The organism is Streptosporangium oxazolinicum (assembly GCF_039537505.1).
Classification (GTDB): domain Bacteria; phylum Actinomycetota; class Actinomycetes; order Streptosporangiales; family Streptosporangiaceae; genus Streptosporangium; species Streptosporangium oxazolinicum.
The window spans coordinates 1-57,671 of record NZ_BAABAQ010000009.1 but is presented as its reverse complement, the minus strand read 5'-3'; the positions used below and the strand labels follow the sequence as shown (position 1 = coordinate 57,671).

Below are 57,671 nucleotides of genomic sequence, written 5' to 3'. Positions count from 1 at the left end.
TCCACGAGCTTGCGCAGGATCGCCGCGGCGATCTCCTCGGGCGCGTACGGCTTCTCGTTGATCTTGAAGCGGACGGCTCCGTCGGGGCCCGGGACGACGTCGAACGACACGGCGTTCAGCTCGCTGGAGACCTCGTCGTGGCGACGGCCGATGAAGCGCTTGGCCGAGTAGATCGTCCCCTTGGGGTTCAGGATCGCCTGGCGGCGGGCCAGTTGCCCGACCAGGCGCTCGCCGTTCTCGGTGAACGCCACGACCGACGGCGTCGTCCTCGCGCCCTCGGAGTTGGGGATCACCGTGGCCTTGTCGCCCTCCATCGTGGCGATCACCGAGTTGGTGGTGCCCAGGTCGATTCCGACTGTCTTAGCCATGCTGCCCTCCTATGCGCTCCTATGCGCTGCGGCACCGGACGGCACCGCCCCGCCCACGAGACCCCGGCTGGATCCGCGTCCCGAAGCGGGCCCGGGAAGGATCAGGCCCGGTGGATCCGGGCCGGGCGGGCGGCCCGGTGGCGGATGCGGGACGGCGGCGCGGGCGATGCCGCCCGCGCCGCCGTCAGTGCGGGCCCCGTCCCGGGGAGCGCCGGTCAGATCTGCTGGTGCATCTGCTGGGACGTGCCCACGTTGAGCAGCCTGCGCGCCTCGGCGGCGTGCGGGGCCGCGACCAGCACCTCGTAGCGGTCGGCGACGATCGCACTCGACGAGAGGAAGTCACGCTTGCCCCCGGTGAGCGCGTGGCCGACCAGCCCGAAGATCGCTCCGGCTATGGCACCCCAGATCAGGCCCCACAGGACCAGGATGAAGGGGAAGCGTCCGGGCGTGAAGATCGCGAAGAACAGGCCGATCAGCAGTCCGAACCAGGCTCCGGTCGCCGCGCCCATCCCCGCGGCGCGAAGATAGGTCAGCCGCCCGAGCACCCGTTCGACGAGCCGGAGACCGACTCCGACGATCATCGTGTGCTCGACCGGGAACTTCTGGTCCGACAGGTGGTCCACGGCGCGCTGGGCCTCGGCGTAGTTGCCGAAACCCGCCACCGTCTCGTGGCCGGTCAAACTGACATCAGGTCGCATGGCACTTCCCTTCGAGGGCACCCGCGAGGTGAAATCCGTACTCGATTCACCCTCACCCTGTGACGGCGTCCCCACATCCCCAGACCTGACAGTCATCACCGCCATGTCGCCGTCACGTCGCCGTCAGTTATCGCCACGTCACTGTCGTCACTGTCGTCGCCGCGCCGTGCCCCGCCACCCCGGTGCCGCCCGTCCCGCCACCCCGTCCCGCCGCCTCGGTCAGCCGGGGAGCGGAGGTCGAGCGGGCCGAGGTGTCCGGCCACGATGCCGCCGTCCCGGTCAGTCGGGGACCAGGCCGTGCCGGAAGGCGTACGTCACCGCCTGGGCCCGGTCGCGCAGTCCCGCCTTGGCGAAGAGGTTGTTGATGTGCGTCTTGACCGTCGCCTCGGAGATGAACAGCTCCCCGGCGATCTCCGCGTTGGAGCGGCCCGCCGCTATCAGCCGCAGCACCTCGCTCTCGCGGCGGGTGAGCCCGTCGGGCGGCTCCGGCGCGCGGCGGCCCCCGGTCACCGCCTCGGCCAGCCGCCGCTGGACACCGGGGTCGAACTGGGCCTCGCCCTCGACCACGGTGGCGATCGCCGAGGCCAGGGACTCGGCGTCGGCGTCCTTGGTCAGGTAGCCCCGCGCCCCCGCGGCCAGCGCGGCGAAGACCGACTCGTCGTCGGAGTACGTCGTCAGGACCACCACGTGGATCTCCGGATGGGCCGCCCTGATCCTGCGGGTCGCCTCCACCCCGTCCATCCGGGGCATCCGCAGGTCCATCAGGACCACGTCGGGCCGCAGGGAGCCGGCGAGCCCGACCGCCTCCCGGCCGTCGGCCGCCGCCCCCGCCACCTCGATGCCGGGCAGCAGCCCCAGCAGCAGCACCAGCCCCTCGCGCACCACCGTCTGGTCGTCGACCACCAGTACCCGCACGGTCACCCCGGCCCCCCGCCCCCCTCGAACCCGCCCGGGTACGCCGGTGGCGCTCCCACCCGCTTCCCCGTTGGGCGATACCGTACGGCACCGGCGTGAACCGTCCGCGGCGCGGCGCCCACCCCCGCAGCGGCGCCGCGCCGCGGGCGGCTCACGCCGGGACCCGCAGAAGAATCTCGAAACCCTCCGCGCCCGGCCGCACGGCGAGCGAACCGCCGATCAGCTCGGCCCGCTCGCGCATCCCCACCAGCCCGTATCCCCCTCCCGAGGTCGGCGGTCCCGGCGGGCCGCCCGTGTCGCGCACCTCCAGCTCGCACCAGGTGCCGACGCGGCGCAGCGCCACCGACACCGCGGCGCCCGGCGCGTGCTTGCGCGCGTTCGTCAGCGCCTCCTGGGCGGTCCTGGCCACCGCCAGCCTCGCCCCCGCCTCCAGCGAGTCGAGGTTCCCCGCGACCGAGACCGCGCAGGACGAGCCGGTCACCGACCGGAACTCCACCGCCAGCCGCTCCAGCCGCTCGGCCAGCGGAAGCTCCTCCCCGCGCAGCGCGTCGAGCGCCCGGCGGGTCTCCTCCAGCCCGGCACGCGCCAGCCGTACGGCGCGGTTGACCCGGTCGAGGGCCGCCGCCGGATCCTCGCCCCGCTCGAGCAGCAGCCGCGCCCCCTCCAGGTGGACGATCTGCGCCGACTGCGAGTGCGCCAGGATGTCGTGGATCTCCCTGGCCAGCCGTGCCCGCTCGGCCAGCACGGCCTCGCCCGCCCGCGCCTCGGCGAGCGCCGAGGCGTGCTCCCTGGTCGTCTTCACGTGCCGTATCAGGAAGGTGAAGACGGCGACGTAGGTGAGGCCGGAGGCGTTGCCCAGCACCTCCCCGCCCGGCAGCCCGAGCAGGAAGGACAGGGCCGTCGTGGCGGCGATGTCCGCCATGACCAGGACCACCGCCGGCCACAGGCGGGTCTTGAACGGCGCGACGAAGATCACGATGTACAGGAACCCCATGCCGCTGTAGGGGCTGATCCCGTGCAGGGCGAGCCCCCCGGCCAGGGTGACCACGAGCAGCGGGGCGTCGTGCCGCGGGGCCCGGCCCAGCAGCACCCACAGGCAGCAGCCGACGGTGACGGCGCCGATCGGGACCATCCCGAGCAGGCCGGGCCAGCCCGTCTTGACCGCGCCGGCCACCGGGCCGGAGAGCAGATAGCCCACCAGCACGACGGTGAGAAACCGGCGTACCGGCGGGCGGCGGAGGAACTTCACGACGCCAAGCTATCCACGCCCACGGCGGCGGGCCATGGGCACAGGGGTGGAGATCGTCTCCACCCCCGGCCGCCGATCTCTCCTCCCGGGTGGATCTCGCGGGGTCCACCCCCGGGAGCGTGCGCTCCCGCCTGCCTCGGGGCCATCGTCGAGGTCATGTCAGCAATCAGCGTCACCCACCTCGGCAAGTCGTTCGGCGGGGTACGCGCCGTCGAGGACCTGTCGTTCACGGTGGAGCGGGGAACGCTCACCGCCTTCCTGGGCCCCAACGGGGCGGGCAAGACCACCACCCTGCGCATGATCCTCGGCCTGGTCGCGCCCAGCGAGGGCACCGCGACGATCGGCGGCACGCCCTACCGCGACCTGGACCGGCCCGTCACCACCGTCGGCGCCGTCCTGGAGGCGACGGCCTTCAACCCCGGGCTGAGCGCCCGCGCGCACCTGGAGGCGCTCCGCCTCGCCGCGGGGCTCGATCCCGCACGCGTGGCGTACGTCCTGGCGCAGGTCGACCTCACCGACGCGGCCGACCGCAGGGTGAGGGGATTCTCCCTGGGCATGCGCCAGCGGCTCGCCCTCGCCTCCGCCCTGCTGGGAGACCCGGAGATCCTCATCCTCGACGAGCCCGCCAACGGCCTGGACCCGGCGGGCATCCGCTGGCTGCGGGGCTTCCTGCGGGCCTGCACCCACGAGGGCCGCACGATCCTGGTCTCCACCCACGTACTCGCCGAGATCCAGCAGATCGCCGACCACGTGATCATCGTCGGGGCGGGGCGCCTCACCTGGCAGGGCCCGCTCACCCCGGAGACCGACCTTGAGGAGCTCTACATGCGGGTGACCGGGTGAACCGCCTGATCCGTGCCGAGTTGTTCAAGCTCCGCACGAGCCGCGTCACCTGGATCCTCGTCGGTCTGGCGCCCCCGCTGTGCGTGCTCTGGGCGGGGCTGATGGTCGCCCTGGCGGAGCCGGCCGGCGCGACGGGGCCGCAGGTCGAGAACGTCTACAACATGGCGCAGCAGTCCTACGTCTTCGCCCTGGTCCTCGGCGTCCTCGGCGTTGCCGGGGAGTACCGCCACCAGACGATCACCTGGCAGTTCCTGGTCACCCCGGTGCGGAGCCGGGTGATCACGGCCAAACTGGCCGCGTACGGGATCGCCGGGCTGCTCGTCGGCGTCCTGTCGGCGCTGGTCACGCTGGTGGCGGGCCTGGCCATGCTCGGCCTGGCCGGTCATCCCGCCTGGACCCCCCGGGTGCCGCTGGTCCTGCTCGGCTCGGTGTTCAGCGTCGCCGTGTACGGCCTGCTCGGGGTGGGCCTCGGCGCCCTGATCCGCAACCAGGTCGCGGCGGTGGCGGTGGCGCTGGTCTGGTTCATGTACGCCGACTACCTGCTCACCATGCTCCTGCCGGGGCTGGGCCGCTGGCTGCCGACCGGGGCGGCCCGCGCCCTGGGCGGCATGCACCTGCGGGACGCGGAACTGCTGCCCGTCTGGGCCGGTGGACTGCTGTTCGCCGGTTACGTCGTGGTGGCCGTGCTCGCCGCCCGCCTGCTGACGCTCCGCCGCGACGTCACGTGACCCCACCGTCGCGGCGGCCGTACGGCGGCACGGGCCACATCGGGGGCGAGACGCGACGTGGTCCCGGGGGCACACGTCGCGGCGGGCGCCCGGGGGGGCGCGTCACGCCATGGCGTCGCGGACGGCGGCGTGGGCCGCGTCGCGCATCATGGAGTGCAGCACCGCGTTGGACTCCCGGTCGGTCCGCACCTCGACCATGCGCAGCCCGTCGCCGCGCAGCGCCTTGACCAGCTGGCCCGGCTCGTCCACGAAGGTGTACGGCGTGCCGGTGGCGGCGGCCGCGTAGCCCAGGTCGACCCCGTGCGAGGTGCCGAAGACCCGCTCGAAGGGGTCGCGCAGCGCGGCTTGGGGCAGCAGCGAGAAGATCCCGCCGCCGTCGTTGTTCACCACGACCAGGCAGAGGTCGGGGCGGGGCTCGCGGGAGCCGAGCAGCAGCCCGTTCTGGTCGTGCAGGAAGGTCAGGTCGCCCATCAGGGCGTAGGAGGGGCCGTTGTGGGCGAGGGCGGCGCCCATCGCGGACGACACCACGCCGTCGATCCCCGCCGCCCCCCGGTTGGCCAGGATCCGCAGGCCCCGCCGGGGACGCATCGCCTGGTCGAGGTCGCGGATCGGCATCGAGGAGCCGGAGAACAGCAACGACCCGTTGGGCAGCGCCTCCACCAGGTCGCGGGCCAGGCGCGGCTCGCTGAGCCCCGGCGCCTCGTCCAGCACCTCGTCGATCGCGGTCCTGGCCGCCGCCTCGGCGCGGCGCCAGGAGTGCAACCACGCGTCGTCGCCCGCCGCGACCGGGATCTCCACCACCTGGGCGACCTGGGTGGCCGAACGGGTCGGGTCGGGCCAGCGGGTCATGTCGGCGGCGACCACGATGTGCTCACCCGCGTGCCTCAGCCAGTTGAGCAGCGGCCGGGACAGGCCGGGGCGGCCCAGGGTGACCACGACGTCGGGGCGGTGCCGGTCGGCGAACTCCGGGGTGCCGAGGAGGAAGTGGTAGGCCGACATCGCGTGGTCGCCGTAGCGGGCGCCGCCGTTGGGCTCCGACAGGACCGGCCACCCGGCCATGCCCGCCGCCGCCACGTATCTGCGCGTGTTGGTCGCGCCGTCGCCGACGACCAGCACCCCCCGCCGGGTCGGCGGCAGGTGCAGCGCCACCGGCGGTGAGGCCACCCTGGCGCGGACCCACGGGCCCGCGGCGTCCCCCTCCAGGGACTCGCACCAGGACGGGTCGCCGTCCGGGACCAGCGGCTCGCGGAAGGCCACGTTGAGGTGGACCGGCCCCGGGTCGTACGGGCCCAGCGCGCGCTGGTAGGCGCGGCAGACCGTCGACCGCCAGTAGGCGACCTGGCCGGGGCGGTCCTCGGGCACGCCGACCTCGCTGAACCAGCGCACGGCCGTGCCGTACAGCTTGACCTGGTCGACGGTCTGGCTGGCGCCGGTGTCACGCAGCTCGGGCGGGCGGTCGGCGGTGAGCACCAGCAGCGGCACCCCCGACTCGTGCGCCTCGATGACGGCCGGGTGGAAGTTGGCCGCCGCGGTGCCGGAGGTGCAGACCAGGACGACCGGACGGCCGCTGCGGCGGGCGAGGCCCACCGCCAGGAAGGAGGCCGAGCGCTCGTCCACCCGCACGTGCAGCCGGATGCGGCTGTCGGCGTGCACGGCGAGGGCGAGCGGCGCCGAGCGCGACCCGGGTGCGAGCACCACGTCCGTGAGACCGCAGCGGGCGAGCTCGTCGACCAGCACCGTCGCGAGCGCGGTCGCGGGATTCACCGCACCGCCTCCTTAACTCCGCACCCGGGGGTGAGTCCGTCTCGAGGCGCGCGAAAGCGACCTCGCCTGCGTGGGACGGCACGCCCCGGGACCGAACCCGTCCGGATCCCCGCCACCCCTGGGAGCGGCGGGGAAACCCGTCCTCGCCGCCCGTGGCCGCGCCGGAACCGGCCTGCCGCCGCCCCTAGGGACGGCGCGGGAACCTGCCGAAGTCGGGGGCGCGCTTCTCCTTGAACGCGTCGCGGCCCTCCTGCGCCTCCTCGCTCATGTAGTAGAGCAGGGTGGCGTCACCGGCGAACTGCTGCATCCCCGCGGCGCCGTCGGTCACCGCGTTCAGCGCGCCCTTGAGCATGCGCAGCGCCAGCGGCGACTTCTCCAGCATCTCCCTGGCCCATTTGACCGTTTCGGTCTCCAGCTCGGCGAGCGGCACGACCGCGTTGACCAGGCCCCAGTCGAGGGCGGTCCGCGCGTCGTACTGACGGCAGAGGTACCAGATCTCGCGGGCCCGCTTCAGGCCGACGGTCTCGGCCAGCAGCCAGGAGCCGTAGCCGCCGTCGAAGGAGCCGACCTTGGGGCCGGTCTGGCCGAAGACCGCGTTGTCGGCGGCGATGGACAGGTCGCAGCACACGTGCAGCACGTGGCCGCCGCCGATGGCGTAACCGGCGATCATCGCGATGACCGGCTTGGGACAGCGCCGGATCTGCACCTGCAGGTCGAGCACGTTGAGCCGGCCGACGTGCGGGGTGGACTTGTCGACGTAGCCGTCGTCGCCGCGGATCTTCTGGTCGCCGCCGGAGCAGAAGGCCCGCTCGCCCGCGCCGGTGAAGATGATCACACCGACCTCGGCGTCCTCCTGGGCGGCGTTGAAGGCGTCCTTGAGCTCGAAGAGCGTCGTCGGGCGGAACGCGTTGTGCCGCTCCGGCCGGTTGATCGTGATCTTGGCGATGCCCTCGCCGGTCTCGTAGATGATGTCCTCGTACTGCCCGGACCTCTTCCAGTCGACCGCGCCGTCACGCTCGGGGGCCGGCTCCGCCGCCACCCGCTCGTCCACGCCCGGCTCGACCCGCTCCGTGCTCACGATGGCTTCACCCTCTCCGCTGCGCCGGGACCGCCCCGGCCGTTGTCCGGCTTCCGGCACTAACCTTACGACTGTGATGACCATTCCTGTGCACGAGGTATGGCTTTCCGTGCAACGGGAATTGCACGCCGTGGTGTCGCCGGCGGGCCCGGAGCTGTTCCGGGCCGTGGGCGCGGCGCTGGACGGCAGCGGTCCCGCCGTGCTGCCCCTCTCCCCCGCCCTGCCCGCCCCCGCGCTGCGGGCGACGCTCGACGCGCTGCGCCCGACCCACGTGAACGGGGTACGCCGCGAGGGCGGCGTCGGCGTGCCCGCCGACGTGGCGGTGGTCATCGCCACCAGCGGCTCGACCGGCGTCCCGAAGGGCGCGCAGCTGTCGGCCGAGGCGCTGCTCGCCTCCGCGTCGGCCTCGCTGCGGCGTCTGGGGGCCGGGGCGGGCGAGCGCTGGCTGTGCTGCCTGCCGCCCTCCCACGTGTCCGGCCTGCAGGTCCTGGTGAGGTCGCTGCTGGGTGGGACCGAGCCGATCGTGCACGACGGATTCTCCCCCGAGGCCGTGCTCTCCAGCGGCGCGGACCACGTCTCGCTGGTGCCGACCCAGCTGCGCCGCCTTCTCCAGGTGGACGGGGCAGACCTATCGACGTTCGGGACGATCCTGCTCGGCGGCGCCGCCGCTCCCCCGGGCCTGCTCGACGCGGCCCGCGCGGCCGGGGCCCGGGTGGTCACCACGTACGGCATGAGCGAGACCTGCGGCGGGTGCGTCTACGACGGCGAGCCCCTCGACGGGGTGGGGCTCGCCGTCGGCGACGACGGCCGGATCCGCCTGGGCGGGCCCGTGCTGTTCTCCGGCTACCGGCTCCGCCCCGACCTCACCGAGGCGGCCCGCGACGGCGACTGGTTCCTCACCTCGGACCTGGGCGTCCTGGAGGGGGGGCGGCTGCGCGTGCTCGGGCGGGCCGACGACGTCGTCAACACCGGGGGCGAGAAGGTCGTCGCCGCGGTGGTGGCCGCCGCGGTGGCCGAGCATCCCGCGATCGTCGACGCCGCCGTGGTCGGCCGTCCCGACCCCGAGTGGGGCGAGCGGGTGGTGGCCGTCGTCGTCTCGCCCTCCCCGCCGTCCCTGGCCGAGCTGCGCGCCTTCGTCAAGGAGCGGCTGCCCGCCTACGCGGCCCCCGCCGAGCTGATCGTTGTGACCGAAATACCACTTTTGGCCAATGGTAAGCCGGACCTGGAAGCTCTCCGTTATGGTCGTGATCGGGAACCGTGAAGGTGGCCCCACACGTCCAATGAGGTAGCCGAAGCAGGAAGGACAAGCCCGATGAACGTCACCCGGAAGACATGGGTCTCGGCTGGAATCGTGAGCCTGGTCCTCGCCGGTGGCATTTCCGTCACGGCCGCCGCCGCGGCGGGCGGGGCCGGAAGGGCGGAGAAACCGTCGGGCGAGCCGACGCCGGTGGCCCCCCAGGAGCCCGGAACGCCCTCGCCGCAGGAGCCGTCGCCGACCGCGTCCGCTCCCCCGGCGGAGGAGTACGTGGTCTCCAGGGACGTCAACCCCGACCCCGGGAAGGTCGTCGACTACTGGAGCGAGAACCGGCTGGAGGAGGCGGAGCCCTTCCCGATGCCCATGGTCGACGGCCCCCTGGTGGAGAGGCCCTCGGCCCCGGCCGAAGAGGGCCCCGTGGAAGTGATCGAATAGGCCCTCTCGGGCGCCCGTACGCGGGTGGATCGCCGGGACGGCGGTCCACCCATCATATTTTCCGGGTCAAGTCGGGAACAGAAAGTTCTTGGCTGGGGTTATTGGTACTGGTGCGCTGAGCGGCCCCCAGACCGCCCCACCCCAAGACCATCAGATCGTAAATTCAGACGACTCCGTGATGGAGGAGGTGTCCTCATGCCCCCAACCGCCGTGGCGACCTCATCTGAGGCCCCGACGACCCTCGACCAGCTCCTTGACCGAGGGCGAGTCCAGGGCCACCTTTCACTCGCGGAGCTGCGCCACGCCTTCGCCGAGACGGGCATCAGCCCCGCCGAGGGCAGGTCGATCCTGCGCGAGCTCACCGAGGCGGGCGTCAGCCTGGCGGCCGAGAACGAGCCCGCGCTCTCCACGTCCGCCGCCCAGAGCGCCCGTAAGACCCCCGCCCGCAAGGCGAAGGCCGCCCCCGCGAGGAAGACCGCGGCGAAGACCGAGCCCGCCCCGGGTGCCCCGAGTGCCGCCAAAACCACCAAGACCGCCAAGGTCACCAAGGCCACCGGCACCACCAAGGTCACCGCGAAGGACGCGAAGGACGCCGCGGCGGAGCTCGACGACGAGTGGAACCCGCCGGAGGAGACCGAGGTGGAGGCCGAGCCGACCCTCGACCTCGACGACCAGTCCTCCGTCATGGGCGACTCGGTGCACACCTACCTGAAGTCGATCGGCCGTCGCACCCTGCTCACCGCCGCGCAGGAGGTCGAGCTGGCCAAGCGCATCGAGGCCGGTCTGTACGCCGAGTCCAAGCTGGAGGCCGACCCCGGCCTGTCCGCGGTCGCGCGGGACGACCTGGAGTGGATCGCCGAGGACGGCCGCCGGGCCAAGGACCACATGCTGGAGGCGAACCTCCGCCTGGTCGTCTCCGTGGCGAAGAAGTACACCGACCGGGGCATGGCCCTGCTCGACGTGGTCCAGGAGGGCAATCTGGGCCTGATCCGCGCGGTGGAGAAGTTCGACTACACCAAGGGCTACAAGTTCTCCACCTACGCGATGTGGTGGATCCGCCAGGCCATCCAGCGCGGCTTCGCCGACTCGGCCCGCACCATCAGGCTGCCGGTGCACGTGCTGGAGATGCTCTCCAAGCTGTCGCGCGTCGAGCGCGACATGCACCAGCGCCTGGGCCGCGAGCCCACGCCGGAGGAGCTGGGCGTCGAGCTGGACAAGACCCCCGACCAGATCGAGGAGCTGCTGCGCACCAGCCGCCAGCCGATCAGCCTCAACGCCACCATCGGCGAGGACGGCGAGACGACCATCGGCGACCTCATCGAGGACGTCGACTCGCCCGAGGCGTCGGAGGTCGTCGACCGCCAGCTGCTGGGCGAGCAGCTGCGCGGGGTGCTGGGCAACCTCTCCCCCAGGGAGGCCAAGATCATGGCCCTGCGCTTCGGCCTCGTCGACGGCAAGCCGCACACCCTCGACGAGATCGGCAAGCACCTCGGCCTGACGCGCGAGCGCATCCGCCAGCTGGAGAAGGAGTCGCTCTCCAAGCTCCGCCACCCCAGCAACACCCGTCCGCTGCTCGACTGGGCCAGCTGACCGGCGGCTGACCGGCCCCCGGCCCGTCGCGAAGGGCGCCACCGCGAGACCTCCCGGTCCGCGATGGCGCCCTTCGCCGTGTTCCGGCCCTCCCGGGCAGAGCCCCCCGGAGGGACCGGCGGGAGCGCGAAGCGCCCCTCCCCGAGGGCCGGGATACGGGAACCGGGGCGACGGTCCCGTAGCGGCCCTCGAAGGTCTGAGAAAGGTCTGAGAGGAGTCAGCCACCCATCTCGGCGACGAGGCCTCGGGGCCGCATGTCGGTCCAGGAGCTCTCGACGTAGGCCAGGCAACCGGCGCGGGAGTCCGCACCGTGGGCGATCTCCCAGCCCGCGGGGACGTCGGCGAACGCGGGCCACAGCGAGTGCTGCCCCTCGGCGTTCACCAGCACCAGGAAGGACGCGTCCTCGTCGTCGAAGGGGTTGGTCATCGGTTACCTCCAGCGTGGGTGCAGCGGGTGGTGGTGCCGGATCGGTGGATTCGCCCGGCGCCGACGGTGACGGTCAACGCGGGTCCTCCGTACGGGCGGTGCGGGGGGCCTCCACCGGTGCGCCCGGGGGTCGGCGACCGCCGCTTCCCCGCCGGATACGGGGAGTCTCCGGGCGCGGAAATGAGGCAGATGAAAATGGCATACTGCGTGCACCTTGATGAAGTGCCTGGTCACGGCGTTGGGCGAGTGGCCTGAGAGACCACTGGGACGGGGTGTCTTATTAGGCAAGCCTAACCTAAGATTCACCCCATTGACGACAATGTCAAGATGCCTGATCATCAGGAGCTAGATCACCTTTGACTCTTACCCGCCACACTTTCGACAGCCGAAGTAAATGAGGCGAGGCTAACCTAACTTGTCAGTGAGGTGCGTGTGATCGATCGGCAGGACCATCCCGGGCTTCCCGGGACGGTGGCCCTTGTCACGGGCGCCGCCGGGGGCATCGGCGCCGCCGTCGCGGCGTCCCTCGCCCGCGCCGGGGCGCTCGTGGCCGGAGTCGACGTGCGCGACGGCCCCTGGGAGGATCGCGGGGAGCCGGTGACCCGCCACCACACCGACGTCACGGACCCCGGACAGGTGGACGCGGTCGTCGGGAGGATCGAGGACGAGCTGGGACCGATCGGGGTCCTGGTCAACGTCGCGGGCGTGCTGCGCACCGGCGCGGTGACAGAGACGGGCACCGACGACTGGGCCCACGTGTTCGCGGTGAACGCCGGCGGGGTCTTCCACACCGTCCGTGCCGTCGCCCGCCGCATGATCCCCCGCAGCGGCGGGACGATCGTCACGGTGGCCTCCAACGCCGCGGGCGTGCCGCGCGTCGGCATGGCGGCGTACGCGGCGTCCAAGGCCGCCGCGGTCATGTTCACCCGGTGTGCCGGGCTGGAGCTCGCCCGCCACGGCATCCGCTGCAACGTGGTCTCACCCGGATCGACCGACACCGCCATGCAGGCGGGGCTCGATCCCCACGCCGCGCTCATGGGAGACCCCTCCTCCTACCGCGTGGGCATCCCGCTGGGCCGGCTGGCCGACCCCCAGGACGTCGCCGAAGCCGTGATCTTCCTGGCATCGGACCGTTCCCGGCACATCACCATGCAAGACCTGTACGTGGACGGCGGCGCCACGCTCAGGGCCTGAGATCCCCCGAAAGGTCAGCCTTGACTATCGCATACGAGGCGGTCAGCGCCACCGAGCTTCTCGACGAGTACCGGCCGGGTTCCTCATCGATCTTCTCCTCTCCCCGGCACACCCTCCTCGCCGGGGGCGTCGCCGACGTGGTGGCGCCCGCCTGGACCATGCGGGAGCTGGCCGAGCGCGTACGCGAGCACCGCGACCTGGTCCTCGGCGCGATCCCGTTCGACGACCCCGCCTCGGCACGGCTGGTCACCCCGGTGCGCGCCCGCTGGGCCGACCCCTTCGTCTTCGTCCCCGGCGAGCCGCCACCCCACGAGGGCCCGCGGCCGCCGTGGCGGATCACCCCCGTACCCACCCCCTCGGGCCACCTGGAGGGCGTACGGCGGGTCCTGGAGCTGCTCGGCACGGGCGCGGTGGAGAAGGTGGTGCTGGCCAGGTCACTGAAGCTGACGAGGCCGGAGCCGGTCGACGTCGCCGCGATGGTCCGGCGCCTGGCGGTCCGCGACCCGCACGGCCACGTCTTCGCCGTCGACCTGCCCGGCGGGCGGACCCTGGTGGGTGCCAGCCCCGAACTGCTGGTCTCCAGGGACGGGCCCGCCGTCGTCGCCAACCCGCTGGCCGGCTCCGCCGCGCGCAGCGCCGACCCCGTGGAGGACCGCCGCCGCGCGGCGGCGCTGCTCTGCTCGGCCAAGGAGCAGCACGAGCACGCGGTCGTGGTCCAGGGCGTGGCCGCCGCGCTCGCCCCGCACTGCCGGGCGCTGAGCGTCCCGGCCGAGCCGTCGCTGATCTGCACCTCGACCATGTGGCACCTGTCCAGCAGGATCACCGGGCGGCTCGCCGACCCGCGCACCACCGCGCTCGACCTCGCCGTCGCCCTGCACCCGACTCCCGCGGTCTGCGGGACGCCCACCCTCGCGGCGCGCGCCGCGATCGCCGATATCGAACCCTTCGACCGGGGCTTCTACACCGGCATGGTCGGCTGGTGCGACGCCTCGGGGGACGGCGAGTGGGCGGTGGCGATCCGCTGCGCCGAGGTGACCGCTGGCGGCGTCCGGCTGTTCGCCGGGGGCGGGATCGTCACCGGCTCGGTCCCCGAGGAGGAGCTCGCCGAGACCTCCGCGAAGTTCCGGACGCTCCTGCAGGCCCTCGGCCTGGCCCCGGACCTCGACGTGGACCTGGACCTGGACCTGGACGCGGACACGGTCTCCGGCATGGAGGCCGTCGCCGCCACCGGGGAGAAGCCCGGGAGAGGAGCCGGGAGAGGACAGGTGTGACCCCCAGCACGTCGAGCCGCCGAGAGAGAAAGCAGAAGGAGAGGTAGTCGTGGCCATACCCGCAATCACCCCCTATCCGATGCCCCGCGAGGACGAGATGCCCGTCAACCGCGTCTCCTGGACACCGGACGCCCGCCGGGCGGTGCTGCTCGTCCACGACATGCAGAACCACTTCGTGAACGCGTTCGCGCCGGGAACCTCGCCGATCGTGGAACTGGTCTCGGCGATCACCGGTCTCCGCGAGACGGCCTGGGAACTCGGCGTCCCGGTGGTGTACTCGGCCCAGCCCGGCGGGCAGACCTCGGCCCAGCGCGGCCTGCTGGAGGACTTCTGGGGGGCCGGGGTCGGCACCGACCCGAGCGCCCAGGAGATCGTCGCGGCGCTCACCCCCGGCCCGGACGACATCCGGCTGACCAAGTGGCGCTACAGCGCCTTCCACCGCACCCCGCTGCGCACCCTGCTCGCCGAACAGGGCCGCGACCAGCTCATCGTCACCGGCGTCTACGCCCACATCGGCTGCCTGATGACGGCCTGCGACGCCTTCATGGGCGACGTGGAGGTGTTCTTCGTGGCCGACGGGGTGGCCGACTTCTCCGCCGAACACCACCGGATGGCCCAGACCTACGCGGCCGAGCGGTGCGCGGCGGTCCTGCCCGCCGCCCGCGTCCGGCGGCTGCTCGCCACCTCGTCCGCGCACGCCACCCGCTGAGCCCGTACGATCCGCGCCCAGGCCGGGTCCGTCCGGACCGGGCCCACGTCCAGGGACCCGCGAGGGAGAGGCCCACGCGGGTGAGGATCAGGGGTGGAGGTCAGCGGGCGGAGGCGGTGACCGGGCGCGGAACCCGGGGGATACCGGTCAGCCGGTTCTGCTCGCGAAGGGTGCGCAGGCGGTCGACCTCGGCGGTCCACTCGGCGCCCCTGGGGGTGGCCCTGCCCTTGCGGCGGCGGATCCGGTCGTCATACGACTTGATCCCGAACGTCGCGCGCTGGTTGGCCTCGGCCGCGCGCAGGGCCTCGGTGAGCGCCCTGTCGAAGGCCAGCCCGGCGGCGCGCAGCTCCTGCACGGGGGCCGCGGCGGCCTGGGCCCGGCGCACCTCGGCCTCGGCCTGGCGCGCCTTCTCCAGGAGCTCGGGGAAGCTCTTCCCGACCTCCTGGTCAGCGTGGTGACGAACCTCCGCCTCCCGGCTCACGCGCGGTCGGAAAAACGCCATCTTCTTCCCTCTCTCGCCGGTCGCCGGGTCTCCTCCGGCAGATCACCGCTCGTAGCCTACGCGCTCCGCCCCCACCCCACGCACTCAGGGATCGGACCGGCTCGCCGGTGAACGTCCGTTCCGTCCGGCGCGCCGATCTTTACGCAGTAAGGTGACGGTGGCAGGATGCCTCCCATGCCTGCCAAGCGACCGCCCGTCCCGCTCTCCAGGGAGCGCATCATCGACGCCGCCCTCCACATCGCCGACGGCCAGGGGCTCCGGCGCCTGACGATGCGGCGGCTGGGCGACGCCCTCGAGGTGGAGGCGATGGCCATCTACCACCACCTGCCGCGCGGCAAGGACGCCCTCATGGACGCGCTGGCCGAGCACGTCACCGCCGTCCACGCCGAGCCCGGCGAGAGCTGGCAGGAGAGCGCGAGGGCCTGGTGCCGGGCGAGCCGGGCGGCGCTGAGGGAGCATCCCGGGGTGCTGGCCCTGGCCCTGACCAAGCCCCCCAGGGGCAGGGCGGCGATCGCGATCAGGGAGCAGACCGACCAGCTGGCCGACGCGGGCCTGGCCGACCCGGCGGGGGCGGTACGCGCCCTGCGGGCCTACGTCTTCGGCGCGGTGGCGGTGGAGGTGCAGCAGTCGGGCTGGGCCGAACCCCAGGCCGACCCGGGCGACGAGAACGAGCCCTGGCGTCCCCCGTCGAGGGGCGGCGGCAGCCCGGAGGCGGACACCGACTTCGAGCACGGGCTGGACGCGCTCCTGGCCGGTCTGGGCGCACGGTGAGCGCCGGTGAGCACCGGTGAGCGCAGGCCGGGCACAGGGGCCGGTAAGGGGCCGTCAGGGAGTTGGGAAAGCCCGTGTCGGCGCATGTCAGAAACTTGTAACCGATCGTTTACCCGCCGGGCGGCGTGTCGCACTTGGTCGAATATCCTTATATGAGGCATGCTGTGTTATAGGTCACATCCCCTGATAAAGCCCTGCCGGACTGACCCTCTACCAGTTCCCAAACAGTCCTAACGGGCTATGTCGCCGAGGTGCGATCGATCGCACACTTGATCTGCTTGATGTGCGCTCCTCGTTCTGTTACGGGGGTCGCATGGCCATATGTCAACATTCAGATGCTCGTCCCCGTCATACGTGGGAACGGAGACCCATCGGTGACGGTGCCGCCGGATGTCCGATGCCCACCCGTGCCCGGTGTGACCCGGGCGAGCCGACACGAGAGATCCGGAGGCACGCCGATGTGCCCGCACGAGCCGTCCTGTCCGTCCGCCGACGCGCTGGACCGCGAAGCCGCCCGCACCATGGCGGCCCACCCTGAGCAGGGCTGGAGCCTGCTCTGCAACGGTGTGGTGCTGTTCGACGACACCGGCGAGCTCCTCCCGGACGGTGCCGTCATCGAGCCGCATCGGCCACTGGCCGGCGTCGTCTGAGGCCCGTCACCCCCGACCGGTCACGCTGAGCGAGTCCACCGAGCCCGGCCGCATCCTCGCGTCGAGCCACTCGGCGACCACCTCGCCCACCCTGGCGGGATTCCTCCCGAGGTCGTGACCCTCTCCCGGCAGCACCACCAGGCGCGCGGCGTCCGCCGCCTCGGGCACGCCGAACGGGTCACGGTCTCCGTTCACCACCAGCACGTCCACGCCCGCCGAGCGCAGCTCCCCGGCGCGTGACCGCTCCGGATTCCTCGGCGGACGCAGCGGGAACGCCAGCGCGACGACCGCGCCGGCCTCGACCCTCCCGGCCGTACGGCAGGCGACCCTGGCCCCGTTACTCCGCCCGCCCTGCGCCAGCGGCAGCCCCGGATAGCGCCCGCGCAGCCCGGCCACCAGCGTCTCCCACGCCTCGTCCTGCTTGACCGCCGACCCCGGCGCGCGGGCCCCGCGCACGCGGAACGGCTGGAGCACCCGCGCGACCGTCCCGCCGATCGCGGTCACGGCGTCCCGTACGGCCAGCAGATCGGGGGCGTCCACTCCCCCGGCCGAGCCGTGGGTGAGCACCAGCAGGAAGCGCGGGGCGGCCACCTCGTCGATCTCCACCAGGGCCGGGCCGTGCGGGGTCGCGATCTCCACGGGCGCGGCCGCGCCCGCCGGGAGCCCGGTCCCCGAGATGGACGCCGACGCTGGAGGGGTGGACTCGGAGGTGGACACGGATCTCGTCCTAACGGCTGATGCCCGGCGGACGGGCGGGCGGAACAATCGAAGCGTGCAGGACTATCAAGATATCCGCCAGGACATGCGCGCCACCGTCGAGGCCCGGCGTGACCTCGGCCCGGAGTACGAGGCCGCGCTCATCGAGTCGTTCGTGTCACGCCTCGACGCGACCATCGCCCACCGGGTGCGCGCCGAGATGGACGCCGCCGGGGCGCCGAAGGTCAAGCCGCGCAAGGGCGCGAACCCCTCGATCCCGATCGCCCTCGGCTCGATGGGCATCGGGATCCCGCTGACCGCCATCGCGGCGCAGAGCGCCGGCACCGCCGGACTGCTGCTGGCCTGGGGCGGGATCGTCGCGATCAACTTCGCCCACGCGCTGAGCCGCTGGCGGGAGCGCGACTGACCCCCGCCGGACCCGCCCGGCGCACCAGACGCCCCCCTCTCAAAGGTCCCGGTCGAGGCGCAGGCGGACCTCCCCGGCGAGGTCCTCGTCGGCACTGTCCAGACCGTAGCGCCACACGCGCTCGGCGTCCTCGTCACGTCCCCTGAGCGGGAGCGTGCGGGCCAGGAGCTCGATGGCCAGCGCACCGGTCTCGACGTCCCCGCCCTCCTCGATCGCACCGGAGAACTCGGCGCAGGCCAGCTCCAGATGAGCGATGCCGAGCATCACCCGCAGTCTCGGCACCTCGGCCACGTCGGGCACCGAGAGCGCCTCCAGGAGCACCCGGGCGGCCTCCCCCGGCTCGCCCTCCTCCAGGAGCGCCTCCGCCAGCCGCTGGGCGGCCTGCGGAGCGATCTCCGGGTCGCCGGTGGCCAGCGCGTCGCGCAGCGACCGCTCGGCCTCCTCCTCGCCCGTGGCGAGCCTGGCGAGGGCCATGTGCGCCGGCGGGACGTAGGCGGGGTGGCCGACGCCCAGCGCGGCCTGCCAGGCGGCGCGGGCCTGGTCGGCCAGGCCCTCCTGCTCGAAACTCCCGGCGAGCAGGCAGGCGGCCTGGGCGGCGAACTCCGGGTGCCCGGTCGCCAGCGCGGTGCGCGCGGCCGCGCGCGAGCCCGGCACGTCTCCGCTCTCCCCCAGCACCACCGCGAGACCCACCGCCGCCTGGGCCCGGTCGGGCTCGTCGGGGTCGGCGACCAGCTCGGCGAAGATCGTGGCGGCGCCGTCGAGATCGCCCGACTCGGCCAGTCTTCGCGCGGCGTCCAAGGGACGGGTGTCCACCTCAGGCATGCGGGATCCTTCCGGATACGGAGACGCCCCGAGCCTAACGACTCGGGGCTCCGTCCGTCCTCCCGCATTCCCCTCGGATATCGCGGTTCGCGCGGGCTTTCGGCCCTGCCGGGGCCTATGTGGATCTTTGCGGGGATCAGTCCTCGTACGCCGCCAGGGGAGGGCAGGAGCAGACCAGGTTGCGGTCGCCGTAGGCCTGGTCGATGCGGCGGACCGGCGACCAGTACTTGCCCTCGCGCACCGACGGCAGCGGGTAGGCCGCCTCGGTGCGGGTGTAGGGGTGGCCCCACTCGTCGGCGACGAGGCTGTCGGCCGTGTGCGGGGCGTTGCGGAGCGGGTTGTCGGTCCTGTCGTACGCGCCGGAGGCGACCTTCGCGATCTCCTCGCGGATCGCGATCATCGCCTCGCAGAACCGGTCGAGCTCGGCCAGGTCCTCGCTCTCGGTCGGCTCGATCATCAGCGTGCCGGCCACCGGGAAGGACATGGTCGGGGCGTGGAAGCCGTAGTCGACGAGGCGCTTGGCCACGTCGTCGACCGTCACCCCGGTCTCCTTGGTGATCTGGCGCAGGTCGACGATGCACTCGTGGGCGACGAGGCCGCCGCGGCCGGTGTAGAGGACCGGGTAGTGGGGGCTGAGCCTGCGGGCCAGGTAGTTGGCCGACAGGATGGCCTGCTCGGTGGCCGCCTTCAGGCCGTCGGCGCCCATCATCCGGATGTAGGCCCAGGAGATGGGCAGGATGCCCGCGGAGCCGTACGGCGCGGCCGAGACCGGGCCGACCGCGCTCCCCTCGCGCAGCGGGTGGCCGGGCAGATAGTCGGCCAGGTGGGCGCGGACCGCGACCGGGCCGACGCCGGGGCCGCCGCCGCCGTGCGGGATGCAGAAGGTCTTGTGCAGGTTGAGGTGGGAGACGTCCGCCCCGAACTCCCCCGGCCTGGCCAGGCCGACCAGCGCGTTGAGGTTGGCGCCGTCGACGTAGACCTGCCCGCCGGCCTCGTGCACCAGCTCGCAGATCCGGACGATCGTCTCCTCGTACACACCGTGCGTGGACGGGTAGGTCACCATGATCGCGGCGAGCCGCTCGCGGTGCTTGTCGATCTTCGCGACAAGGTCGTCGAGATCCACGTTGCCCTGGTCGTCGCAGGCGACCACGGCCACCCGCATGCCCGCCATGACGGCGCTCGCGGCGTTGGTGCCGTGCGCGGAGGAGGGGATCAGGCAGACGTCGCGGCCCGACTCCCCACGCGCGGTGTGGTAGGCGCGGATCGCCAGGAGCCCGGCGAACTCGCCCTGGGAGCCGGCGTTCGGCTGCAGCGACACGGCGTCGTAGCCGGTGACCTCGGCCAGCCAGCGCTCCAGCTCCCCGATCAGCTCGAGGTAGCCCGCGGCCTGGTCCTCGGGCGCGTAGGGGTGCAGCCCGGCGAACTCCGGCCAGGTGATCGGCTCCATCTCGGTGGTCGCGTTGAGCTTCATGGTGCAGGAGCCCAGCGGGATCATCGACCGGTCGAGCGCGATGTCCTTGTCCTGGAGCCTGCGCAGGTAGCGCAGCATGGCCGTCTCGGAGCGGTGGCTGTGGAAGACCGGGTGGGTCAGATAGTCGCTGACGCGCGTCAGCGCGGCGGGCAGCGCGTCGTGGGCGGCGGCGTCCAGGTCGGCCAGCACGGTGCCGCTGACCTCGAAGGCGGCCAGGACCTGCTCCAGGTGCAGGAGCTCGGTCTTCTCGTCGCAGGTGACACCCACGTGGTCGGCGTCGACCAGGCGCAGGTTGACGCCGTTCTCGCGGGCCGCGGCGACGACCCCCGCGGCGCGGCCGGGCACCCTGGCGAGCACGGTGTCGAAGAAGGTGTCGTGCACGACCTCGACACCGCCCTGGCGCAGGCCCTCGGCGAGCACGACGGCGTGCCGGTGGGTACGCCGGCCGATCCTGCGCAGGCCCTCGGGGCCGTGGTAGACGGCGTACATGCCGGCGATCACGGCGAGCAGCACCTGCGCGGTGCAGATGTTGCTGGTGGCCTTCTCGCGGCGGATATGCTGCTCGCGGGTCTGGAGCGCGAGCCGGTAGGCGGGGCGCCGGTCGGCGTCCTGGGAGACGCCCACCAGGCGGCCGGGCAGCTGGCGCTGGAGGCCGTCGCGGACCGCCATGTAGGCGGCGTGCGGGCCGCCGAAGCCCAGCGGGACGCCGAAGCGCTGTGAGGAGCCGACCGCGATGTCGGCGCCGAGCTCGCCGGGCGCGGCCAGGAGGGTGAGGGCCAGCAGGTCGGCGGCGGCGACCACCTGGGCGCCGCGCGCGTGGGCGGCGTCGGCGATGGCGCGGAAGTCTCGGACCCTGCCGCTGGCGCCGGGGTACTGCACGAGCACCCCGAAGCACTCGGGGAGCTCGGCGGTGAAGTCGCTCTCGACCAGCTCGATGCCGAGCGGCTCGGCGCGGGTGCGCAGCACCGCCTTGGTCTGCGGCAGCGCGTCGGCGTCGACCACGAACACCGTCGAGGGGCTGCGGCCCGCGCGGCGGGCCAGGGTCATCGCCTCGGCGGCGGCGGTGGCCTCGTCCAGCAGGGACGCCCCGGCGACGTCGAGGGCGGTCAGGTCGGAGACGACGGTCTGGAAGTTGATCAGGGCCTCCAGGCGGCCCTGGGAGATCTCCGGCTGGTAGGGCGTGTACGCGGTGTACCAGCCCGGGTTCTCCAGGAGGTTGCGGCGGATGACGCCCGGGGTGATCGTGTCGTGGTAGCCCAGGCCGATCATCGAGGTGAGCACGGTGTTGCGCCCGGCGAGGACCCGCAGCTCCGCGAGGGCCTCGGACTCCCCGGCCGCCGGGGGCAGGCCGAGGCGCCCCGAGGAGCGGATCGCCTCGGGCACGGCCACCGCGACCAGGTCGGCGACGGAGGCGAATCCGACCGCCTCCAGCATGCGGGTCTGGCCGGCGTCGTCCGGCCCTATGTGGCGGGTCGCGAACGGCGGGGAGCTGAGCTCGCTGAGCGATGACAGGTCGGTCATTGGTGAAGCCTCCCGGGACGGGGTGGAGACCGGCGCTGGGCGCGGGCGTATGCCTGGTCTCCCCCTCTGTCATCACGGCCGTCGTTCACGGGCCGTGACCTGAGAGCTTCACCTGCCCTAGACGGGAGGCTTGCACCGTCGGTGAGTCGCGCCTGGCGAGCGCGCCTGCTTTCCAGAGTTGCCTCGTCCGTGCGGTACCGGGTGCCTGAGAGATTCCGGGGAGGTTGCTCCTTCGGCGCCCCGATCGCGGTCGGGGTCTCTCCCGCACAGGGTCAGTGGCAAGTCCGAGTTTACCCGGTTCGTCGTGCTCTGCGACGGCGGGCCAGCTCATCGGCCTGATGATCGCCTAAAGGGCCCTCGCCCGACTCCGCACGTTCGCCGGGCAGATCCGCGAGGGAGCCCTCCACCTCCTGCCACACCCGTCCCAGTGCTATGCCGAAGACTCCCTGACCGCCCTGGAGGAGGTCGATGACCTCGTCGGGGGAGGTGCACTCGTAGACGCTCACCCCGTCGCTCATCAGGGTGATCCCGGCCAGGTCGTTGACGCCCCTGTCGCGCAGGTGCTGCACGGCGATGCGGATCTGCTGGAGGGAGACGCCGGTGTCGAGGAGCCGCTTGACGACCTTGAGGACCAGGATGTCGCGAAAGCCGTACAGCCGCTGGGAGCCGGAGCCGTGGGCAGCCCGCACGGTGGGCTCGACCAGGCCGGTGCGCGCCCAGTAGTCGAGTTGCCGGTAGGTGATGCCGGCCGCCGAACAGGCCGTCGGTCCCCGGTAGCCGATGTCGGCGGGCACCTTCACCGGTTGCCCGTCGAACAGCAGACCCTCTTCACCCGCGCGCTGACGTGCCGACTGGCGCCGTTTCGGGTCATCCTGATCGGCGTTTCTACCCTCGCCGCTGCTGACCGCCACGCGGACCTCCGGCTTTCTCTCATCCCACGGCCTGATCTGGGGGTTTACGCACGACCACGGGTTTCACTTGCACCGTAGGACTGGGGCCAAGTCCAGTCAACGACCCTACTCGGCGCGTCGTGAAGCGTAAATGCACCGAAATTCCTACCCCGCGCGGCCGAAGTCCTCGGGCGTGATCGTGTCAAGGAACTCCCTGAACTTCTCCACCTCGTCCTCCTGGTCGTCGGGGATGATCACCCCCGCCTCCCTGACCACATCCTCACTCGCGAAGATACGTGCGCCGGTGCGAAGTGCCAAGGCGATCGAGTCCGAGGGACGCGCGCTCACCTCCACCCCGTTGGAGAACACGAGATCGGCGAAGAAGATGCCGTCGCGCAGGGCGACGATGTTGACCGTGCTCAGCCGGACCCCGAGCCCTTCGAGCACGTCGCGGAACAGGTCATGGGTGAGCGGCCGGGGTGGTGGCTCCTCGGCCTGGGCCATGGCGATCGCCGTGGCCTCCGTCATGCCGATCCAGATAGGTAGGTAACGCTCCCCATGCGTCTCTTTCAGCAAGACGATCGGCTGGTTGGAGGGCATCTCAACTCGAACGCCCACGACCTCCATCTGCAACACGGGCTGCTCCGTCTTCGCTGGATTCCGACCGGTTTGTTCAACGTAACACTCGTGGGGGTACGAGTGCCTGGTCAGGTTCTCACCGGCCCAGGGCCCCACGGACGCCGGAACGCAGCAGCGAGGCGTGCAATTCCAGCAGCAGGCCGGAAATCTCCCTCGCCGTCTCGTCGGCCTGGTCGATCGCGCCCGGTCCGCGGCGGCGCAGCAGCGGGGCGACGGCCTGCTCCACCAGGCCCGCCTCGCGCTCGGCCGCGGCCTTGACCGCTCGCAGGTGGCGGGCGCGCAGGCCGAAGGCGGCCAGCGCTCCGACGCTGCGGGCCACGGCCAGCGCCTCGGCGTCGTAGTAGCGGGCCACGGCGGCCAGCAGGCCGTAGTCCTCCAGCTCGGCGAGGGTCTCCTCGTCGAGCTCGGCGGCGGCGATCAGCTCCTCGCGGGTGAGCCGGATCTCGGGGGGCGCGTCGTCGGGAACGGCGCGCGGCCGGGCGGCCGGACGCTCCTCGCGGTCGGCCGCCTCCAGGTGGTCCTTGATCACTCGCAGCGGCAGGTAGCGGTCACGCTGCTCGCTGAGGATGTAACGAAGCCGCTCGACGTCGGCGTAGGAGAACTTGCGATAACCGGAGGGACTGCGTTCCGGCTCGATCAACCCCTCGCCCTCCAGGAAACGAATCTTGGAGATGCTGACATCGGGGAACTCGCCCTGCAGGAGGGCGAGCACCTCCCCGATGCTCATGTGCGCACGAGCGGCCTGCGAGCTCATCATCCTCCAGCGGCGCCGCGGGTGAGGAAGACGAGGCGGAACTTGCCGATCTGCACCTCGTCCCCGCCGTACAGCGGAACCTCCTCGATGCGCTCGCGGTTCACGTACGTGCCGTTCAGGCTGCCGACGTCGCGGACGGTGAAGACCCCGCCGCCGCGCCGGTAGAACTCCACGTGACGGCGCGAGACCGTGATGTCGTCGAGGAAGATGTCACTCTCGGGGTGGCGGCCCACGGTGGTGAGATCACTGTCGAGCAGGAACCGGCTGCCGGCGTTGGGACCGCGCATCGCCACCAGCAGCGCGGTGCCCGGTGGCAACTGCTCGACGGCCTGCCGTTCGGCGAGAAGCGTCTCACCTGTCTCCGCCTCGTAGGCCTCGATCCCGGAGAGGGAGATCGTCGATGTGCTGTCTCCGGGGGTCTCGGCTTTGGTAAGCGGCGACCCGCATCGTGAACAGAAACGGGCATCCTCAGGGTTGGCATGACCGCACTGCGTGCAGTAGACGCTCGGCATCGATCGGCTCGGCCTCCTACCGCGAAGACGCGGCAACGGTGCTCAGTGATGCGCGCCTCGCTTCTTCGCTTCTCAAGGGTTTTCTCGGACTGCGAATGCCGCAACATACAGTGATGAGGCGCGAAGGTCAAGGTTGACGCTGAACCGCGGGTACGGTCGGTGACAAAGTTACAGTGGGGCACTGTCTCCGGTCCATGGCGCCGCGCTGTGTTTGTCGCAACCGCTCGGCCCGGAGCCTGCCTCCCGGCGCCTCTCCGCCCGGCCCGGAGCCTCGTTCCGGCCCCCCTTCGCCCGGCCCGCACCCCTCGCCCACGCCCTTTCCCCGCCCCAGGCACAACCGGTCCCAAACGGTCCCAACCAGTCCCAAGTCAGTCCCGACCGGCCCGTCGGCCGCCCACGGCCCCCTCGACCGGCCGGTCCCAACCGCTTCCGGCCAACCCCGACGAACCCGCCAGCCGCCCACGGCCACTTCCGGCCAACCCCGGCGGACCCGTCAGCCACCCGCGGCCTCCTCGACCACCCGCGCCCAGTGCTCGATCAGGGTCTGCGCGGAGTCGACGTCGAACCCCTCGGCCCACAGGTGGGTGACCGCCTCCGTCGGGTCGGGCAGCACCAGGGCCCAGCTGCCGTCCTCGGCGACGACCCGGACCCCGTCGGTGGTGTCGATGCGGTAGTGTTCGGCGGCCTCGATGACCGAGCGCATCACGGCGCCCTTCGCCGCCCACGGGGTCGGCACCGTCCGGCGCAGCAGCTTCGCCTCGGGGATCCTGGCGTCGATCTGGCTGAGCGAGAGGCGGGTCCTGGCGACCAGGCCCAGCAGGCGCAGGAACACCGCCAGGCCGTCCACCGTGGGCCCGAACTCGGGCACGATGAAACCGCCGCGCCCGTCGGCCGCGAAGATCGTCTCCGGCCCCCTGGCGGCGGCGGTGAGCGCGTCGATCGCGGTGGAGGTCCACTCGGCCTGGACGCCGTGGAAGCGGCAGACCTGCTCGGCCACCCGGGTGGTGGTGACCGGCAGCGCCACCCTGCCGCCGCGCCGCTCGGCGGCGACCAGGTCCAGCACCACCAGCAGGGCGCGCTCCTCGCTGATCAGCTGGCCCATCTCGTCCACCAGCGCGACCCGCTCCCCCACCGGGTCGAAGCGGACCCCGAAGGCCGCCCTGGAGGAGCTGACGAGCTCCGACAGGCGCTGCAGGTCGCGGCGGCGCTCGGCGAGGGTCTCGGTGGGCGAGGCGTCGTCCAGCCGGTTGTTGACGGTCAGCACGTCCACCCCGACCCGGCCCAGCAGGCTGGGAAGCACCAGGGAGGAGGTGCCTCCGGCGCAGTCGACCACGACCTTCATGTCGGCGTCGCGCACCCCGCTGATGTCGATCAGGCGCAGCAGCTCGTGCGTGTAGTCCTCCACCGCCCTGGCGGGGAAGCTCAGCTCGGCGATCTCCCCGGGGAAGGCGCGGCGGAACTCCTGGCGGGAGAAGACCCGGTCCAGCTTGCGCTGGGCCGCCGGTGACAGGTCCGCGCCGTGCTCGTCCATGAAGACGATGTCGACGCTCTGCGGGTCGCCGGGGGTGGTGCGCAGCGCGATGCCGCCGACGGCGTTCTCCCTGGCGGTGTGGAAGCGGGCCACCGGGAGCGGGGATGCCTCCAGGTCGAGCACGTTGATCGCGCTGGCGTTCAGGGCGCTGATCACGGCCCGCTTCAGCGCCCGCGCGGCGCGGGAGGAGTCGCGGGAGGTGATGACCGAGGCGCCCTTCTTCAGGGTGGTGGCGTAGGCGCTGGCCAGCCGTACGCACAGCTCGGGGGTGATCTCCACGTTGACCAGCCCCGAGACCCCCCGGGGGCCGAACAGGTTGCGCTGGGCGCGCGGCTCCCAGATGACGCTGTTGTTGATCACCGCCCCCGCCTCGATGGTCTTGAACGGGTAGATCTTGACGCCGGAGGAGAGGTACGCCTCGGCCTCGATGATGCACTCGTCCCCGACGACGGCGCCCTCCTCGACCCTGGCGGCCGTCATCAGGTCGGTGTTCTTGCCGATCACGCAGCCGCGCAGGTGGGCGCTGGGCCCGACGTAGACGTTGTCGTGGACGACCGCGCGGTGCAGGAAGGCCCCCTCCCTGACCACCGCGTTGCTGCCCAGCACGGTGTACTCGCGCAGCTCGGCACCCGCCTCGACCTTGGCGTAGTCGCCGATGTAGAGGGGGCCCTTGAGGACGGCGTCGGCGTCGACCGAGGCCCCCTCCGCCACCCAGATGCCCGGCGAGACCTCGAAGGCGTCGATGTCGACCTTGACCCGCCCCGACAGGACGTCGGCCTGGGCCTTGAGGTAGCTCTCGTGGGTGCCGACGTCCTCCCAGTAGCCGTCGGCCACGTAGCCGTACAGCGGGGCGCCGCGCTCCAGCAGTCTCGGGAAGACGTCACCCGACCAGTCGACGGACTCCCCCGCCGCGATCTCGTCGAGGACCTCGGGCTCCATCACGTAGATGCCGGTGTTGGCGGTGTCGGAGAAGACCTGGCCCCAGGTCGGCTTCTCCAGGAAGCGCTCCACCCTGCCCTGGTCGTCGACGATGACGATGCCGAACTCCAGCGGGTTGGGGACGCGCTTGAGCCCGATCGTGACCATCGCCCCGTTCTCGCGGTGGAAGCGGATCATGTCGGTCAGGTCGATGTCGGTCAGCGCGTCGCCGGAGATGACCAGGAAGCGGTCGTCGCGGAGCCGGTCGGCGGCGTTCTTGACGCTGCCCGCGGTGCCGAGCGGCGTGTCCTCGGTGGCGTAGTGCAGGCTCATGCCGAGCTCGTCGCCGTCGCCGAAGTAGTTGCGGACCAGGGCGGCCAGGAACTGCACGGTGACCACCGTCTCGGTGAAGCCGTGCCGTTTCAGGAGGCGAAGCACATGCTCCATGATCGGCCGATTGATCACGGGTAGGAGGGGCTTGGGCTGGTTCGCGGTCATCGGCCGGAGCCGTGTCCCCTCCCCGCCCGCCATGACGACGGCCTTCACGGATCACCTCTTCAGGCGTTTGGCCTCGCTTGTCAGCTGACGCACCTGTACCCAATACAGCACTCCGGACCACCAGTACAGTCCTGTGCCCCAGATGGCCAGGGACCAGCCGACGATCCCGGCCCCCTCGGCGTACCAGGAGGGGTGGTGGGCCAGGAAGAGCAGCGGGAAGGCGTAGAGCAGGTTGGCGGTGGCGGCCTTGCCGAGGAAGTGCACGGGCAGCGCGGGACCGTACCCGAGGCGGCGCAGGATGATCGGGATGCCCAGCAGCATCACGTCGCGCAGCGGGATGGCCAGCGCCAGCCACCAGGGGATGATCTCGCGCATGGCGAGGCCGAACAGGGTGGCCAGGATGTAGAGCCGGTCGGCCAGCGGGTCGAGCAGGCGGCCGAGCCTGCTGGTCTGGTTCCACGCGCGGGCGATCTTGCCGTCGAGCCAGTCGGAGAACCCGGCCAGCATCAGCAGGGCGACGGCCCAGCCGTCGGCCTTCGGCCCCAGCACCAGCCAGAGGAAGACCGGCACCCCCAGGAGCCTGGCCAGGCTCAGCGCGTTGGGAACCGTCCAAATTCGATCTTCGGCTCCCGATGCTTCCGGACTCACCGGCTGGTCTCCCTCCCCGTACCTGATGGTGACACTACTGCGTCCAGTGCGGCCGGGTGGATGGTGGACGCGGGAGAGACGCGCTATCGTTCGGCTCAACCAACGCGGGAGCCCGGGGAACCGGGCTGAGAGGACGGCTGAGACAGCCGCCGACCGCCAGAACCTGCTCCGGATAATGCCGGCGAAGGGAGTTTGCGCGATGATCGACGCGCGTATTTCCAGCTTCAAGGTCTACCAGGGCGACCTGCGCGTCCCCATGCGCGAGGTGCGCCTGACCGACGGGAGCGCGGTCACGCTGTACGACACCTCGGGCCCCTACACCGACCCGTCCGTGACCACCGACATCACCCTCGGCCTGCCGCGGACGCGCGAGGAGTGGATCCTGGACCGGGGCGACACGGCCCGGTACGGCGGCCGCCCCGGCGCTCCCGGCGACGACGGCTACCGCGACCACGACACCTGGGTCCGCGACCTCCGCTCCCTCGACGCGGTCTTCACCGGCCACGCCGCCCGGCCGCTGCGCGCGACGGGGGCGCCGGTCACCCAGCTCGGCTACGCCCGGCGCGGCCTGATCACCCGGGAGATGGAGTTCGTCGCGGTCCGCGAGGGCGTGACGCCGGAGTTCGTCCGCGCCGAGGTGGCCGCCGGGCGGGCGATCATCCCGGTCAACGTCAACCACCCGGAGAGCGAGCCGATGATCATCGGCCGCAACTTCCTCGTGAAGATCAACGCCAACATCGGCAACTCGGCCGTCGCCTCCACCATCGAGGAGGAGGTGGACAAGATGACGTGGGCGATCCGGTGGGGCGCCGACACGGTGATGGACCTGTCCACCGGGCGCAACATCCACACCACCCGCGAGTGGATCATCCGCAACTCCCCGGTGCCGATCGGGACCGTCCCGCTCTACCAGGCGCTGGAGAAGGCGGGCGGCGACGCGGCCCGCCTGTCGTGGGAGATCTACCGCGACACCCTGATCGAGCAGTGCGAGCAGGGCGTGGACTACTTCACCGTCCACGCGGGGGTGCGCCTGGCCCATGTGCCGCTGACCGCGCGGCGCAGGACCGGGATCGTCTCCCGGGGCGGCTCGATCATGGCGGCCTGGTGCCTGGCGCACCACCGCGAGAGCTTCCTCTACGAGCACTTCGCCGACATCTGCGAGATCCTGGCCCGGTACGACGTGGCGTTCTCGCTGGGCGACGGCCTGCGCCCGGGGTCGATCTCCGACGCCAACGACGAGGCCCAGTTCGCCGAGCTCAGGACGCTGGGCGAGCTCACGAGGATCGCTCACGCGCACGACGTCCAGGTGATGATCGAGGGGCCGGGCCACGTCCCCATGCACAAGATCAAGGAGAACGTCGACCTGCAGCGCGAGCTCTGCGACGACGCCCCGTTCTACACCCTCGGCCCGCTGGCGACCGACATCGCGCCCGGCTACGACCACATCACCTCGGCCATCGGCGCGGCGATGATCGGCTGGTACGGCACGGCCATGCTCTGCTACGTCACGCCCAAGGAACACCTGGGCCTGCCGGACAGGGACGACGTGAAGACCGGCGTGATCACCTACAAGATCGCGGCGCACGCGGCCGACCTCGCCAAGGGCCATCCGGGCGCGCAGGCGTGGGACGACGCCCTGTCCGACGCGCGGTTCGAGTTCCGGTGGGAGGACCAGTTCGACCTCTCCCTGGACCCCGCGACCGCCCGCTCCTTCCACGACGAGACGCTGCCCGCCGCCCCGGCCAAGACCGCGCACTTCTGCTCGATGTGCGGCCCGAAGTTCTGCTCGATGAAGATCAGCCACGACGTGCGCAGGTTCGCCGAGGAGCGCGGCCTGACCGGCGCCGAGGCCCTGGAGGCCGGGATGCGGGAGAAGTCGGAGGAGTTCTCCCGCGAGGGCGGCCGGGTCTATCTGCCCGTGGAGGGTATCTGAGGCCCCGTGGGGCGCGGGAGGGACGTCGTCCGAAGGGGTGCCAGGGGGCACCGCCTTCGCGCCGTCCTCCCGCGCCCCACGGGCCCGCGCTCACGCCGGGATCTCGCGGTGGCGGCCGGACCGGGCGGCGGGCCGGGTGGCGAGGAGGTCCCCCCTCAGGACCGGCGTACGGCGGCGCTGGGTGACCACGCCCAGATGAGCACCGCCACGGTCAGTCCGAACAGGGCGAGGCCGCTGGGCACGTGGGTGCCGAGCACGTCCCAGCTGAAGTGCTGGGGGATCCCACCTCCGGACGACCGTCAAGGTCCGCCAGATGGTGTACTTCCAGGCCCCGCACACCCTCTACGCTTCAAACCATGACCAATGACACCGCGCTCTTCCTGGGGCAGTGGCTCCGCTCGCCGGGCACCGTCGGGGCGGTGGCGCCGAGCTCTCGGCGACTCGCCGAGGCGGTGGCCTCGCCGGTCCCCCACCGGGGAGATCCGGTCATCGTCGAGCTCGGCCCCGGCACGGGCGCGTTCACGGCGGAGATCCAGCGCCGGTTGGGCGGCCGGGGGCACCACATCGCCGTCGAGATCAACCCGAAGCTCGCCGAGTTCCTCGCCGCCGGGAACCCGGGGGTGGACGTCGTGGTCGACGACGCGGCACGGCTGCCGCGGCTGCTCCAGGAGCGTGGCCTGTCCAGGGCCGACGCGATCGTGAGCGGGCTCCCCTGGGCCGCGTTCTCCGCGGAGACACAGGGACGCCTGCTGGGCGCGGTCACCGCGATCATGGGCCCTCAGACGGCCTTCACCACCTTCGCGTACAGCTTCGCCAAGCACCTTCCTCCCGCGCGGCGCTTCAAAAAGCGCCTGATCGACACCTTCGAGGAGGTCGTCGTGGGCCGGACGGTGCTGGGGAACGTGCCGCCGGCCTTCGTCTACCACGCGCGCAGGCCCCGCCTGGAAGCCTGACGCCACGAGCCCTCGGCCAGAGGGACCCACGGGGATCCACGGAGATACCGAATTACGTTCTACGATTGCGCACGCAGCTAGAACGGAGTTGATCGACGTGGACTTCACCCTCCCCGAGAGCGCCCTCGCCGTGCGGCGCGGCATCGGCGACATCTGCGCGCGCTACGACCTGGACTACTGGCAGCGGTGCGAGAGCGAGAAACGCTGGCCGGAGGAGGTCTGGCAGGACCTGGCCAAGGGCGGCTGGCTCGGCCTGGCCGTGCCCGAGGAGTACGGGGGCGGCGGGCAGGGCCTGCTGGAGCTCGCCGTGGCCACGGAGACCCTGTCGGCCTCCGGTTCGGCCGGCGGCTCGGCGTTCACCTACGTGCTCACCCCCGGGTTCGGCGCCATGACCCTGGCCAGGCACGGCAGCCGATGGCAGCGCGACGAGCTGCTGCCCCGGCTCGCCACCGGCGAGCTGGAGACCTGCTTCGCGCTGACCGAGCCCGACGCCGGGTCCAACGCCCTGGGCATCTCCACCTTCGCCCGCCGCGACGGCGCCGAGTTCGTCGTCAAGGGCCAGAAGATCTGGATCACCGGCGTGCAGCGCGCCACCTGGATGCTCCTGGTCACCCGGACCATCCCGGCCGCCGAGGCCAAGCCCCGCTCCAACGGCCTGACCGTCCTGCTGGTGAACGTCCCCGAGGCGGTCGCCGCCGGGCAGCTGTCCTTCCAGCCGATCCCGAAGATGGGCGCCAACACCACCCCGTCCAACACGGTCTTCATCGACGACCTGCGCGTCCCGGAGAGGAACGTCGTCGGCGAGGTCGACCAGGGCGCGCTGGTGCTGTGGGACATCCTCAACCCCGAGCGCGTCCTGCTGGCCGCCTCCGCGCTCGGCGGCGCCGAGGTCGCGCTGCGGGTGGCCGTGCGGTACGCCGGGGAACGCGAGGTCTTCGGCCGCCCGATCGGCGCCAACCAGGCCATCGCCTTCCCCCTCGCCCAGGTGAAGGCCAAGATCGAGCTGGCCAGGCTGATGCTCTACAAGGCCGCGTGGCTCTTCGACAGGCAACTGCCCTGCGGTACTGAGGCCAACATCGCCAAGCTGACCGCCTCGCAGGCCGCGTGGGAGGCGGCGGACCACGCCTTCCAGACGCACGGCGGCATGGCCTACTCGCTGGAGTACCCGGTGGCCCGCCTGCTCGCCGACGCCCGCATCGGCAGGGTCGCCCCCGTCACCGAGGAACTCCTGCTCAACTACCTGGCCACCCAGGTGCTCGGGCTGCCCAGGAGCTTCTGACCGGATTGCCGCGCGGCGCGCGCGGGCAGACCCTCGGCGACGAGACCAACACGGGGAGTGGCCGATGTCCGCGTACGCCAGCACGGTGATCAACGCCTCCGCCGACGAGGTGTGGGAGTACCTCAGGGATTTCGGCAACCTGGCGGAGTGGCTGCCGGGGATCACCGGTTGCGAGATCGAGGACGGCGGGGACTCCCGGCCGGGCGCGGTACGCAGGATGGAGGGCCCCGGCGGAACCTTCAGGGAGCGGCTGCTCACCCTCGACGACACCTCGCGCTCGGCGACGTACACGATCCTGGAGAGCCCGCTGCCGGTCCGTGACTACCGGGCGTCCTACCGCGTCGCCCCCGTCACCGACAGCGGGAGGGCGTTCGCCGAGTGGTCGGCCGTCTTCGGGGCCGACGACGTGGCGCAGATGGAGGAGTTCGTCGTCCGTCAGATCTTCGTGCCCGGCCTGGCCGCCCTGCACGAGCGCTTCTGACCGGGCGCCGCGCCCCGGCCTCTCCCGGCCCCCTCGCGCGAACGCTTCCACCCCGTACGGGGCCGATGACACCGGCCCTGTCTCATACCGGAAAGGCTCCGCCTACCGGAAGGCCTCCGCGAGACGGGCCGCGGCGTACTCGCGCGCCTCTATCGCCTGGTCGAAGAAGCCCGGCAGTCCGAAGAAGCCGTGGATGGCCCCGTCGTACCTCCTCACCTCGACCGGCACCCCGGCCGCGGCGAGCTGGGCGGCGTACTCCTCGCCCTCGTCGCAGAGCGGGTCGCACTCGGCGACGATCACCGTCGCCGGGGCCAGGCCGGACTTGTCGGCGAGCCGGGCCGGGGCCAGCCGGGGGTCGGCCGGGTCGCCGCCGTACTGCGCGACGAACCAGGCCATCTCATCGGCGCCGAGCCCGAAGCCGGTGGCGTAGGTGCGGTAGCTCTCGGTGTCCATGGCCACGTCGGCCACCGGGTAGACGAGCAGCTGGTGGGCCAGCCCGAGCCCGGCGTCCCTGGCCCGCCAGGCGGCCACGGCCGCGACGTTGCCCCCGGCGCTGTCGCCGCAGACCGCGATGCGCTCCGGGTCGGCACCGTAGGCGCCGGGTCGGGCGAAGACGTCCTGGACGACGCTCCACGCGTCGTCGGCCGCCGCGGGGAAGGGATGGTGGGGCGCGAGCCGGTAGTCGACCGAGATCACGACCGCCCCGTTGCGCACCGCGAGGTCGCGGCCGAGGGCGTCGTTGCGTTCGACGCTTCCGAAGACCCAGCCTCCGCCGTGGAAGTAGACGATCGCGGGGAGAGGGCGGTCGCCCTCCTCCGGCCGGTAGACGCGGACCGGCACGCCCTCGGCGACGTCGTCCCTGACCAGCGGGAGGGGAACGATCGGACCGCGCTGCTCGGCGAAACCGTCGAGGGTCCGCAACTCGGCGATCATCTCGTGCGTGAGCGTGGCGAGAGGGGCACCGAGATCCGTCTGGAAGAGCTTCAGGTAGGCCTCGGCCTGCGGGTGCAACGGCATGATCGGCACTTTACCCGCCGGACCCCCGGCACGGCGTCAGCGCGCGGGCGTCAGCGCGCGGGCGTTAGCGCGCGAGTGTTAGCGCGCGGACGTCAGTGCCCGGACGTCAGTGGCGGGCGGCCTCGACCAGGGCCTCGACGAGCCGGTTGTCCCCGGCACGCGCGGGGTTCCACTGCACACCGACGCCGAACCGGTGCCCCTGCAGCTCGACGCCCTCGACGATCTGGTCGTCGGCCCAGGCCACGGCGAGCAGGCCGGTGCCCAGCCGTTTGACGGCCTGGTGATGGGGCGCGGTCACCTCGGCCGTGTCGCCCAACGTCTTGCCGAGCTTGCTGGAGACGCTGATCTGGATGCGGTGCGCCTGGGAGGCGGCGTGGCGGTCGTGGTCGACCACCTCGGGAAGCCAGGGGATCAGGGTCCCGCCCTGGGCGACGTTCAGGACGTGCATGCCCCGTCCCGAGGCGAGCAGCGGCAGGTCGGCCCCGACGGCGGCGCGGGCCAGCGCGAGCTCGAAGCGGTCGCGGTGCGGCTGGGGGTCCCTGACGCGCTCCTCGCGGGCGGCCCCGTACAGGGAGGGGTCGAGCTCGCCCCCGCCGGCGAGGATCACGCCGGACAGGCCGCGGACGTAGTCGTCGATCCCGCCGAGGTTGAGCGGGGGCAGCAGCACCGGGGCGCCGCCCGCCTTCTCGACGGCCCGCGCGTAGGAAGGGGGTGACAGGACGGCCTCCCTGACCCAGTCACCCCAGCGGGCGGCCTCAAGGTAGGCGGTGATACCGATCAAGGGTCGGGGCATGCGTTCTCCAGGGGGGCGTGCGCGAGGTGGCGCCACCTGTTTCGGACAGCACCGATCCCCTCTCCAACAGCTCCTCTATCATGACGCACTCCATTTCGGTCATGTCACACATCTGAGGTATCAGTGTCGTCTCGCCAGGAGCCCGCAACCCTCACCCCCAGGAGAGCTCTCCTCGCCCACGACCTGGAACTCCGACATGACCACAAAGCTTACGACCAGTAAATTTCCCATTCAGAATGAACGTGATTATTTCTCGCCTCTCCAGATCGCCATCGATTAGTTGGTCACGCAAAATAACTTTCCAATTACGGATAGTTAGATTTCCCACCATATTGCTGAGAAACGGTTGTGACGTCTACATGGTGATGGAAGACTCAAATTCGAGGGACCAGGTGAGCCGGGGCTCCCGGTCACTCGTCACCCGGAGCCGTCAGGGAGGTGGATCTGCGTGATCGGACTTTGATCCGGTCAATTAGGGTGGGTTCGTTAAATGTCTTTGAATCCGCGTCTCGTCAAGGAAAGCTACGCCGTCGTCGAACCCGCCGCGGACAAGGCCGCGGCGTACTTCTACGGACGCCTGTTCGCCGAGAGCCCGCACCTGCGGGCGATGTTCCCCCCGGCGATGGACGTCCAGCGCGACCGCTTGTTCAGCGCGCTGACCAGGATCGTCTGGAGTCTGGACAGTCCCGGCAGCCTGGCGTCGTTCCTCGGCCAGCTCGGCCGTGACCACCGCAAGTACGGGGTGCTCGCCGAGCACTACACCGCGGTCGGCAACGCGCTCCTCGCCACGATCCGGCGCTTCGCCGCCGAGATCTGGGACACCGAGATCGAGGCGGCGTGGGTGGCCGCGTACACCGCCGCCGCCAATCTCATGATCGACTCAGCCGAGTCGGACGCGGGGGTGTCGCCCGCCTGGTGGCTGGCCGAGGTGATCGACCACGAGCTCCGCACGCCGGACATCGCGGTGATCACCCTGCGGCTCGACCAGGAGCTGCCCTACACGCCCGGCCAGTACGTCAACGTGCAGACCGCGCGCTGGCCGCGCGTCTGGCGCACGTTCTCCATCGCGAACGCGCCCCGGGACGACAACACCGTCCGCCTGCACGTCCGCGCGATCACCGGTGGCTGGGTCTCCACCGCGCTGGTCCGGCACACCCGGATCGGCGACACCGTGACGCTGGGCCCCCCGATCGGCACCATGGTGCCCGCCGACTCGGAGCGCGACATCCTGTGCGTGGCGGGCGGCACCGGCCTGGCCCCGATCAAGGCCATCCTGGAGCACGTGATCGGCTCCGGGCGCCGCCCCAACATCCACCTGCTGTACGGAGCCCGCACGGCCGCCGAGCTCTACGACCTGACCGACCTGGTACGGATGGAGGCGGCCTTCCCGCGGCTGCGGGTGCTGCCCGTGGTCTCCGAGGAACCGGGGTACGACGGCATGCGCGGCAAGGTGCCCGACGCGATGGAACGGTTCCACTCGTGGGCCGGGCACGAGGCCTACGTCTGCGGCCCGACCGCCATGGTCAACGAGACGGTCCGCAGACTCCAGCGGGGCGGAACACCACCGGCCCAGATCCACCGGGACATCGTGCCGGGTGAGCCCTGAACGACATTCGGGATTAACACCCCGAACTGATCACCCAAATTTTATAGAGCACGGCGGGACGCGGCGTGACATGGCAGCATGAGGCCCAATCCGAAAGGAGATGGTCATGCACGACGGCCCCCCTCACAGCCCGTGCCCCCCTCCCGACCGCCACCCGCACGGACCCGTCCGCCACCATCGTCAGCCGCCCGGCCCCCCGGCCGGGTCCGTCCACCCGCACGGACCCGCCCCCGGTCCCCTCCACCGGCGGTGGCCCTTCCGCGGTGAGGGCGACGCCCGCCCCCGGCATCCGGCCGACCGGCGACCAGCCGGCCACCGCACCCGCCGTCCAGGCCCCCGGGCGTGCCCGCCCGGCGCGACACGGTGCTCTGAGCCGATGGCCAGACCCGTCACCCTCGTGACCTTCATGCTTCCCCCCACGCTGCGGCACTGGGCGGGCGAGACCACCGAGATCCGCGTCTTCGCCATCGCCGACCACGACGACGGCCACCCCACGCTGGGCTCCGCCCTCGACATGCTCCGCCGCACGCACCCGTCCCTGGAGCAGCGGCTCCGCGACGACTACGGGGGCATCCGCCGCCACATCAGCATGTTCGTCTGCGGCGAGAACGCCCGGCACCTCGGCGGCCTCGACTGCGCGCTGCCCCCGGGCGCCGAGATCTTCGTCCTGCCCGCCCTCTCCCGCCGCCAGGAGACGACGGGCTGACTACCCGCGCCGGACGCGACGACGACGGGGAGCCCACGGGCGGCAACCCTCCGGCCCGCGCACCCGGCGGACGCCTCTGCGGACGCCTCTAGGGAGCGACCCTGCCCGCGGCCACGAAGGCCGCGTGCGTGAGGGGCATCAGCTCCGCCCAGGCCGCCTCCATCTTCTCCGCCACCATCTCGATCTCACGCTGCGGGAACGAGGGCACCGTGGCCTGCTCGTTCTTGGTACGCAGGGAGAGGAAGTGCATGAGCGAGCGCGCGTTACAGGTGGCGTACATCGACGAGAAGAGACCGACGGGCAGCACCGCCCTGGCCACCTCCCGGGCGATCCCGGCCGCCAGCATCTCCTGGTAGGCGGCGTAGGACTGCCGGTACGACGACTCCATCGCCTCCGTGACGATCTTGTGCTGCTCGGCACTGCCCTCGGCGAAGACGTACTTGCCCGGACGGCCCTCCTGGACCAGCTTCCGCTCCACCCCCGGAACATAAAAATTAGGCTGAAGCTCCCGGTAACGCCCGCTTTCCTCGTTGTACGAGTTGTGAACGACGATCCCGTTGGCCAGGAAATTGTGCCAGGGACCTTCGACGGAGAGATCGTAGGTCATCTCCTCGCCGCCGTCCTCGACCGAAGTGATCAAGTCCGGTTTGGCCACGGAGATCTTCCCCCCGCGCCTGGCCAGTGCCTGTTCCGAGTTGCTCTTCTTCCGGTGACAGGGCCGGCAGGCGGGCGCGAGATTGCTCTCGTCGAGTGCCTTCAACAGGTCGGCGACGACAGGGACCACATGGTCGAGCGCCAGGTCCTCTCTCGCGAAGTCACCGGAACAGAGATGACACGTGTCGGTCTCCTTGATGAGCCGCAATCGCTGCATGGAGGTCCAGACACCGATGCCGGTACGCAGGCTCGGGGGAATCAACGCCTGGGAGGGGCGGGAAACGGCGGCCCCGATCATCAGCGCGTCCCCGGCCCCCAGCTCTCCGGCTTTCCGCCATCCGTGGGGAGTGAGTACCGCGTGGTCCACCGAGCACCTCAGCTCCTGCCCGCTCGCGGTGGTCAGCCGGATCAGCTTTTTGACACCGGACTCCATGACGTCCAGGATTCTGGCCCGTGAAGCCTGCAAGGTCGTCTCGTCGTAGCAGCGGACGTGGTTACGGCGCACTGAATCAAGCTTTCGCAACCGCTTTGAGGGATGCTCCGCCCTGAAGGCGGCCACCGCCTGCTCAGCGGATTCACGAGTGTCGTACAACCCCAGGTAGTGCAGCTGATTCATATGCCTGACCTGGGCGTTCCACTTTCCCGCTCTCTTGTGCCACGACACTCCTCCTCCGGTGCGAGGCAGGGTGTCCTCGACGCCGTGGTGCCAGAGGCGATACAGCTCCTCGATCGTCCGCCGACGGATATGCCCTTTCTCGCTCACCAGCGTGATCTCGGAATCACCGGCGAGGCACCATCCGACCCTGTGGCGATGAAATTCCCGAAAGACGAAGATTGGTGCGCTGACGAGGAAGGTCATTGAGTTGTGCTCGAAAGGGCTGCCGTGCCGGTCGCGCATCAGGAAGTTGAGCAGCCCCCTGGAGCGCTCGGGGTCCTTGCCGACCTCCTCCAGGGACTGCTCCCCGGCGGTCGACACCCGCGCGGCCCAGAGCACGTCGGTGTCGGAGGCACTGTGCTTGACCAGCTCCACCGTCACGTCGTCGAGAAAACGTGCCTCTGCCCCGTCGTCCGTCACCTTGCTCCCCCTCGTCGCACCAGCAGTCGCCACATTATTCCAGGGGCCCAGCCGTCCCAGGGTCGGGCACCCGTCACAACCGGTATATCCGGCGGGCGTTGCCCGAACCGATCATCTGGGCCACCCGGGCGGCGTCGGCCGCGCTCCACTCGCCGTCGGCCAGCCGCGCGGCGAGCGCCCCGGCCAGGCCGCGCCGGTAGTGCAGGGCGCCGAGGTGGCAGGTCTCGGCCACGCCGTGGCCACCGGAGCCGAACAGCTGCTTGTGGAACGGGACGAGTTCCAGCAGTTCCGCCATGACCGCTGCCGAACCCGTGGCGCTGCGGGTGAGGGCCGCTCCCACGTCGACGTAGACGTGCGGGAGGGCGCCCGCCAGGCTGGCCGCCTGGCGGTGGAACGGGTGGGAGCGCAGCAGGACGACGGGGACGCCCACCGGCTGCACGGCCACGATGAAGCCGGTCACCGGTGCCGGACCGGCGCCGTGCGGGCCGGGGTCGGTGCTCCGGCCCGGACCGGCGTGCGCTCCGGAAGGGCCGGAACCCCCGGAACCGCCACCGCCGTAGGTGCCGCGACGGCCGGAGGTGATCCGGCCGTCGCGCCCCGGGTGGGCGCCGTGGCGGGCGAGGCCGGTGTGGAACTGCAGGGGTCGCCCGTACTCCCTGGCCACGTCGACGGCCGTCCAGAGCAGGTGGCGTAGCAGCACCTGGTCGGTGAGCCCCTCCCCCGGGCAGGCCAGCCGCCGGGTGGCCGCCGCGATCACCGCTCCCCGGCTCGGTCTGGCCGGGTCGAGGGGGTGGCCGGACCGGTGGGCCGTGACCGATTTCAGGGCGACGGCGCGGGCGGCCCGCTCGGCGAGGTTCTGGACGAGGGCGGAGATGTAGGAGACTCCCGAGACGGCGGTCCCGGCGACCTCCTCCTCGGCCCGCTCGATGTGGACGACCCGCGCGGTCTCCGTGCCACCCGTGCCACCCGCGTGGCCCGTCTCGGTTCGCGGCGATACTCCGGCCCCGCCGGGACCGGCGTCGAAGCGGTCCGGACGGTTCAGGCGATCCGGACGATCCACGGCGCCGGGGCCCTCCGGCCCCCGGGAGCCACCGAGGACGCCAAAACCTCCGGCGCCCCCGAGACCGCCGGGACCAGCAGGACCACCGCGACCGCCGAGGTCACCGGACTTCCCGAAGTCGCCGAGGTCGTAGGAATCATCGGAACCGTCGAACAGGAAGGTGGCGATCCCCGCGGCGTCCAGCAGCCGCCGGTTCACCTCGGCCGCGCCGAGTTCCATCCTGCGGGCCAGGTAGACGGCGGGCGGCACGTGCGGGGCGAGGCCGAGGACGGGGGCGCACCAGCGGCGGACCGCGGCGCCCGCGGGGGTGTCGAAGTGGGTGGTGCCCGGCGGCGCCGGAGTCCCCGCGTCGGTGAGCAGCGTCTCGAACCGGGCCCGGGTCAGGTCGTCGCGGCACACGCCGTGGCAGTTGTGGTCGACCAGCGGCGCCAGCAGCGCCTCCCGTACGGCGTCGGGCAGTTCGACGGGCAGCACGCCGTCCGACCTCATGCCCGCTCCTCCCCTGCCGCGGGCGTATCGGCCGGGCCTGGCCCGGTACGCCCGCGGTCTCCGCGACGGGGAGAACTCTAGGATCACCCGGCGCGACCGCCGGGCGCGGAATACGGGTTCTTTACCCGGTCGTACGGCAGAGCCGGAGAACGTTGGCGATGATCTTCGCTCCCGAGCCTCCCCCGGCGGTGAGGATCGACTCGGGATGGAACTGCACGGCGAAGCGGCGTCGCTCCACGTCCTCGATCGCCATCACCGCGCCGTCCGGGGTGAGCGCGGTGGCGGTGAACCCGGCGACGCCCGGCTGCTTGGCGTGGACCGAGTGGTAGCGCGCGGCGGTGAACTCCTCGGGGAGGCCGTCGAGCAGGGCGCTGGCGCCCAGCCGCCGTACCTGACCGCGCTTGCCGTGCTCGGGGTGGGAGAGCAGTTCGAGGGTGCCGCCCGCCTGCTCCACCATGCCCTGCAGGCCGAGGCAGACGCCGAACACCGGCAGGCCGCGCTCGTAGAGGGCGCCGACCAGGGCGGGCAGCCCGAAGTCGGACGGCCAGCCGGGGCCGGGCGACAGGACCACCAGGGAGGGGGCGATCTCGTCGATCATCGTGACGGGGAAGCCGTGCCTGAGCGTGACGACCTCGGCGCCCTGCTGGCGGAAGTAGTCGGCGAGGGTGTTGACGAAGGAGTCCTCGTGGTCGACGAGCAGCACCTTCATGCCGCTTCCCGGCCGCTCCGCGACCACCTCCGCCTCGGCCTCCTCCCGGGGGGCCGCGCCGACCGCCGCCAGGGCGCCCAGCAGGGCGCTGGCCTTGAGTTCGGTCTCCCGCTCCTCGGCCTCGGGGTCGGAGTCGAACAGCAGTGTGGCCCCGGCCCTGACGGTGGCGACCCCGCCGCGGATCTGCGCGGTGCGCAGGGTGAGGCCGGTGTTCATCGAGCCGTCGAAGCCGATGTAGCCGACCGCCCCGCCGTACCAGCGCCGCGTGGTCTCCTCGTGGTCCTCGATGAACTGCATCGCCCAGGTCTTGGGGGCGCCGGTGACGGTGACGGCCCACATGTGGGTGAGGAAGGCGTCGAGGGCGTCGAACTCCGGACGCAGCCGGCCCTCGATGTGGTCGACGGTGTGGATGAGCCGGGAGTACATCTCGATCTGGCGGCGGCCGATCACCTGGACCGTCCCCGGCACGCAGATGCGGGACTTGTCGTTGCGGTCCACGTCGGTGCACATGGTCAGCTCCGACTCCTCCTTGACGCTGGACAGGAGGGTCCGGATCGCGTCGGCGTCCTCGATGGGGTTGCCGCCGCGGGCGATGGTGCCGGAGATGGGACAGGTCTCGACGCGGTCGCCGCTGACCCGGACGTACATCTCCGGGGAGGCGCCGACCAGGTGCTCGCCCTCGCCGAGGTTGAACAGGAACTCGTACGGCGCCGGATTGACCGTGCGCAACCCCCGGTAGAAGGCGGCCGGGTCGGTGCAGGGGGCGTGGAAGACCTGGCCGGGGACCACCTCGAACAGGTCGCCGCGGACGAACTTCTCCTTGGCCGCGGCCACCACCTTGGCGTAGGAGCCCTTCTCGGGGTCGGCCGGGAGCTCGGACGGCGGCGGGGTCAACGGCACGACCTCCCCCTCGCGGGCGAGCCCGTGGGTGGAGACGCCGTCCACGGTGAACTCGTAGCGGAACTCCTTGCTGGTCTCCCGCTTACGGTCGATCACCATCACCCGGTCGGGCAGGTGCAGCACGAGGTCACGCTGGTCGGCGGCCCGCTTGAGGACCTGCCTGATCGGCTCGAACTGGAAGGCCAGGTCGTAGCCGAAGGAGCCGTACAGGCCCAGGTGCTCGTTCTCGCCCTTGAAGGCGGCGATGACCTCGCGGATCGCGGTGAAGACCGTGGGGCGGCGGCTGCGCATCTCCTCGGGGAGGATATCCTCCGACTCCGCCACGTGGACCTCGACGAGGTCGGCCGTCGGCTCCTCGACGGGCTTGCCCGCCGCCAGCAGGCAGGACACGATGGCGGGCAGGATCACCCTGCCCCGGGCGTTCAGCGCGCGGGCGGAGATCCTGCGTCCCCTGGCCACGATCTCCAGGCAGGGGTCGACGTAGGCGAGATGCCATCGGCTGTAGCGGCCGGGATACTCCATCCCGGAGGAGAGCACTCCGCCACGGCGCTCGCCGAGCGTCGTGACGACGTCCTCAAGCACCGTCTCGGGCACGTCGGACGCGGTGACCTCGACCCCTATGCCGCCGGCGGTGGTATATCGGCTCGTCTCCACTGCGGTATCGCCCCTCTTGTTCCCTGATGCCCTGAGGGAGCGGACACAGAAAAGGCCGCCTCCCCGGGCGGCCGTCTGTCTGCTCGCGAATGCGAAACCTGCGCCGCCTAGAAGCGGCGCCACCACTGAAGGGTAGTCGGGTGTCGCATGGGGCCAGAGTACCCGCGGCGACCGTGATCATGCAACGTGACGCCGCGACGAGTCCGCTCCGGTCTGGAAACGGCAAAAACCCCCTCAAAGCAGTCGGGCGTCGGGCGACGACGGGGCCGCGGGATGGCGAGCCTCACACCGGCCGGCCCTGGCCTTCCCGGCCCATGTTCCGTTACCAGTGGGTAGTGACGGGGCGGCGTGAGGAGAGCACATGGAGACGACCACCTGGCCACGGACGGCCATCCGCCGGATCACGGTCGAGCGCGACCTGCCGGTACCGATGCCCGACGGGGTCACCCTGCTGGCCGACCGCTACGCGCCGGTCGGCGCCGTGCGCCCGCCCACGATCCTGATCCGTTCCCCGTACGGGAGGCGCGGCATGTTCGGGCGGACCTTCGGGCGCGGGTTCGCGAAGCAGGGGTTCCAGGTCGTGATGCAGAGCTGCCGGGGCGGTTTCGGCTCGGGCGGCCTGCTCGACCCGCTCGGCGACGAGCACGACGACGGGCTGGCCACGCTCGCCTGGCTGCGCGGCCAGGACTGGTACGGCGGGAGCCTGGCCATGCACGGCCCCTCCTACCTGGGGTACACGCAGTGGGCGATCGCCCCGTTCGCCGGCCCCGACCTCAAGGCCATGGCCACCTCGGTGACCGCCTCGCAGTTCCGGGACGCCGCCTACGTGGGCGGGGCGTTCGCGCTGGAGTCGTCGCTGATGTGGACCACGCTGACCGCCTCCATGGAGCGGCCGTTCGGCGGGGTGGACGCGCTGCTCATCCCGCGCAGGACGCGCCGCGCGGCCCTGTCCGGGCGCCCGCTCGGGGAACTGGACGTGCTGTCGGCGGGCAGGGACCTGCCGTTCTTTCAGGACCTGCTGGCCCACCACGCCGAACCCGCCGCCTACTGGGGCAGGCGCGACTTCTCCACCTCCGTGGGCGAGGTGGAGGCCGCGGTCACCATGGTCGGCGGCTGGTACGACGTCTTCCTGCCCTGGCAGGTCAAGGACTACGTGGCGCTGCGGGCCGCGGGGCGGCGCCCGTACCTGACGATCGGCCCCTGGTACCACGCGGACGTGAGGCACGGCCGGGTGGCCAACGCCGAGGCGCTCGCCTGGTTCCGCGCGCACCTGCTCGGCGACCCGTCGGGGTTGCGCGAGCAGCCGGTCAGGCTGTACGTGACGGGCGCGGACGAGTGGCGCGACTACCCCGACTGGCCGGTGCCCGGCATGCGGGAGCAGCGCTGGCACCTGCGGCCCGGCTTCGCCCTCTCCCCCGAGACCCCCGAGGCTCCCAAGTCCTCCACGTCCCCTGAGTCCCCCGGCGGCCCCGACAGTCCTGGCGGTCCGCACGACGCCGGGCCCGGCCGCTTCCGCTACGACCCCGCGCACCCGACGCCCGCGCTGGGCGGCCCGGTGCTGCTGGGCAACTCGGAACCGCGCGACAACCGCAGGCTGGAGGCCCGTCGCGACGTGCTCGTCTACACCGGTCCCGAGCTGCGGCGGGACACGGAGATGATCGGCCCTGTCTTCGCCGACCTGTACGTGCGCACGGGCACGGGGCACGCCGACGTGGTGGTCCGGGTCTGCGACGTGCACCCGGACGGCGCCTCCTACAACGTGTGCGAGGGCGTGCGCCGCCTGGTCCCCGGTGATCCGCCCGCCGGGGACGACGGGATCCGCCGGATCCGGGTGGACCTGTGGCCGATCGGGCACCGTTTCCGGCGCGGCCACCGGATCCGCGTGCACGTCGCCGGAGGCGCCTACCCCCGGATCGCCCGCAACCTCGGCACCGGCGAGCCCCTGGGCACGGGCAGCACGATGGTCGCGACCGACCACGAGGTCTTCCACGACCCGTCCCACCCGTCCGCGGTCGTCCTTCCCCTCGCCCCTTCCTGACCCCCGCCCGCTCCTGTCCCGGCCGCGGTGGCGGGTGCGCCGGGGCTAAGGTCAGGGAGTGCGTGCGGCCAGGTTGATGTCATTGGTCCTGCTGCTCCAGGCCCGGGGCGGGATGACCGCGGCGGAGCTCTCCCAGGAGCTGGAGGTCTCCGAGCGGACCGTCCACCGTGACGTGCTGGCCCTGTCGGAGGCTGGTGTGCCGGTGTACGCCGACCGAGGGCGGGGCGGCGGCTACCGGCTGCTGGACGGGTACCGCACCCGCCTCACCGGGCTGGACCGCGCCGAGGCGGAGGCGTTGTTCCTGTCGGGCGTGCCGGAGGCGCTGCGGGAGATGGGACTGAGCGAGGTGGCGGCCACGGCGCGGCTGAAGGCGTCGGCCGCGCTCTCCCCCGGGCTCCGCGACGCCCCCGCGACCGCGGCGCAGCGCTTCCACCTGGACGCCCCGGGCTGGTTCGCGAGCGAACGCCCCCCACCGGCGGCACTGGCACCGCTGGCCAGGGCCGTGTGGGGCGACCACCCGGTCACCGCCCTCTACCGGCGCGCCAAACGCGCCCGGCCGCCCGAACAGCCCGGCGAGGCGGGGAGGGAAGGGGGCGAGCCGTCCGACCAGGCTGGACAGGCCGAAACCTCCCGGCGGCGCCTGGAGCCGTACGGGCTCGTGCTGAAGGCGGGGGTCTGGTACCTGGCGACCCGGTTCGCCATCTACCGGGTCGACCGCTTCGGTGAGGTAGAGATCCACCCCGACCTGCGCTTCGAGCGGGACGGTTCCTTCGACCTGGCCGCGTTCTGGAGTGAGAGGGCGGCGCACTTCGCCAAATCCCTGCTCACCACGCACGTCACCGTACGGCTCAGCCCGACCGGCCGCCGGATGCTGCCGTCCGTCGCCGACGCCGCGGCCCTCGACGCCGCCCTGGCCTCCGCCGGTGAGCCCGACGCGCGGGGGTGGGTCACGTTCCACCTGCCCGTCGAGTCCCCGGAGGTCGCCTACGGCCAGATCCTCCACTTCGGCCCGGAAGCCGAGGTCATCGACCCGCCCGCCCTGCGCGCCCGCCTCGCCGAGACCGCCGACCGGCTGCGCGACCTGTACGCCTCCCCCGGCGACGTCTGTGAAACCCGCGACACCGACGGCGTGGGAGACGTGGCGGACCACTGACCCTCGCGGCGACGACGGCCTCTGGCGTCCCAACGGTCCGGCGCGCCGGACCGCCGGCCCCTCGCGGCGACCCCGGGCGAAGGTCCCGCCGACGGTCAGCGGTAGCCGGTGGCGTCGGCGGGTCTGCCCTTGCTCTCGACCTCCTCGATGTAGCGCCAGGCGTCGGGCCTGCTGCCGTCGACGTCGGTGAAGCCGTACACCTGGGCGAGCTGCCCGCTGGAGACCGACTGCCCCGACCAGCGCATCCGGTCCTCGTCGGCGGCGAGGGCGACGATCGCGCGGCCGGTGTAGGCGGGTGTCTCGGAGATCACGAAGTGCGGCTGCTCGGCGGTGGCGTCCCGCCAGTTCTCCTCGGTGACGCCGAAGAGCTCCAGCATGCTCTCCGACCTGAGCCAGCCGGGGGTGAGCGAGATCGCGGCGCAGCCGTACGGACGCAGCTCGTGGGCCTGGCTGAACGCCAGGCGGTTCACCGAGATCTTGGCCAGGTCGTAGAAGGCCGAGAGCCGGTAGTTGGCGGTGTTGTACTCCAGGGTGCCGTCGGTCACCTCGATCACCATGCCCCCGGGGTTCTCGATCAGCAGGGGCAGCGCGTGGTGGCTGGTGATGAGGTGGGTGTCCACCGCCAGCCGGAGGATGCGCAGGCCGTCGTCGAGGGAGTGCTTCCAGACGGGGACGTGCCACTCGGTGAGCGGGTCGCCGCCCCAGACGTCGTTGACGAGGATATCGAGCCTGCCCCGCTCGTTCCTGATCCGCTCCACCAGGGCGCGGACCTGCTCCGGCTCCAGGTGGTCCACCCGGACCGCGATGCCGTGACCGCCCCCGCGGGTCACGAGTTCGGCCGTCTCCTCGATGGTCTCCGGCCGGTTCATCTCCGAGCGCCGCTCCCGCGTGCTCCTGCCGGTGCAGTACACGGTGGCGCCGGCCGCGCCCAGTGCCACCGCGATGCCCCGGCCGGTCCCCCTCGTCGCCCCCGCGACGAGGGCGACCTTTCCTTCCAGCGTTCTTGTCATGAGGGCCAGCGTGGCGCGGAAACAGGACATCTTCTGTCATGTTTTCGCCGCGCCAGCCGAAACCGCGCTCGCCGAAACCGCGGCGGCCGGGCACCGAATGACCGCCCGGGTCCTTTGCGCCTAATCGATAGGTTGCTATCGTTTTTATGGAGCAGTCAGGACGACGAGTCATCCAGGGGGTTGTATGAGCGAGTCTCCGACGCTACCGCTGCACATGCGGCGGGCGGGGTTCGACCCGGATCCGGAGCTGGGAGCGCTGCGGGACGGGGAGGGGGTCAGGCTCACCAGGACACCGCTGGGCGTCGACGCCTGGCTGGTGACCCGCTACGAGGACGTGCGCGCGGTGCTGAGCGACGCGGAACGGTTCAGCAACGCCGGGATGGTCAATTTCCGGCTGCCCGGCGTCCAGCGGAGCGAGGAGGAGCTCGCCGAGATCCGCGCGGGCAACCTGCTCGCCTTCGACCCTCCCGAGCACACCCGGCTGCGCCGGGTGTTGACGCCGGAGTTCACGCTCCGCCGGATGCGCCGGCTGGAGCCGCGGATCACCCGCATCGTCGAAGATCACCTGGACGCGATGGAAGGCGCCGGGTCCCCGGCCGACCTGGTGTCGTCGTTCGCGCTGCCGGTCCCCTCCCTGGTGATCTGCGAGCTGCTGGGCGTGCCGTACGCCGACCGGGAGGACTTCCAGCGCAGGACCGGCCGGTTGCTCGACGTGTCGGCGCCCATCGAGGAGCGCATGGCGGTGCAGGCGGAGTCGCGCGCCTACATGGCCGAGCTGGTCGCCCGCGCCCAGGCCGACCCGGGCGAGGAGCTGCTCGGCACGCTGGCGCGCGAGCACGAGGACCTGACGGCGGCCGAACTCGTCGGCATCGGCGGCCTGCTGCTGCTGGCCGGTCACGAGACCACCGCCAACATGCTCGGGCTGGGCACACTGGCCCTGCTGCGCCACCCCGACCAGCTGGAGCTGCTCAAGAAGGAGCCCGAGCGCATCGACGCCGCGGTGGAGGAGCTGCTGCGCTGGCTCAGCATCGTCCACTCCGGCACCGTCAAGACGACCACTACGGAGGTCGAGCTCTCCGGCACGCGGATCGGGCCCGGCGAGCTGGTGATGTGCGCGCTGCCCGCCGCCAACCGCGATCCCGGGTTCCTGCCCGATCCGGAGGCGCTGGACATCACCAGGGGTGCGCCCGGCCACGTGGCCTTCGGCCACGGCGTGCACCACTGCCTGGGGGCGCCGCTGGCGCGGATGGAGATGCGCATCGCCTTCCCCGCGCTGCTCAGGCGCTTCCCCGAGCTGCGCGCGATCGAGCCCGACGCGCACTTCCGCTCCTTCAGCGTCGTGTACGGCCTGTCGTCCCTGCGCGTCGCCTGGTGACCGCCACCGGACGGCCGTACGCGGGCTGCTAGCGTTTGGCGTGTGCCAGAGCAGCGACATCGCGCCGATGCCCTGCGCAATTCCGACAGGATCGTCCGGGCGGCGATCGCGGCGCTGCGGGAGACCGGCGCGGCCGTCTCCCTGGAGGAGATCGCCCGCCGGGCCGGTGTCGGGATCGCCACCGTCTACCGGCGGTTCGGCGACCGCGACGGGGTGATCCTGGCCTGCTTCGAGACGTACTTCGCCGAAGAGGTGGAGCCTCTCGCACTGGCCGCCCGCGAGGCCGCCGACCCCGGCCGGGGGCTCACCGAGGCCCTCGCGGCCATCACCGACACGCTGGCCGCCCATCGGGCCCTGCTCACCGCCGCGCGGGAGGCCGGCGCGTTCACGGTCGCCATCGCCGAACGGTTCGCCGAGCCGCTCGGCGACGTGCTGGCCCGCGCCCAGCGGCGTGGGCTGGTCCGTGCCGATCTACAGGTCCGCGACCTGGCGGCGATCGTGGTGATGGCGCTGGCGACCGTCTACCGGGCCGACCATGACGTCGCCGACCACCGGCGCTACCTGGCGCTCCTCATGGACGGCATCCGCCCGTCGGCCGAGCCGCTCCCCCGCCTCTCGTCCTCCCGCCGCTTCGGCGGGGAGGAGGACCGCGCGTGCGAGGAGAAGCCGCCCGCCTCCGAGAGGGCCGCTCACCCGCCGCAGACACCGGGTAAGTCCGCGCCGCGAGCCCCCGCCGAAGACACCGGGTGAGCCCGCATATCGCGCGTTCCGGCCGAAGGCACCGGGTGACGCGGCGTGCCGGCGGAGCCGACGGCACCACGCGGGGCGAGGCCGCGCGCCGCCCTGTCGGGCGCGTCTTTACAAGCCGCAGTCGATCATGTCAAGGAAGACGCGCCGGGGATTCGGTGACCGGCGGGAACCCGGCGGCGAAGTGGATCCGCCCTCGGCGGTACGGCACCCGCGACCTGGCCGGGAACCTCGACCGTGGAACCGGGCTACCGTTCGTCGCGCCACCCGCGCCACTCGGCGCTCGGTGACCCGAATGAAACGACCGTGTAATTACGCTGCCGGTCAGCCGAAGGGGATGATCCTGCCCGGGTGTCCCTTCTCCAGTTCGAGGAGACCGTGTTGACCACTCCAAACGGGGACCGGAGCGACCGCAGCCCATGGAACTGGCTGCTCATCGTACCGATCATCCTACCTTTACTCCCCTTTCTCTACAATTCCGATGAACCCCGGCTTTTCGGTTTTCCGCTGTTCTACTGGCTCCAGCTCGCGTTCATCGCGGTCGGCGTCACGTGCACCACGATCGTGTACCAGATGACGAAGCGGCGGCGGTGACCCGATGGAAGCTCACCTGACAGAGATCATCATCTTCTCCGTGCTGTTCCTGGTGGTCAGCGGCATGGGATTCGTGGCCGCACGCTGGCGCCGCCCGGACAACCTGGCCAGCCTCGACGAGTGGGGGCTCGGCGGCCGCAACTTCGGCTCGTGGGTCACCTGGTTCCTCATCGGCGGCGACCTCTACACCGCCTACACCTTCGTGGCCGTGCCCGCCCTGATCTGGGGCGCGGGCGCGATGGGCTTCTTCGCGGTGCCGTACACGATCGTGGTCTACCCGATCGTCTTCCTGGTGCTGATCCGCCTCTGGTCGGTCTCGCACGTGCACGGCTTCGTGACCCCGGCCGACTTCGTCCGGGCCAGGTTCGGCTCGCCCACGCTGGCGCTGCTGGTCGCGATCACCGGCATCGTGGCGACGATGCCCTACATCGCGCTCCAGCTCGTCGGCATCGAGGCCGTGTTGAAGTCGATGGGCGTGACCGGCCACCTGCCGATCATCATCGCGTTCGCGATCCTGGCCGCGTACACCTACCAGTCGGGCCTGCGAGCGCCCGCGCTGATCGCGTTCGTGAAGGACACGCTGATCTACATCGTGATCCTGGTGGCGATCTTCGCGATCCCCGCCCAGATCGAGGGCGGCTGGTCGGGCATCTTCGGCGCCGCCCAGGACAGGTTCGCCGCCAGCGCCGCGCCCGGCGACGGCATCCTGCTCAACGCGAACAACCAGCTGCAGTACGTCACGCTGGCCCTGGGGTCCGCGCTCGCGCTGTTCCTCTATCCGCACAGCATCACCGGCGTGCTCGCCTCCAAGAACCGTGACGTGATCAAGCGGAACATGGCGGCGCTGCCCGCCTACAGCCTGCTGCTCGGCCTGATCGCGCTGCTCGGCTTCATGGCCATCGCGGCCGGGATCACGCCCATCGGCACCGACAACAACACGATCGTGCCGCAGCTGTTCGACAAGATGTTCCCCGACTGGTTCACCGGCATCGCGTACGCCGCGATCGGCATCGGCGCGCTGGTCCCCGCGGCCATCATGTCCATCGCCGCGGCGAACCTGTTCACCCGCAACATCTACAAGGAGTACCTGAAGCCGCACGCGAGCGACGCCGACGAGGCCCGCGTCTCGAAGATCACCTCGCTGCTCGTCAAGGTCGGCGCGGTGCTGTGCATCCTGTTCCTGGACACCGGCTTCTCCATCGACCTGCAGCTCATCGGCGGCGTCATCATCCTGCAGACGCTCCCGTCGGTGGCACTCGGCCTCTACACCCGCTGGTTCCACCGCGGCGGCCTGATCGCCGGATGGATCGGCGGCATGGGGGCCGGGATGCTCCTGCTCTACAACATCGGCAACCCGGCCACCGGCAAGCTGCACTTCGCCGGGTCCGCGTTCCCGCTGGAGAAGCTGGGCCTGGACACCAAGATGACGATCTACGCGGGCATCCTCGCGCTCGCGGTCAACCTGGCCGTCGCCGCACTCGGCACGGTCATCGCGCGTTCCGCCGGGATGGCCGAGGGCGACGACTCCACCAAGCCCGACCACTACCTCGCCGACGAGGGCGACCCCAGGATCAAGGACCTCGACCTCGCCGCCCCCGGAACCCACGGGACGGATCCGGCTCCAATCCCCAAGCCCTAGGCTCCGGGATCGGCCGGCACACGGACGTACCACCCCGGCTCCGAGACCCCGGTCCCGGGCGACGTGGCCACGAGCCTCCCGGCACACCACCGGGTCCCGGAAACGAGCGCGGGGGGAGAGCCTGTCAGGCTCTCCCCCCGCGTCGTCAGCGCGTCGCCGTCAACGTGGCGGCATCAGCGCGTCGGCGTTATCCGGCGGCCGGAGCGCTGAACTGCGCGATCAGGGCGTTGGCGTCACGCAGGAGCGTGGCCTTCACCGCCGGGTTGGAGACGATCTTCGGGTCGTTGACCGTTTCGACAAAGCGCTCAAGCTTCTTGACGATCTTCTTCTTGTCGCGCTCGCGCCCCTTGTCCTCGGACACCATGACCTTGGAGATCTTGTCCTGGAGCTTCGCGGCGCCGGAGGCCGACAGCTGCCCGGCCGCCTCGAAGAGGTCGATGAGCCTCTCCACGTCGGCGACAGAGGTCGTGACCTCGAACGCGACGGTCTGCTTCGTGACGTGCCCCGCCTTGTCCTTCGCGGTGACGGTCAGCGTGTGCGCGCCGAGCGCCAGCTCCCACAGGGCGATCGCCTTGCCGGAGACCACCTGCAGGTCGCCGATGGCCGCCGTCACGCTCGCCACCCCCGACGTCGCGTCGGCCGCCGAGAAGACCGGCGTGATGGACGCGGAGTCTCCGTACTTGCCGGGCTCCACCCCGCTCACGGTCAGGACCGGGACGGTCTTGTCGATCTTCGCCGTGACGGTGCCGACCTGCGAGACGTTGCCCGCGCTGTCGGTCGCCCGGTAGCGTACGGCGGCCGTCCCGTCGGCGGTCAGGGTGACCGGACTGTTGGCGTTCAGCCACGTCGTACCGCCGTCGAGCGAGTACTGCCGGCTCGCCACCGTGCCGTTGTCGGTCGCGGTGACCGTCAGCGTGACGTTGCCGGTGTACCAGCCGTTCTCCCCGCCCGGCTGGGCCGGGGCGAGCGTGGCCGACACGGTCGGGGGCGTCTCGTCGGAGACCCCGTCGCCCTGGAAGGTGAACCCGTCGACCTCCACGCCGCCGGTCGAGGTGACGTAGAGCCTGCCGCTGCCGGTCGGGGCGCCGGTGAGCGCGGTGTCCACGCTCTGCCAGCCCGATCCGGCGGGCACGGTGACGGTGGCGAACGGATCCGCCGTCTCCGAGCCCCAGCGCAGGGACAGCGTTCCCGCCCCGGAGGCGCGGGTCTTCACGCCGGTGACACCGGCGAAGTTCACCGGGTCGTACGCGATCCAGTCACCGGCGTCGAACGACGTGATCTTCGCCAGGCCGGACGCGCTCTCGTCCTGCACCTTGGTGACGCCACTGCTCGCGTCCGCGTGCTCGGCCTGCAGTTCCTTGGGGTTGAGGATGAGCGTGGCGTCGCCGAGCGCCCCGGGGATGTCACCGGCGCCGTTGTCCCGGTAGCTCACGACGACGACGCCGAAGATGTTCTCGGTCTCGCCGTGCTCGGGGGCGTCGGCCGGTGTCGGCCACGCGCCCGAGCAGCCCGAGCCGAGGGTCTCCGGATGCGCGTGCGTGTCGTGGCCGAGACCGAAGGTCCACTGCACCCGGCCGCACACCGGGGTGTCGCCGTCCTCCTTGTCGGAGACCCTGATCTGGAACGGCACCGCGTCGCCCCAGGTGAAGAAGGCGCCGTTGCCCGGCGTCTGGATGGTCACCTCGGGCGCGGTGTTGCCTACGGTGATCTCGGTGGAGGTGAGCCCGAACTTGCCCTGCGCGTCGGTCACGCGGAGCCTGGCGGCGTACTGCCCGAGCGCGGGATAGGTGTGCGAGGCCGTCACGCCGGTGGCGTCGAAGGTGCCGTTACCGTCGAAGTCCCACTCGTAGCGCAGCGCGCCCGGCTCGGCGTCGGTGGACGTCTCCGCGCTGAACGCGACGGTCAGCGGCGCGGCGCTGCCCGACGTCGGCTTGGCGACGATCTTCGCCTGCGGTGTCTTGTTCCCCTCGGCGTAGTCGATGCGGTAGAGGCCCGCGTCGGGGTTGGCGCGGAAGAAGCCGTCGCCGTAGTCGAGCACGTACAGCGAACCGTCGGGGCCGAACTCGATGTCCATCGGGCTGTCGGTGATCGGCATCGCCGCCGTGGTCAGCGCGTCGTTGGGCAGGAAGTGTTCGAGCTTGGTGACCGGCCCGTCGGACCCCGTCACGGTGAACGCCGCGAGGTAGTCCTGGGAGAACTCGCCGAAGAAGAATTTCCTGTCCCAGTACGCCGGGAACTTCGTCGTCGACGGGTTCGCCGCGTCGTAGTGGTAGACGGGGCCGCCCATCGGTCCCTGGCCGCCCGCCGGCTCGAAGTCGGTGAGCCCGGCCCACTCCGCGGGCTGGTGGGTGTTGTTGTCGCCGTAGTAGAGGTCCGCCGGGGTCGCGGCCGGCAGGGTGGCCACACCGGTGTTCCAGCGGGAGGTGTTCGCCGGGCCCGCCGCGCAGTCGAACCACTCGCGCGGCGTCGAGGTCGCGAAGTTCCAGTCGTTGTAGTTGAAGTTGTTCCCGGTGCAGTAGGGCCAGCCGCTGTTCATCGGCTTGTCGAGGGGGGTGACGTTCCACTCGACGTAGCCCAGGGGGCCGCGGGCCGGGTCGGCCGCCCCGGCGTCGGGGCCGTAGTCGGCCCAGGAGAGCGTGCCGGTCACGTCGTCGACGTCCATGCGGAAGGCGTTCCGCACACCCGTCACGAAGATCTCGGGGCGCGTCTTGGCCGTCCCCGGCGGGAACAGGTTGCCGGGCGGGACGGTGTAGGAGCCGTCCTCCTTCACGGTGATCCGCAGGATCTTGCCGCGCAGGTCGTTGCTGTTGCCCGCGCCGCGCCGCGCGTCGAGCCCGGGGTTCATCCCGGGCGCGTCGTTGTTGGGCGCCATGCCGTTGGCCCCGGGCGTGCCCGCGGGGGTGTTGTCGCCGGTGACGAGGTAGAGGTTGCCCTCGGCGTCCCAGTCCATGTCGCCCGCGACGTGGCAGCACTGCCCGCGCTGCGCCTCGACCTTGATGATGACCTGCTCGGTGGAGAGGTCCAGCGCGTCACCGGTCCACTTGAACCGCGACAGCTGGTTGTAGCCCTTCCACTGGTTCCAGTACGACTCGTCCGCGCCCGCGGGCAGCGAGTTGGGCGCCGACCCGGTGGGGGTCGTCTCCGGGTACGGCGCCGTCATCGTCTTGGGCGCGTAGTAGACGTAGACCCACTTGTTCTCGGCGAACTCGGGGTCGATCGCGATCGTCTGGAGGCCGTCCTCGGAGTTCGCGTAGACGGGGATCGTGTTGATGACCTTGGTGAGGCCGGTGCCGCCGTCGGTCAGGCGGATGTCTCCGTTGCGGGCGGTGTGCAGGACCCTCCTGTCGGGCAGGACCGCCAGGTCGATCGGCTCGCCGACGTTCTTGGTCAGCGTGATCTTCTCGTAGTTCGACCAGTCCGTGGGACCGTCCTGGACGGCGATGTGGGCTTGTGCGGGCGCGGCGCCGGGCACCGCCAGGGGGAACAGCAGGGCGGCCAGTGCGCCGCCGAGCATGGCGCGGGTACGCTTCAACTTCCTGAGCCTCTTCTTCAGGGGGGTGTCAGGGCATGGCGGGCCGCCACTCGCGCCGCGGCAACGGCTTCGATCATGTGGCGGTCCGCCGAACCCGTCGGATTCTTCCTCGGGTGTTTTCTCGAAATGTGTCCGGTCGTTCGCCGGGCTCTCAGCGGCGGCGGCGCAGCGCGGCCAGGTTCTTGTAGCTGAGGGCGGCGTACTGCAGCGAGCGGCCCGGCTCCTCGGCCCCTCCGGGCGCGTTGTCCTGCTCGTACATCGGGTTGTGGTGTCGCGCGATGTCCAGCTTGGAGAAGAAGGCGCCGTAGTCGATGTCACCGGTGCCGAACGGCACCATGTCGTAGCCGTTGCCGGTGGCCGTGTTGGACTTTCCGTCCTTGGCGTGGAAGAGCGGGAACCGCTTCTCGTTCCGCCGTACGAGCTTCAGGGGGTCGAAGACGTCGGTCCGGGTGGAGCCGTTGCGCGCGACGTACGAGCGGTACCTGTACTGCGCCACGTGCGCCCAGAAGATGTCCATCTCCAGGTAGACGTGCCTGCGGTTGGTGATGTCGAGGAAGTACTCCAGCTTCCTGACGCCCGAGGAGCGGGTGGGCCGGCCCAGCTCGTCGAGCGGGCCCTCGTCGACGAGGAAGCCGTACGCCGCGTCGTGGTTGTGCGTGTACAGCTTGAGACCGGCTGCCGAGGCGATCGAGCCGAGGCCGTTCCACTTCTGGGCGGCGAGGTCCCAGTCCGCCTTGTAGGCGCTGTCGGTCGGGTCGCCGCCGGTACCCACGTGCTCCATACCGAGGATGTTGGCGATCTCCAGGGTCAGCTTGAAGCGGTCGAGGTCGGCCTGGGTGAGCGGCCAGGAGCCGGGGATGAAGCCGTGGTTGCCCTGGGCCTTGAGCCCGTTGTCGTCGAGCCACCGGCGCAGCAGCCGGGCGCCCTCGACGCTCTCCAGGTTCGCGCCGCCCTCGGCGTTCGCGTGCTGGCCGTAACCGGCGAACTCCACCTGCTTGTAGCCGATCCGCGAGAGCTCCTCGAACACACGCCGGAAACCGGCCGGCAGGTTCGTCGCCGGGTCGCGGGAGATCACGTCACGGACGGTGTAGAGGATGATGCCCCGCTTGAAATCGGGCACCAGAGGGTCCCGGTGGCCGTGGCCGTGGCCCTGACCGCGCTCCTGGTCGCCGTCGGGGGACGCGTACGCGGCCGACGCGAGCGGGCCCGCCGCCGACACGGCGGCCACCGCGGTGACTCCCGTCGTGGCGGCGAGGAACTGGCGGCGGTTCAGCCCGAGCCTGCGGCGCAGCGCGCCCGTGACCTCGTCGGTCTCTTCTTCGTGTGCACTCATGGTTTCCTATCTCCGTGTGGGTGGATGGAGCCCGTGACTCCCGGCGCCTCGGCCGAGGGACCGCCGACTCCTTTCCGCCGCGGGGCAGCGGCCCCGCCCAGCGGGTCACCTCTTCGAGGGGATCCGCCCGCGAACGCCACCGGCCGACTCACTTCGCCCTCTTGATTGGTGTGCAGAGAACTTGGCGTGGAAGTTACGCGGCTTTTGCCGTTTTTGGAAGAACTTTTGTCATGATCACTTGAACTTTCTACGATCAACGACCGAAGTCACCCCGGCGGACACCCCCGCCCACCGGCCCCCGGCGCACCCTCGGGCAGGGGATCTTCCCTGATCAACCGGGGTGGCCGCCCGGAGAATGCCGCAATAGACTTGGTTTGTAACGATATGGGCAGATAGGTCCGTCAGATGACCCCCCGGCGGCAGTACCACCCGGCCGGACCTGCGACTCCCGATCGACCCGCGGGCCCGCCTCGCCACGACCTCGCCACGAACGGTCACGGAGCACATTCGGCGGGTACTTTGGTCAAGGAGCATGAAACTTTCGCTCATAGTCGGCAGAAGCGGGGGGTTGTGGGCGAGGACGAAGCGGGGGGAGGCATGTCGGGCGCCGGATCCTCCATCGGAGGGCTTTACCGTTCGCCCCGGCGGCTGTAGCGTCCTGACGTCCTTTCCCGTTCGAAGGATTCGAGGGTTCCGCGCTCGCTCTGCGTTCGTTCCGCTTTTGTTCCGCCCCGAAGGAGAACCGATGGCCCCGGCGAGGAGCACGCGGAACGAGAGGGGAACCGCCGGATGCGCGCGACCGGACTCGGAGCCATCTCACTGGTGATCGCGCTGACCGCCTGCGCCCCGGCCCCCGACGCCGCCTCCCCTCCGCGTCCTTCACGGACATCTTCACCGACAGGCCCCGTGCCCGTACCCACGTCCTCTTCACAGACAAGCCCCGTGCCCACTTCCTCCGCGACACCGGGACCGCCCGGATCGGCCTCCGCCATCCAGAGAGTCGCGGACGACCTGCTGGTGGCGGCCGGATCTCCGGGGGCCGTCGTACACGTCCGCGACGGCGGAAGGGTCGAGGAGGCCGCCGCCGGGTTCGCCGACCCCGCCACACGCACCCCGATGCGGGTCGGCCACCGCTTCCGGATCGCGAGTATCACCAAGACGTTCACCGCGACGATCGTGCTCCAGCTGGTACGCGAACGGCGGCTGGCACTCCGCGACACGCTCGGCAAGCTGCTTCCCGGCGTCCTTCCCGGTGCCGACCGGGTGACCGTGGAGCAACTGCTCACCCACACCAGCGGAATACCGGACTATCTCACCGACTCCCGCTTCATGGACGCCGTCGTCGACGGTGGCATGCACACGCGCGACTGGCCACCGCGAGAGCTGCTCGGCTACGGCGGCAGCCCTGGCAAAAGCGGGGTTAACAGCTACTCCAACGGCAACTTCATCCTTCTCGGTCTCATCATCGAAAAGGTCACCGGTCAGAGCTACGCCGAGGCGCTCCGCGAGCGCGTCACCGAGCCCCTGAGGCTGCGCGATACCGAACTGCCACGAGACCTACGGCCCCCCGGGCTCGCCACGGGCAGACAGGGCGACGGCCCCGGAGCGACGGTCGTGAACTCCTCGATCTTCTGGTCCGCGGGCGGGCTGGTATCGACCGCGGGGGACGTGGGCGCCTTCTACGAGGCGCTGTTCGGCGGGAGGCGGGCCGCGTCCGGCCGCGAACCCGCCAAGGGGTCGGCCCCGAAGCGACTCCCCGAAGGGGCCGCGCTGAAGCGCGCGGGCGGCCTGGGCGTCTTCGCCGACAGGCTGCCGTGCGGCACCCGGGTGTGGAACCACTCCGGGATGATCTACGGGTACTCGGGGATCGCCATGAGCAGCGAGGACGGCCGACGCCAGGTGGTGGTCCAGCTCAACTCCCCGGCGGCGGGGCAGGCGATCGCGGCGGCGGGAAGGCTCATGTGCCAGTGAAGGTGGCCGGGACAACAGGTCCTGGAAAGCATGAAGGGCCCCCACCAACGGTGGGAGCCCTTCATAAACGATTGTCCGGCGGTGACCTACTCTCCCACACCGTCCCCGGTGCAGTACCATCGGCGCTGAAGAGCTTAACTTCCGGGTTCGGAATGTAACCGGGTGTTTCCCCTTCGCCATAACCGCCGTAACCCTA

The 57,671-nt window shown here is 71.4% G+C and carries 49 protein-coding genes, 1 rRNA gene and 2 riboswitches (1 of these 52 running past the window's edge); of the genes, 24 read left to right on the top strand and 26 right to left on the bottom strand.

From position 1 onward, the window contains the following. From dnaK to ABD817_RS23305, 4 genes are all read right to left on the bottom strand, one after another. Window positions 1-368: the start of a molecular chaperone DnaK gene (gene dnaK, locus ABD817_RS23320; RefSeq protein WP_344920216.1), read on the bottom strand. It extends 1,549 nt beyond the left edge of the window; 368 of the gene's 1,917 nt are visible here — the first part of the coding sequence; its start codon is at window positions 366-368; its stop codon lies off the left edge, out of view. Between the two features lie 215 nt (window positions 369-583). Next, on the bottom strand, window positions 584-1,066 hold the full coding sequence (locus tag ABD817_RS23315) for a YflT domain-containing protein (RefSeq protein WP_344920214.1): 483 nt from the start codon (window positions 1,064-1,066) through the stop codon (window positions 584-586). A gap of 279 nt (window positions 1,067-1,345) precedes the next feature. After that, on the bottom strand, window positions 1,346-1,987 hold the full coding sequence (locus tag ABD817_RS23310) for a response regulator (RefSeq protein WP_344920213.1): 642 nt from the start codon (window positions 1,985-1,987) through the stop codon (window positions 1,346-1,348). Between the two features lie 145 nt (window positions 1,988-2,132). Then, complete coding sequence (locus tag ABD817_RS23305; protein WP_344920212.1) at window positions 2,133-3,230, bottom strand: sensor histidine kinase; 1,098 nt, start codon at window positions 3,228-3,230, stop codon at window positions 2,133-2,135. 156 nt (window positions 3,231-3,386) lie between these two features. Between ABD817_RS23305 and ABD817_RS23300 the strand changes: the two genes are divergently transcribed. Next, the gene (locus ABD817_RS23300; protein WP_344920211.1) at window positions 3,387-4,073 is read left to right on the top strand and encodes an ABC transporter ATP-binding protein; all 687 of its coding nucleotides are present in this window, start codon (window positions 3,387-3,389) and stop codon (window positions 4,071-4,073) included. After that, complete coding sequence (locus tag ABD817_RS23295; protein WP_344920210.1) at window positions 4,070-4,801, top strand: ABC transporter permease; 732 nt, start codon at window positions 4,070-4,072, stop codon at window positions 4,799-4,801. The genes ABD817_RS23300 and ABD817_RS23295 overlap by 4 nt, the downstream gene beginning before the upstream one ends. 102 nt (window positions 4,802-4,903) lie before the next feature. Here the strand turns inward: ABD817_RS23295 and menD are convergent, their stop codons facing one another. Continuing rightward, window positions 4,904-6,565 (bottom strand): 2-succinyl-5-enolpyruvyl-6-hydroxy-3-cyclohexene-1-carboxylic-acid synthase, encoded by a 1,662-nt coding sequence (gene menD, locus ABD817_RS23290; protein WP_344920208.1) that lies wholly within the window; start codon window positions 6,563-6,565, stop codon window positions 4,904-4,906. Between the two features lie 184 nt (window positions 6,566-6,749). After that, on the bottom strand, window positions 6,750-7,604 hold the full coding sequence (menB, locus tag ABD817_RS23285; protein ID WP_344920481.1) for a 1,4-dihydroxy-2-naphthoyl-CoA synthase: 855 nt from the start codon (window positions 7,602-7,604) through the stop codon (window positions 6,750-6,752). Between the two features lie 115 nt (window positions 7,605-7,719). Between menB and ABD817_RS23280 the strand changes: the two genes are divergently transcribed. The 3 genes from ABD817_RS23280 (at window position 7,720) to ABD817_RS23270 (ending at window position 10,923) form a co-directional block, all read left to right on the top strand. Continuing rightward, the gene (locus ABD817_RS23280) at window positions 7,720-8,904 is read left to right on the top strand and encodes an AMP-binding protein (RefSeq protein ID WP_344920207.1); all 1,185 of its coding nucleotides are present in this window, start codon (window positions 7,720-7,722) and stop codon (window positions 8,902-8,904) included. 51 nt (window positions 8,905-8,955) lie between these two features. Further along, window positions 8,956-9,333 carry a hypothetical protein gene (locus tag ABD817_RS23275; RefSeq protein WP_344920206.1) on the top strand — a complete coding sequence of 126 codons (378 nt, stop codon included), beginning with the start codon at window positions 8,956-8,958 and terminating at the stop codon, window positions 9,331-9,333. A gap of 195 nt (window positions 9,334-9,528) precedes the next feature. Next, entirely contained in the window at window positions 9,529-10,923 is a 1,395-nt protein-coding gene (locus tag ABD817_RS23270; RefSeq protein ID WP_344920205.1) for an RNA polymerase sigma factor, read from the top strand. A 217-nt stretch (window positions 10,924-11,140) separates the two neighbouring features. On the opposite strand, the gene ABD817_RS23265 is transcribed toward ABD817_RS23270, so the two are convergent. Next, window positions 11,141-11,350, bottom strand: coding sequence for an MbtH family protein (locus ABD817_RS23265; protein ID WP_344920204.1), 210 nt, complete (start codon window positions 11,348-11,350; stop codon window positions 11,141-11,143). Between the two features lie 432 nt (window positions 11,351-11,782). Between ABD817_RS23265 and ABD817_RS23260 the strand changes: the two genes are divergently transcribed. Genes ABD817_RS23260 through ABD817_RS23250 form a run of 3 tightly spaced genes read left to right on the top strand, consistent with a single transcriptional unit; the run spans window position 11,783 to window position 14,524 of the window. Further along, complete coding sequence (locus ABD817_RS23260) at window positions 11,783-12,544, top strand: 2,3-dihydro-2,3-dihydroxybenzoate dehydrogenase (RefSeq protein WP_344920203.1); 762 nt, start codon at window positions 11,783-11,785, stop codon at window positions 12,542-12,544. 20 nt (window positions 12,545-12,564) lie between these two features. Continuing rightward, window positions 12,565-13,815 carry an isochorismate synthase gene (locus ABD817_RS23255; RefSeq protein ID WP_344920202.1) on the top strand — a complete coding sequence of 417 codons (1,251 nt, stop codon included), beginning with the start codon at window positions 12,565-12,567 and terminating at the stop codon, window positions 13,813-13,815. Window positions 13,816-13,864: 49 nt separating this feature from the next. Then, window positions 13,865-14,524: an isochorismatase family protein gene (locus ABD817_RS23250; RefSeq protein WP_344920201.1), complete on the top strand. Its 660-nt coding sequence runs from the start codon at window positions 13,865-13,867 to the stop codon at window positions 14,522-14,524. Between the two features lie 100 nt (window positions 14,525-14,624). Here ABD817_RS23250 and ABD817_RS23245 read toward each other — a convergent pair whose 3' ends face one another. Then, window positions 14,625-15,026: a hypothetical protein gene (locus ABD817_RS23245; protein ID WP_344920200.1), complete on the bottom strand. Its 402-nt coding sequence runs from the start codon at window positions 15,024-15,026 to the stop codon at window positions 14,625-14,627. Window positions 15,027-15,200: 174 nt separating this feature from the next. Here ABD817_RS23245 and ABD817_RS23240 point away from each other — a divergent pair, with 174 nt between their 5' ends. Together ABD817_RS23240 and ABD817_RS23235 are read left to right on the top strand one after the other, a co-directional pair. Then, the gene (locus ABD817_RS23240; protein ID WP_344920199.1) at window positions 15,201-15,797 is read left to right on the top strand and encodes a TetR/AcrR family transcriptional regulator C-terminal domain-containing protein; all 597 of its coding nucleotides are present in this window, start codon (window positions 15,201-15,203) and stop codon (window positions 15,795-15,797) included. A 458-nt stretch (window positions 15,798-16,255) separates the two neighbouring features. Then, on the top strand, window positions 16,256-16,447 hold the full coding sequence (locus ABD817_RS23235) for a DUF5999 family protein (RefSeq protein WP_329094021.1): 192 nt from the start codon (window positions 16,256-16,258) through the stop codon (window positions 16,445-16,447). Window positions 16,448-16,453: 6 nt separating this feature from the next. On the opposite strand, the gene ABD817_RS23230 is transcribed toward ABD817_RS23235, so the two are convergent. Then, on the bottom strand, window positions 16,454-17,086 hold the full coding sequence (locus ABD817_RS23230) for an alpha/beta hydrolase family protein (RefSeq protein ID WP_344920480.1): 633 nt from the start codon (window positions 17,084-17,086) through the stop codon (window positions 16,454-16,456). A gap of 133 nt (window positions 17,087-17,219) precedes the next feature. Here ABD817_RS23230 and ABD817_RS23225 point away from each other — a divergent pair, with 133 nt between their 5' ends. Further along, a complete protein-coding gene (locus ABD817_RS23225; protein ID WP_344920198.1) occupies window positions 17,220-17,570 on the top strand; it encodes a hypothetical protein in 351 nt (116 codons plus the stop codon). Window positions 17,571-17,609: 39 nt separating this feature from the next. On the opposite strand, the gene ABD817_RS23220 is transcribed toward ABD817_RS23225, so the two are convergent. From ABD817_RS23220 to clsA, 8 genes are all read right to left on the bottom strand, one after another. Further along, entirely contained in the window at window positions 17,610-18,392 is a 783-nt protein-coding gene (locus ABD817_RS23220) for a tetratricopeptide repeat protein (RefSeq protein WP_344920197.1), read from the bottom strand. A 136-nt stretch (window positions 18,393-18,528) separates the two neighbouring features. Beyond that, window positions 18,529-21,384, bottom strand: coding sequence for an aminomethyl-transferring glycine dehydrogenase (gene gcvP, locus ABD817_RS23215; protein ID WP_344920196.1), 2,856 nt, complete (start codon window positions 21,382-21,384; stop codon window positions 18,529-18,531). A gap of 182 nt (window positions 21,385-21,566) precedes the next feature. Further along, window positions 21,567-21,659, bottom strand: a riboswitch (glycine riboswitch). A gap of 15 nt (window positions 21,660-21,674) precedes the next feature. Beyond that, window positions 21,675-22,295, bottom strand: coding sequence for a MerR family transcriptional regulator (locus ABD817_RS23210; RefSeq protein WP_344920195.1), 621 nt, complete (start codon window positions 22,293-22,295; stop codon window positions 21,675-21,677). A gap of 144 nt (window positions 22,296-22,439) precedes the next feature. After that, window positions 22,440-22,910 (bottom strand): bifunctional nuclease family protein, encoded by a 471-nt coding sequence (locus ABD817_RS23205; RefSeq protein ID WP_326639501.1) that lies wholly within the window; start codon window positions 22,908-22,910, stop codon window positions 22,440-22,442. Between the two features lie 79 nt (window positions 22,911-22,989). Next, window positions 22,990-23,640 (bottom strand): transcriptional regulator FtsR, encoded by a 651-nt coding sequence (ftsR, locus tag ABD817_RS23200; protein ID WP_425583399.1) that lies wholly within the window; start codon window positions 23,638-23,640, stop codon window positions 22,990-22,992. A 26-nt stretch (window positions 23,641-23,666) separates the two neighbouring features. Next, entirely contained in the window at window positions 23,667-24,179 is a 513-nt protein-coding gene (locus ABD817_RS23195; protein WP_329079681.1) for a double zinc ribbon and FHA domain-containing protein, read from the bottom strand. Between the two features lie 493 nt (window positions 24,180-24,672). Next, the gene (locus ABD817_RS23190) at window positions 24,673-27,174 is read right to left on the bottom strand and encodes a sugar phosphate nucleotidyltransferase (protein WP_344920192.1); all 2,502 of its coding nucleotides are present in this window, start codon (window positions 27,172-27,174) and stop codon (window positions 24,673-24,675) included. A gap of 3 nt (window positions 27,175-27,177) precedes the next feature. Further along, on the bottom strand, window positions 27,178-27,774 hold the full coding sequence (clsA, locus tag ABD817_RS23185) for a cardiolipin synthase ClsA (RefSeq protein ID WP_344920191.1): 597 nt from the start codon (window positions 27,772-27,774) through the stop codon (window positions 27,178-27,180). Window positions 27,775-27,868: 94 nt separating this feature from the next. Continuing rightward, window positions 27,869-27,981, top strand: a riboswitch (TPP riboswitch). Here clsA and thiC point away from each other — a divergent pair. The 4 genes from thiC (at window position 27,974) to ABD817_RS23165 (ending at window position 32,420) form a co-directional block, all read left to right on the top strand. Next, window positions 27,974-29,707, top strand: a complete 1,734-nt coding sequence (gene thiC, locus ABD817_RS23180) for a phosphomethylpyrimidine synthase ThiC (RefSeq protein ID WP_344920190.1) — start codon at window positions 27,974-27,976, stop codon at window positions 29,705-29,707. It overlaps the preceding riboswitch by 8 nt. 356 nt (window positions 29,708-30,063) lie before the next feature. Next, window positions 30,064-30,660 carry a class I SAM-dependent methyltransferase gene (locus ABD817_RS23175; protein WP_344920189.1) on the top strand — a complete coding sequence of 199 codons (597 nt, stop codon included), beginning with the start codon at window positions 30,064-30,066 and terminating at the stop codon, window positions 30,658-30,660. A 97-nt stretch (window positions 30,661-30,757) separates the two neighbouring features. Further along, the gene (locus tag ABD817_RS23170; RefSeq protein WP_344920188.1) at window positions 30,758-31,939 is read left to right on the top strand and encodes an acyl-CoA dehydrogenase family protein; all 1,182 of its coding nucleotides are present in this window, start codon (window positions 30,758-30,760) and stop codon (window positions 31,937-31,939) included. A gap of 64 nt (window positions 31,940-32,003) precedes the next feature. Then, window positions 32,004-32,420, top strand: coding sequence for an SRPBCC family protein (locus ABD817_RS23165; RefSeq protein ID WP_344920187.1), 417 nt, complete (start codon window positions 32,004-32,006; stop codon window positions 32,418-32,420). Window positions 32,421-32,522: 102 nt separating this feature from the next. On the opposite strand, the gene ABD817_RS23160 is transcribed toward ABD817_RS23165, so the two are convergent. Both ABD817_RS23160 and ABD817_RS23155 read right to left on the bottom strand, forming a co-directional pair. Next, a complete protein-coding gene (locus ABD817_RS23160) occupies window positions 32,523-33,437 on the bottom strand; it encodes an alpha/beta hydrolase (RefSeq protein ID WP_344920186.1) in 915 nt (304 codons plus the stop codon). A 106-nt stretch (window positions 33,438-33,543) separates the two neighbouring features. Then, window positions 33,544-34,230 carry a gamma-glutamyl-gamma-aminobutyrate hydrolase family protein gene (locus ABD817_RS23155; protein ID WP_344920185.1) on the bottom strand — a complete coding sequence of 229 codons (687 nt, stop codon included), beginning with the start codon at window positions 34,228-34,230 and terminating at the stop codon, window positions 33,544-33,546. Between the two features lie 490 nt (window positions 34,231-34,720). On the opposite strand from ABD817_RS23155, the gene ABD817_RS23150 reads away from it, so the two are divergent. Together ABD817_RS23150 and ABD817_RS23145 are read left to right on the top strand one after the other, a co-directional pair. After that, window positions 34,721-35,836, top strand: a complete 1,116-nt coding sequence (locus tag ABD817_RS23150; protein WP_344920184.1) for a globin domain-containing protein — start codon at window positions 34,721-34,723, stop codon at window positions 35,834-35,836. A gap of 376 nt (window positions 35,837-36,212) precedes the next feature. Then, window positions 36,213-36,542 carry a ubiquitin family protein gene (locus ABD817_RS23145; protein ID WP_344920183.1) on the top strand — a complete coding sequence of 110 codons (330 nt, stop codon included), beginning with the start codon at window positions 36,213-36,215 and terminating at the stop codon, window positions 36,540-36,542. Window positions 36,543-36,630: 88 nt separating this feature from the next. On the opposite strand, the gene thyX is transcribed toward ABD817_RS23145, so the two are convergent. The 3 genes from thyX to ABD817_RS23130 all read right to left on the bottom strand — a co-directional run bounded on the left by thyX (window position 36,631) and on the right by ABD817_RS23130 (window position 42,083). Next, complete coding sequence (gene thyX, locus ABD817_RS23140) at window positions 36,631-38,271, bottom strand: FAD-dependent thymidylate synthase (protein WP_344920182.1); 1,641 nt, start codon at window positions 38,269-38,271, stop codon at window positions 36,631-36,633. Window positions 38,272-38,344: 73 nt separating this feature from the next. Next, entirely contained in the window at window positions 38,345-39,820 is a 1,476-nt protein-coding gene (locus tag ABD817_RS23135; protein ID WP_344920181.1) for an amidohydrolase, read from the bottom strand. 121 nt (window positions 39,821-39,941) lie between these two features. Continuing rightward, window positions 39,942-42,083, bottom strand: a complete 2,142-nt coding sequence (locus ABD817_RS23130; protein WP_344920180.1) for an anthranilate synthase component I — start codon at window positions 42,081-42,083, stop codon at window positions 39,942-39,944. A 361-nt stretch (window positions 42,084-42,444) separates the two neighbouring features. On the opposite strand from ABD817_RS23130, the gene ABD817_RS23125 reads away from it, so the two are divergent. Both ABD817_RS23125 and ABD817_RS23120 read left to right on the top strand, forming a co-directional pair. Further along, a complete protein-coding gene (locus tag ABD817_RS23125; RefSeq protein ID WP_344920178.1) occupies window positions 42,445-44,121 on the top strand; it encodes a CocE/NonD family hydrolase in 1,677 nt (558 codons plus the stop codon). Window positions 44,122-44,197: 76 nt separating this feature from the next. Further along, the gene (locus ABD817_RS23120; protein ID WP_425583398.1) at window positions 44,198-45,274 is read left to right on the top strand and encodes a helix-turn-helix transcriptional regulator; all 1,077 of its coding nucleotides are present in this window, start codon (window positions 44,198-44,200) and stop codon (window positions 45,272-45,274) included. Between the two features lie 95 nt (window positions 45,275-45,369). On the opposite strand, the gene ABD817_RS23115 is transcribed toward ABD817_RS23120, so the two are convergent. After that, window positions 45,370-46,284, bottom strand: a complete 915-nt coding sequence (locus ABD817_RS23115; RefSeq protein ID WP_344920176.1) for an SDR family oxidoreductase — start codon at window positions 46,282-46,284, stop codon at window positions 45,370-45,372. 184 nt (window positions 46,285-46,468) lie between these two features. Between ABD817_RS23115 and ABD817_RS23110 the strand changes: the two genes are divergently transcribed. The 4 genes from ABD817_RS23110 to mctP all read left to right on the top strand — a co-directional run bounded on the left by ABD817_RS23110 (window position 46,469) and on the right by mctP (window position 50,639). Then, entirely contained in the window at window positions 46,469-47,659 is a 1,191-nt protein-coding gene (locus ABD817_RS23110) for a cytochrome P450 (protein ID WP_344920175.1), read from the top strand. Window positions 47,660-47,701: 42 nt separating this feature from the next. Beyond that, window positions 47,702-48,409, top strand: coding sequence for a TetR/AcrR family transcriptional regulator (locus tag ABD817_RS23105; RefSeq protein WP_344920174.1), 708 nt, complete (start codon window positions 47,702-47,704; stop codon window positions 48,407-48,409). Between the two features lie 348 nt (window positions 48,410-48,757). Continuing rightward, window positions 48,758-49,000, top strand: coding sequence for a DUF3311 domain-containing protein (locus tag ABD817_RS23100; protein ID WP_344920173.1), 243 nt, complete (start codon window positions 48,758-48,760; stop codon window positions 48,998-49,000). A gap of 4 nt (window positions 49,001-49,004) precedes the next feature. After that, entirely contained in the window at window positions 49,005-50,639 is a 1,635-nt protein-coding gene (gene mctP, locus ABD817_RS23095) for a monocarboxylate uptake permease MctP (protein ID WP_344920172.1), read from the top strand. Between the two features lie 187 nt (window positions 50,640-50,826). Here mctP and ABD817_RS23090 read toward each other — a convergent pair whose 3' ends face one another. Next, entirely contained in the window at window positions 50,827-54,171 is a 3,345-nt protein-coding gene (locus ABD817_RS23090) for a PQQ-dependent sugar dehydrogenase (RefSeq protein ID WP_344920171.1), read from the bottom strand. 151 nt (window positions 54,172-54,322) lie between these two features. Continuing rightward, the gene (locus ABD817_RS23085; RefSeq protein WP_344920170.1) at window positions 54,323-55,504 is read right to left on the bottom strand and encodes a sugar phosphate isomerase/epimerase family protein; all 1,182 of its coding nucleotides are present in this window, start codon (window positions 55,502-55,504) and stop codon (window positions 54,323-54,325) included. A 942-nt stretch (window positions 55,505-56,446) separates the two neighbouring features. Between ABD817_RS23085 and ABD817_RS23080 the strand changes: the two genes are divergently transcribed. Continuing rightward, window positions 56,447-57,475, top strand: coding sequence for a serine hydrolase domain-containing protein (locus tag ABD817_RS23080; protein ID WP_344920169.1), 1,029 nt, complete (start codon window positions 56,447-56,449; stop codon window positions 57,473-57,475). Between the two features lie 73 nt (window positions 57,476-57,548). Here ABD817_RS23080 and rrf read toward each other — a convergent pair. Beyond that, window positions 57,549-57,665 (bottom strand): 5S ribosomal RNA (gene rrf, locus ABD817_RS23075). Between the last annotated feature and the right edge of the window lie 6 nt (window positions 57,666-57,671).

Coding starts and splice junctions, on each gene's coding strand:
- ABD817_RS23150 (WP_344920184.1), top strand. CDS start 34,721: ATGTCTTTGAATCCGCGTCTCGTCAAGGAAAGCTACGCCGTCGTCGAA.
- ABD817_RS23110 (WP_344920175.1), top strand. CDS start 46,469: ATGAGCGAGTCTCCGACGCTACCGCTGCACATGCGGCGGGCGGGGTTC.
- ABD817_RS23265 (WP_344920204.1), bottom strand. CDS start 11,350: ATGACCAACCCCTTCGACGACGAGGACGCGTCCTTCCTGGTGCTGGTG.
- ABD817_RS23120 (WP_425583398.1), top strand. CDS start 44,198: ATGTCATTGGTCCTGCTGCTCCAGGCCCGGGGCGGGATGACCGCGGCG.
- gcvP (WP_344920196.1), bottom strand. CDS start 21,384: ATGACCGACCTGTCATCGCTCAGCGAGCTCAGCTCCCCGCCGTTCGCG.
- ABD817_RS23160 (WP_344920186.1), bottom strand. CDS start 33,437: ATGCCGTTGCACCCGCAGGCCGAGGCCTACCTGAAGCTCTTCCAGACG.
- ABD817_RS23315 (WP_344920214.1), bottom strand. CDS start 1,066: ATGCGACCTGATGTCAGTTTGACCGGCCACGAGACGGTGGCGGGTTTC.
- ABD817_RS23125 (WP_344920178.1), top strand. CDS start 42,445: ATGGAGACGACCACCTGGCCACGGACGGCCATCCGCCGGATCACGGTC.
- ABD817_RS23155 (WP_344920185.1), bottom strand. CDS start 34,230: ATGCCCCGACCCTTGATCGGTATCACCGCCTACCTTGAGGCCGCCCGC.
- ABD817_RS23145 (WP_344920183.1), top strand. CDS start 36,213: ATGGCCAGACCCGTCACCCTCGTGACCTTCATGCTTCCCCCCACGCTG.
- ABD817_RS23275 (WP_344920206.1), top strand. CDS start 8,956: ATGAACGTCACCCGGAAGACATGGGTCTCGGCTGGAATCGTGAGCCTG.
- ABD817_RS23165 (WP_344920187.1), top strand. CDS start 32,004: ATGTCCGCGTACGCCAGCACGGTGATCAACGCCTCCGCCGACGAGGTG.
- ABD817_RS23300 (WP_344920211.1), top strand. CDS start 3,387: ATGTCAGCAATCAGCGTCACCCACCTCGGCAAGTCGTTCGGCGGGGTA.
- ABD817_RS23245 (WP_344920200.1), bottom strand. CDS start 15,026: ATGGCGTTTTTCCGACCGCGCGTGAGCCGGGAGGCGGAGGTTCGTCAC.
- ABD817_RS23195 (WP_329079681.1), bottom strand. CDS start 24,179: ATGCCGAGCGTCTACTGCACGCAGTGCGGTCATGCCAACCCTGAGGAT.
- ABD817_RS23235 (WP_329094021.1), top strand. CDS start 16,256: ATGTGCCCGCACGAGCCGTCCTGTCCGTCCGCCGACGCGCTGGACCGC.
- ABD817_RS23085 (WP_344920170.1), bottom strand. CDS start 55,504: ATGAGTGCACACGAAGAAGAGACCGACGAGGTCACGGGCGCGCTGCGC.
- ftsR (WP_425583399.1), bottom strand. CDS start 23,640: ATGAGCATCGGGGAGGTGCTCGCCCTCCTGCAGGGCGAGTTCCCCGAT.
- ABD817_RS23115 (WP_344920176.1), bottom strand. CDS start 46,284: ATGACAAGAACGCTGGAAGGAAAGGTCGCCCTCGTCGCGGGGGCGACG.
- ABD817_RS23270 (WP_344920205.1), top strand. CDS start 9,529: ATGCCCCCAACCGCCGTGGCGACCTCATCTGAGGCCCCGACGACCCTC.
- ABD817_RS23175 (WP_344920189.1), top strand. CDS start 30,064: ATGACCAATGACACCGCGCTCTTCCTGGGGCAGTGGCTCCGCTCGCCG.
- ABD817_RS23135 (WP_344920181.1), bottom strand. CDS start 39,820: ATGAGGTCGGACGGCGTGCTGCCCGTCGAACTGCCCGACGCCGTACGG.
- ABD817_RS23280 (WP_344920207.1), top strand. CDS start 7,720: ATGACCATTCCTGTGCACGAGGTATGGCTTTCCGTGCAACGGGAATTG.
- mctP (WP_344920172.1), top strand. CDS start 49,005: ATGGAAGCTCACCTGACAGAGATCATCATCTTCTCCGTGCTGTTCCTG.
- ABD817_RS23220 (WP_344920197.1), bottom strand. CDS start 18,392: ATGCCTGAGGTGGACACCCGTCCCTTGGACGCCGCGCGAAGACTGGCC.
- thiC (WP_344920190.1), top strand. CDS start 27,974: ATGATCGACGCGCGTATTTCCAGCTTCAAGGTCTACCAGGGCGACCTG.
- ABD817_RS23240 (WP_344920199.1), top strand. CDS start 15,201: ATGCCTGCCAAGCGACCGCCCGTCCCGCTCTCCAGGGAGCGCATCATC.